General features: G+C 69.2%; 36 protein-coding genes (1 of these 36 cut by a window edge). 15 read left to right on the top strand and 21 right to left on the bottom strand.

What is annotated here, in order from left to right:
* On the top strand, positions 1–10,563 hold the end of the coding sequence (locus tag ACIA8G_RS02770) for a glycosyltransferase (protein ID WP_396416520.1). It extends 11,361 nt beyond the left edge of the window; 10,563 of the gene's 21,924 nt are visible here — the last part of the coding sequence; its start codon lies off the left edge, out of view; the stop codon is at positions 10,561–10,563.
* Positions 10,564–10,580: 17 nt separating this feature from the next.
* Positions 10,581–11,429, top strand: a complete 849-nt coding sequence (locus ACIA8G_RS02765) for an XRE family transcriptional regulator (protein ID WP_396416519.1) — start codon at positions 10,581–10,583, stop codon at positions 11,427–11,429.
* Here the strand turns inward: ACIA8G_RS02765 and ACIA8G_RS02760 are convergent.
* On the bottom strand, positions 11,426–12,643 hold the full coding sequence (locus tag ACIA8G_RS02760; RefSeq protein ID WP_396416518.1) for an MFS transporter: 1,218 nt from the start codon (positions 12,641–12,643) through the stop codon (positions 11,426–11,428). The two genes, ACIA8G_RS02765 and ACIA8G_RS02760, sit on opposite strands and share 4 nt — an antisense overlap.
* Before the next feature lie 83 nt (positions 12,644–12,726).
* Here ACIA8G_RS02760 and ACIA8G_RS02755 point away from each other — a divergent pair, with 83 nt between their 5' ends.
* The 5 genes from ACIA8G_RS02755 to ACIA8G_RS02735 are packed head-to-tail and all read left to right on the top strand — an operon-like array spanning position 12,727 to position 17,356.
* Entirely contained in the window at positions 12,727–13,698 is a 972-nt protein-coding gene (locus ACIA8G_RS02755) for an ABC transporter substrate-binding protein (RefSeq protein ID WP_396416517.1), read from the top strand.
* Positions 13,691–14,776: a FecCD family ABC transporter permease gene (locus tag ACIA8G_RS02750; protein WP_396416516.1), complete on the top strand. Its 1,086-nt coding sequence runs from the start codon at positions 13,691–13,693 to the stop codon at positions 14,774–14,776. Before ACIA8G_RS02755 ends, ACIA8G_RS02750 begins: the two co-directional genes overlap by 8 nt.
* Positions 14,773–15,552, top strand: a complete 780-nt coding sequence (locus ACIA8G_RS02745) for an ABC transporter ATP-binding protein (protein ID WP_396416515.1) — start codon at positions 14,773–14,775, stop codon at positions 15,550–15,552. Before ACIA8G_RS02750 ends, ACIA8G_RS02745 begins: the two co-directional genes overlap by 4 nt.
* Complete coding sequence (locus ACIA8G_RS02740; protein WP_396416514.1) at positions 15,549–16,367, top strand: Rossmann-like domain-containing protein; 819 nt, start codon at positions 15,549–15,551, stop codon at positions 16,365–16,367. Before ACIA8G_RS02745 ends, ACIA8G_RS02740 begins: the two co-directional genes overlap by 4 nt.
* Positions 16,340–17,356 carry a pyridoxal-phosphate dependent enzyme gene (locus ACIA8G_RS02735; protein WP_396416513.1) on the top strand — a complete coding sequence of 339 codons (1,017 nt, stop codon included), beginning with the start codon at positions 16,340–16,342 and terminating at the stop codon, positions 17,354–17,356. The genes ACIA8G_RS02740 and ACIA8G_RS02735 overlap by 28 nt, the downstream gene beginning before the upstream one ends.
* Positions 17,357–17,423: 67 nt before the next feature.
* Here the strand turns inward: ACIA8G_RS02735 and ACIA8G_RS02730 are convergent, their stop codons facing one another.
* From ACIA8G_RS02730 to ACIA8G_RS02670, 13 genes are all read right to left on the bottom strand, one after another.
* Entirely contained in the window at positions 17,424–18,038 is a 615-nt protein-coding gene (locus ACIA8G_RS02730; RefSeq protein ID WP_396417298.1) for a hypothetical protein, read from the bottom strand.
* 391 nt (positions 18,039–18,429) lie between these two features.
* Positions 18,430–19,080: a GntR family transcriptional regulator gene (locus ACIA8G_RS02725; protein WP_396416512.1), complete on the bottom strand. Its 651-nt coding sequence runs from the start codon at positions 19,078–19,080 to the stop codon at positions 18,430–18,432.
* Positions 19,081–19,093: 13 nt separating this feature from the next.
* On the bottom strand, positions 19,094–20,437 hold the full coding sequence (locus ACIA8G_RS02720; protein ID WP_396416511.1) for an ABC transporter substrate-binding protein: 1,344 nt from the start codon (positions 20,435–20,437) through the stop codon (positions 19,094–19,096).
* A complete protein-coding gene (locus tag ACIA8G_RS02715) occupies positions 20,434–21,342 on the bottom strand; it encodes an acetylxylan esterase (protein ID WP_396416510.1) in 909 nt (302 codons plus the stop codon). Before ACIA8G_RS02715 ends, ACIA8G_RS02720 begins: the two co-directional genes overlap by 4 nt.
* On the bottom strand, positions 21,336–23,510 hold the full coding sequence (locus ACIA8G_RS02710) for a glycosyl hydrolase family 95 catalytic domain-containing protein (protein WP_396416509.1): 2,175 nt from the start codon (positions 23,508–23,510) through the stop codon (positions 21,336–21,338). The genes ACIA8G_RS02715 and ACIA8G_RS02710 overlap by 7 nt, the downstream gene beginning before the upstream one ends.
* The gene (locus ACIA8G_RS02705) at positions 23,507–24,388 is read right to left on the bottom strand and encodes a carbohydrate ABC transporter permease (protein WP_396416508.1); all 882 of its coding nucleotides are present in this window, start codon (positions 24,386–24,388) and stop codon (positions 23,507–23,509) included. Before ACIA8G_RS02705 ends, ACIA8G_RS02710 begins: the two co-directional genes overlap by 4 nt.
* 10 nt (positions 24,389–24,398) lie before the next feature.
* Complete coding sequence (locus tag ACIA8G_RS02700) at positions 24,399–25,352, bottom strand: carbohydrate ABC transporter permease (RefSeq protein ID WP_396416507.1); 954 nt, start codon at positions 25,350–25,352, stop codon at positions 24,399–24,401.
* 34 nt (positions 25,353–25,386) lie between these two features.
* The gene (locus ACIA8G_RS02695) at positions 25,387–27,348 is read right to left on the bottom strand and encodes an alpha-galactosidase D (protein ID WP_396416506.1); all 1,962 of its coding nucleotides are present in this window, start codon (positions 27,346–27,348) and stop codon (positions 25,387–25,389) included.
* A gap of 34 nt (positions 27,349–27,382) precedes the next feature.
* A complete protein-coding gene (locus ACIA8G_RS02690) occupies positions 27,383–28,471 on the bottom strand; it encodes a mandelate racemase/muconate lactonizing enzyme family protein (protein WP_396416505.1) in 1,089 nt (362 codons plus the stop codon).
* A 262-nt stretch (positions 28,472–28,733) separates the two neighbouring features.
* Complete coding sequence (locus ACIA8G_RS02685) at positions 28,734–29,186, bottom strand: SRPBCC family protein (protein ID WP_396416504.1); 453 nt, start codon at positions 29,184–29,186, stop codon at positions 28,734–28,736.
* 13 nt (positions 29,187–29,199) lie between these two features.
* Positions 29,200–30,060, bottom strand: coding sequence for an NmrA/HSCARG family protein (locus ACIA8G_RS02680; RefSeq protein WP_396416503.1), 861 nt, complete (start codon positions 30,058–30,060; stop codon positions 29,200–29,202).
* Positions 30,061–30,128: 68 nt separating this feature from the next.
* Positions 30,129–40,520 carry a hypothetical protein gene (locus ACIA8G_RS02675; protein WP_396416502.1) on the bottom strand — a complete coding sequence of 3,464 codons (10,392 nt, stop codon included), beginning with the start codon at positions 40,518–40,520 and terminating at the stop codon, positions 30,129–30,131.
* Positions 40,521–40,696: 176 nt separating this feature from the next.
* Positions 40,697–41,638 (bottom strand): D-2-hydroxyacid dehydrogenase family protein, encoded by a 942-nt coding sequence (locus ACIA8G_RS02670; RefSeq protein WP_396416501.1) that lies wholly within the window; start codon positions 41,636–41,638, stop codon positions 40,697–40,699.
* A gap of 25 nt (positions 41,639–41,663) precedes the next feature.
* Between ACIA8G_RS02670 and ACIA8G_RS02665 the strand changes: the two genes are divergently transcribed.
* Complete coding sequence (locus ACIA8G_RS02665) at positions 41,664–42,125, top strand: DUF3291 domain-containing protein (RefSeq protein WP_396416500.1); 462 nt, start codon at positions 41,664–41,666, stop codon at positions 42,123–42,125.
* Here ACIA8G_RS02665 and ACIA8G_RS02660 read toward each other — a convergent pair.
* Entirely contained in the window at positions 42,079–42,642 is a 564-nt protein-coding gene (locus ACIA8G_RS02660) for a TetR/AcrR family transcriptional regulator (protein WP_396416499.1), read from the bottom strand. The genes ACIA8G_RS02665 and ACIA8G_RS02660 overlap by 47 nt on opposite strands.
* Before the next feature lie 53 nt (positions 42,643–42,695).
* On the opposite strand from ACIA8G_RS02660, the gene ACIA8G_RS02655 reads away from it, so the two are divergent.
* Positions 42,696–43,088 carry a hypothetical protein gene (locus tag ACIA8G_RS02655; protein ID WP_396416498.1) on the top strand — a complete coding sequence of 131 codons (393 nt, stop codon included), beginning with the start codon at positions 42,696–42,698 and terminating at the stop codon, positions 43,086–43,088.
* Here the strand turns inward: ACIA8G_RS02655 and ACIA8G_RS02650 are convergent.
* The 4 genes from ACIA8G_RS02650 to ACIA8G_RS02635 all read right to left on the bottom strand — a co-directional run bounded on the left by ACIA8G_RS02650 (position 43,078) and on the right by ACIA8G_RS02635 (position 47,376).
* Positions 43,078–44,208 (bottom strand): lipase family protein, encoded by a 1,131-nt coding sequence (locus ACIA8G_RS02650; RefSeq protein WP_396416497.1) that lies wholly within the window; start codon positions 44,206–44,208, stop codon positions 43,078–43,080. The genes ACIA8G_RS02655 and ACIA8G_RS02650 overlap by 11 nt on opposite strands.
* An 86-nt stretch (positions 44,209–44,294) precedes the next feature.
* Positions 44,295–45,698, bottom strand: coding sequence for an FAD-binding oxidoreductase (locus ACIA8G_RS02645; protein ID WP_396416496.1), 1,404 nt, complete (start codon positions 45,696–45,698; stop codon positions 44,295–44,297).
* Between the two features lie 66 nt (positions 45,699–45,764).
* Positions 45,765–46,862 carry a calcium:proton antiporter gene (locus ACIA8G_RS02640; protein WP_396416495.1) on the bottom strand — a complete coding sequence of 366 codons (1,098 nt, stop codon included), beginning with the start codon at positions 46,860–46,862 and terminating at the stop codon, positions 45,765–45,767.
* Positions 46,863–46,983: 121 nt separating this feature from the next.
* Complete coding sequence (locus ACIA8G_RS02635) at positions 46,984–47,376, bottom strand: SSI family serine proteinase inhibitor (protein ID WP_396416494.1); 393 nt, start codon at positions 47,374–47,376, stop codon at positions 46,984–46,986.
* Between the two features lie 151 nt (positions 47,377–47,527).
* On the opposite strand from ACIA8G_RS02635, the gene ACIA8G_RS02630 reads away from it, so the two are divergent.
* The 4 genes from ACIA8G_RS02630 (at position 47,528) to ACIA8G_RS02615 (ending at position 53,429) form a co-directional block, all read left to right on the top strand.
* On the top strand, positions 47,528–48,205 hold the full coding sequence (locus tag ACIA8G_RS02630; protein WP_396416493.1) for a D-alanyl-D-alanine carboxypeptidase family protein: 678 nt from the start codon (positions 47,528–47,530) through the stop codon (positions 48,203–48,205).
* Positions 48,206–48,295: 90 nt separating this feature from the next.
* The gene (locus ACIA8G_RS02625) at positions 48,296–48,913 is read left to right on the top strand and encodes a TetR/AcrR family transcriptional regulator (RefSeq protein ID WP_396416492.1); all 618 of its coding nucleotides are present in this window, start codon (positions 48,296–48,298) and stop codon (positions 48,911–48,913) included.
* Positions 48,914–48,922: 9 nt separating this feature from the next.
* On the top strand, positions 48,923–50,281 hold the full coding sequence (locus ACIA8G_RS02620) for a hypothetical protein (protein WP_396416491.1): 1,359 nt from the start codon (positions 48,923–48,925) through the stop codon (positions 50,279–50,281).
* A gap of 64 nt (positions 50,282–50,345) precedes the next feature.
* A complete protein-coding gene (locus ACIA8G_RS02615; protein ID WP_396416490.1) occupies positions 50,346–53,429 on the top strand; it encodes a S8 family serine peptidase in 3,084 nt (1,027 codons plus the stop codon).
* On the opposite strand, the gene ACIA8G_RS02610 is transcribed toward ACIA8G_RS02615, so the two are convergent.
* Both ACIA8G_RS02610 and ACIA8G_RS02605 read right to left on the bottom strand, forming a co-directional pair.
* Positions 53,414–55,015, bottom strand: coding sequence for an asparagine synthetase B family protein (locus tag ACIA8G_RS02610; RefSeq protein WP_396416489.1), 1,602 nt, complete (start codon positions 55,013–55,015; stop codon positions 53,414–53,416). The genes ACIA8G_RS02615 and ACIA8G_RS02610 overlap by 16 nt on opposite strands.
* 35 nt (positions 55,016–55,050) lie before the next feature.
* On the bottom strand, positions 55,051–55,707 hold the full coding sequence (locus tag ACIA8G_RS02605; protein ID WP_396416488.1) for a TetR/AcrR family transcriptional regulator: 657 nt from the start codon (positions 55,705–55,707) through the stop codon (positions 55,051–55,053).
* Positions 55,708–55,802: 95 nt separating this feature from the next.
* On the opposite strand from ACIA8G_RS02605, the gene ACIA8G_RS02600 reads away from it, so the two are divergent.
* The gene (locus ACIA8G_RS02600) at positions 55,803–57,005 is read left to right on the top strand and encodes a Kelch repeat-containing protein (protein WP_396416487.1); all 1,203 of its coding nucleotides are present in this window, start codon (positions 55,803–55,805) and stop codon (positions 57,003–57,005) included.
* A gap of 33 nt (positions 57,006–57,038) precedes the next feature.
* Complete coding sequence (locus ACIA8G_RS02595; protein ID WP_396416486.1) at positions 57,039–57,548, top strand: hypothetical protein; 510 nt, start codon at positions 57,039–57,041, stop codon at positions 57,546–57,548.
* The last annotated feature ends 123 nt before the right edge of the window (positions 57,549–57,671 follow it).

Genomic DNA, 57,671 nt, shown 5'->3' with positions numbered 1-57,671 from the left:
CCCAAGCCCGAGCTCAACGCGGACCTCAAGGCAGCCAAGGCGCAGCTCGAAGCCGACATCAGGGCGCAGGGCGGCGGGGCCGGCAAGGGCCAGACCAAGACCCTGAACTCGATCAACGCGGAGATCCGGGCGAACGAGAGGTTCGTCAAGGGCAACGCCGAGTTCGAGGCCGCGGTCGTCGCCGTCTCCGTGCAGTCCGGCATCGAGGTCGACCAGCAGACCAACCGCAACCCGTACCGCGGCCTGAACTTCTCCACCGACTTCGTGAACGGCGCGGTCGGCACCGACCTGTCCCGCATCGCGCTCGACTTCGCCAAGGCCGACGGCAAGTCGTGGGCGCAGTCGCACGTCGACCTGAAGACCGTGCCGAACCGGACCTTCGGTGGGGACCCGGGACAGGCGTCGAAGGCGGCCAAGGCCGAGATCTCGGCCTCGGACATCCGCAACGAGTTCCAGGACAAGAAGTCGAGCAAGTCGCACGACAAGCGCGAACCCCAGCAGAAGGTCGAGCACAAGTACCGCTACGACTCCGAGAGCGGCGTCCACACGCAGACGGACACGAAGGGCGGCTGGAACCCCTCCAAGGTCGACTCGCTCAAGCTCGGCTGGGAAGACAAGAACACCCTCAACCACGCGATCTCCGCGGACATCCCCGGCCACGGGACCATGGGCGTCGATCCGCAGGTCGACGGCACCACCAACTACCCGCCGCCGAGGGAGAAGCCCAAGGAAGGCAAGCTCAAGCCCAGGACGGAGGCCGAACTCGGCCACATCGTCCCGACGGCCAAGCAGCAGAAGATGGCCACGGTGCTGAACATGGCACTGTCGGACAACGACAGCAACGTCACCCGCACGTTCGGCATGCTCGAGCACGGCATCGTGCCGCTCGTGGGCGCCCCGCGGCAGAACGGCCTGTTCAACGCGGTGCACGACGCGCAGGTCGCCGAGTCGAGCAGCAAGAAGGGCAAGGGCAAGGCGGTTCCGCCGCCGGTGGATCTGCGCACGAGCACGATCCGCCAGGGCTCGACCGCGTCGCCCGGCATCACCTCGCAGATCGCGCAGTTCCGCCAGGAGCACGGCCTGGAGAACGGCCACCTCGTCAACGCGCTCATCGAGCCCAGGCCGACGCCCGAGGTCGGGGGCAACCACCCGGTCGACAACACGGGCACGCCCGGCACCGAGCTGACGGCGGACCAGCGCGCCGAGCAGGACCAGGCCGACGCTGCCGAGAAGGACGCCGAGAACCGCAAGGCGGCCAAGGCGGAGGAACTCGCCGTCAAGCTGCTCGCGACCCAGCTCAACCGGCCGATCACGGTCCACGGAACGAACGGGACCACGACCGTCACCCCGTTCTCCGAGCCCAGGCCGGAGGTCCTCGAGCACTCCACGGAGGCGGACAAGAAGAAGGCGGCGAAGTGGAAGGAGCCGAAGTTCGGGCCTGAGCTGCACATCGACCGGCAGCCGAACCCGAACGGCAAGTCGACCTTCACCCCGCACACCCCGGCCGACGGTGATCCCGGTCCGTCGCACCGCGGCGCGCCCGACCCGGAGGTCCAGGCGCGCCCGGCGCCCGGCACGCCGAACCCGGTCATCCCGATGGTCACGCTGACCCCGCCGCCGGTCGGCCAGGTCATGCCGGCGCAGCAGAACCTGCCGTCGTTCTTCCAGAACAACCAGGCGCTGGGCACGATCGCGCCGACCGAGGTGCGCGGCGCCGACCAGGTCACGAACGCGATCCCGAACCTCAGGCCCGCCGACGCCGCCCGCATCCAGCAGGCGATCAACGGCGACTTCGAGTCGTTCCTGGACACCGGCCGCAACTTCCAGGTCAAGCTCGGCAACACCTGGTTCGAGGCCAACGTCCGCGCCACCATGCAGGTGGACCCGACCCAGTCCCCTGTGGACGCTCCGGACGTCAAGGTCGACATGACCGCGCAGTCCGGCAACTCCGCCGCGACCACCCACACCGTGGCCACGGCCAACGACATCGGCGGTTCGGCCTCCGCGGGTGTCGCCGTGGGTCCGTACGGCTCGCTCGGCGGCAAGGCGCAGCTGGCCACGCCGGCCCAGTCGCAGTCGCAGTCGACGTCCACCACCGACCAGCGGATCATCAGGGCGGGCGAGGGCTCGACCCAGACGACCGTGCCGGTGACCTACGACATCACGCTCACCGGAGTCGACGGAGCCATCCACCCCGTCGACTCGGTCAGCACGGGCACGGACGTCACCCTCCAGATCCCGAACGACCTGGCCACGATCACCGGTTCCGCCAACAACTCCGGCCCGGCCTCGCCGCAGGACCGGCAGTGGGGCGTCAAGATCGAGCACCCCGTCGCCGAGGCGGTGACGGTCGGCAACCAGCAGAAGGCGTTCGCGGACGTCGCGGCGAAGCTGCACCCGTCGATCACGAAGGTCGGTTCGCCCGGCCGCGAGGCGCTGCAGAACTTCCTGAGCCCCACCGAGATCCGCAACAACCTGGGCGCGATGCTCGGTGGCGGTCACGTGACGTCGCCCGACCTGATCAGCCCGCACGCGAGCAAGGGCGCGGCGGTGCAGATGACGGCGACGCTGCAGACCGCCGAGCTGGTCGGCACGCACAGCAGCTCGCAACTGCGCCTGCACGAAACCTCGGCACACAGCAGTGGTGTGTCCTCGACGACCAAGTCCGGCGGCGGCATCACCGCCGGTGTCGGCGGCAACATCGGTGTGCCCGGCGCGATCGGCGGCCAGGTCGGCGCCACGCTCGGCTACTCCGCCAACGTCGCGGAGAACGTCAACGCGGGCACGAACACCAGCCACCGCAGCGGCATCCAGCTCAAGGGCGACACCGGCCTGTACAAGGTGACCGCCGAGGTCGAGGTGCGCACCCCGAGCGGTGACAACGTCAAGGTCCCGGTCACCACGTACATGCGCATCGGTCTGCCCGAGGCGGGCGCGCTGGGCCTGCCCACGCCGGACGGCACGCGCAACTCGACGGTCGACGAGACCAACAAGGGCCAGAAGTTCCCGCCGCCCTACATGGGCGGGGCGATCGCCGCGGGCAACGCCAAGGTCGGCGAGTTCGCGCCGGCCGCGCAGGTGCAGGGCCAGGTCGAGTCCGCGTTGCGGGACCTGCCCGGTTTCAGCAACTTCCTGCCGACGTGGAACGACCCGGACGTGAACCCGCGCAGCAGCAGGGGCAAGGGCTTCGCCGACGTCTCCGAGCAGCTCGCGAACCAGCGCAAGCTGACCACGCAGCTCTCGCCGACGGCGCTGAAGACCAACATGGACAGCCTCATGGGGCCCGGCGTCCAGGTGCAGCTGAAGAACAGCGGCAAGACCAGCAACACCTACGTCAACATCACCGTCAAGGCGCGGCTGACCAACCCGGAGCACCTCGGCCAGGCCGACTCGCGCAACATCCGCGAGTCGTCGTCCACCGGCCCGAAGCTGGACAGTTCCACGACCACCACCAAGGGCTGGAGCGGTGGCGTCGAGGGCAGGGTGACGATCCCCGCCAAGACCGGGGACGCCACCCTGACGCCGGCGCCGCAGGCCGGCGTGAAGTACAACCAGTCGTGGTCGGACAAGACCGTGGCGGGACCGACGGTCAACAGCACGTCGATGAACGCCGGCAGCCCGAACGCCCAGGTGTTCCGCCACGACGTGGAGTTCGACGTCGAGATCACCACGTTCACCCGGCCGCGCGCGTGGGTGCGGCGCATCGTGCCCGGCGCGCCCGGTTTCCAGTCGCCCGAGCAGAGCACGGTGGCCAAGACCGGCGACGGCAAGCTGGACAGGATCGACGGCAAGGTCAACCTGTGGGTGTCGGACAGCTCGACGCTCGACACCGACCCCGGCACCGGTTTCCAGCCGGGTGACCCGGAGCCGAAGACGCTCAAGGACGCGCCGACCGTCAAGGACCTGCTGAGCTCGGGGCCGAAGGAGAAGTCGCCGGACTTCCTGCACGTGGAAGCCGTGGCGAACACGACGGCGTTGCGCGACCAGGCCATCGACGCGCTCAACCGCGCGGCGGGTGGCGACTCCGCGCTGACCGTGCCCGGCACGGCCTCGCGGGCCCAGATCGACAAGATGTTCAGCCCGGAGAACATCAAGGCCAACCTGCGCAAGCTGACCGAGACCGGCATGCAGGAGCAGGGCCTGAAGTACGACCGCCGGGTCACCGACCGCACCGGCGCGATCGGCGTGACGTTCGGACTGAGCAACCCGAAGCTGGTGTCCATTTCGGACAACACCGGCACCGAGAACGCGAACACCGGTGGCTACAAGGCGGGCGAGTCCTCGTCCACCAGCCGGTCGGTCGACCTCACCGGTGGCATGAACGTCCCGGTGCGGCCGAACACCACACCCCCGCCCGCGGGGGAGGCCACGCCCACCAGCGGTTCCGGTGGTGTCGCGGTGGCCGCCAAGTACACGCCGTGGTCGGACTCGAAGTCCACGTCCACCGAGATCGGTGGCAGCGTCGACCGCAACTTCGTGACGCCGGGCAGCGGGCGCACCGTGCTGGTGCAGCTCGACGCGGACGTCACGGTGGTCGGCGAGAGCCGGGCCGCGAACTTCCTGCACGGCAGCACGCCGCGGGCCGAAGGCGCGACGGTGAACCTGCCCAAGTCGGTCTTCGTGCGCGTGACCGAGGACGTCGCGCGGGACATGGGTCTGCTGCCGGACGTGCAGCCGAACGTGCCCAAGCCCGACTTCCCGGAGATGGCGCCGCCGGCGACGGTGGCCAAGGACGCTCCCGGCTCGCTCGGACTGTCCGTTGTGGAGAGTGCGCCGGATCTGTCCGACGTGGTCAAGGACCTCACCCAGCAGGTGAACGACAAGACCGCGAAGAGGTTCGGCGGCGACCCGCTGCTGCCGGACTCGGTGCTCAAGGACTCGATGAGCAACCTGCAGCGCCTGGTCGACTTCAGCTCGCCCGCCAGCGTCAAGTCGATGATCGACAGTGCTCTGGACGGCGGTGTGCCGCTGCTGGTGCACCAGCCGGGCACGTTCGGCAAGGACTCGTTCCAGGTCACGTTGCGGGCCAAGGCGGAGACGCCGCAGTTCCAGGAGGTCGTCAACGACGGCGTCGAGATGGAGCAGACCGTCTCCGGCTCGCAGAAGGTCGGCGACAGCCAGGGCCGCGGCAAGGGCTGGAGTGCCGGCATCAAGGCGCCGGGACTGGCCTCGCCAGGCAGCGCGAACCCGAACGTCTCCGGCACCGCGGGTGTGATCGCGGCGGCGAACATCGGGCAGTCCAAGAGCAGTTCGGTCACGAACTCGACGACCGACCAGTTCGGCCACTTCCGCGCGGCGAGCGGACCGGCGGTGCGCTACACCGTGCCGGTCGAGTTCGAGCTCGTCGTGGAAAAGGGCAACGAGGTAGTCGCGGAGGCCACGACCGGCAAGCAGGAGATGACCGTCCGGCTGCACGCGGACAACCAGAAGGTCAAGACCGACAACGGGTTGCCCCCGCTGCCGTACGACTCCGACGCGCAGCCCCGTCCCAGCGACCAGGGCACCCCGCAGGCCGCCGCCGAGTGGCAGCAGGCCGGCAACCCCTCGACCGTGTCCGACTTCGCGTCGGTGGAGAACCTGCGTGGCGCGCAGGACCTGCGCAAGGCCGCGATCCAGGCGTTGACCGACGCGGGCGCGGGCAAGGGCCTCACCGGCAAGGGCACGGGCTCGCTCAACAGCCTGCTGTCGACGTTGAGCTCGGAGAACCTGCAACCGCATCTGCCCGGCATGCTGTCCGGCCCGCTGACCGTGCCGGGCCTGCACGAGGCGGCGCTGACGTTCGGCCAGGACGCGGACGTCAAGGTCTACGCCAAGCTGGTCGACCCGGCGCTCGACTCGCTGAGCGACGGCGTCGCAATGGAGAACCCGAAGACGCAAGTCACCTCGACCAGCGCTGACGCCAAGGTCACCGAGAGCGGTGACGTGTCCGTCGGCCTCGTGACCGGCGGCGCGGGGATCAAGCAGAACACGAACCCCGGCGACAACGTCAGCGTCGGCGTGAGCGGTGTCGAGCTGCGGCACGCGGGCGAGGACTCCTCCGCGGTGTCCGGCGGCGCGACCGACAACAAGGTCAACAACCTCAAGCCGAAGAGCAGGACCGGCCTGGTCCAGTTCGGCGTCGAGTACCGCGTGGTCGCCACGATCGGCGGCAGGACCTCCGTCGTGGACCTCTCGGTCCCGAACTCGGCCGCGGTCCGCATGCCGGTCGCCGAGGCGCAGACCGTGCTGGGCACCGACTTCAGCGCGGAGCTGACGGACGCGCAGACCGCGGTGAAGGACGCGGCGGCCGACTGGCGCGCCGCCGAGATCGCCGTCGACACCGCCCGGCACGACGCCCAGCAGGTGATCAACGACGGTGCCGCGAAGCTCGCCAAGAACGACTCGGCGTTCACCCAGGTGCAGATCGACTACAACGCCGCGATCCAGACCCACCTGGACGAGCAGGCCAAGGTCCCGGCCCTTTCGGAACGGGCCGAGGCGGCGCGCCAGGACGTCGCCGACACGCGCGACACCGTCCAGCTGCTCACGCCCTTCGTGAGCCAGCTCAGCCTCGACGTGCTGGGCGCGCAGTCCCTGGTGGCCAACGCCAAGCTCGACCCCGAGGCCAAGGCCGAGACGCTGCAGTCACTGGAGAACCAGCTGACCGTGACGCCGGACGCGGCGGGCCTGCGCCCGCAGGCCGACGCCGCCCGCCAGGCGCACACCGACGCCCAGACCGAGCTGCAGGCGGCCGAAGCCGATGCGGAGAACGCGCAGAACAGGCTCGACCAGGCCCAGGAGGCGCTCGACCACGCCCGCGGGGAACTAGATGACCAGCGGCAGGTGGCGGCCGACCGGCGGGCGGATCTGACCGCACAGGAGCAGGCCGTGGCCCAGGCGGACACGGCCCGCGCTGCCGCGCAAGCCAAGCACGACCAGGAAGTCGCGCGGCTCGCCGCGGACCGCGCGGCGCACGAAGCCCGTGTCAGGGATGCGGAGAGCCGGCTCAACGACGCCCGCAGTGCCGCCGACGGCAAGCAGAAGGCTTGGTGGGACGCGAAGGGCGTCGTTGACGAGAAGATCGCCGACTACAACCGGGCTCCGGTCACTACCACTGGTGGTGGGACGGATGGCGGGCCTGACCTGTCTAAGGATCTCCCGCCTACGCCGCCGGATCTGTCCAAGGCGCTGCCGCCTACGCCGCCTGTGGATAGCGAGGCCGGGTCGTCCAGCATGAGCGCGCCGTCCCGTCCCGCCGACAGCGAGGCTGGCTCGTCCAGCATGAGCGCGCCCACCCGCCCGGCACCGCCGCCTCCCGTCACGTCCACTGTGGACGCTTCGAGCAGCGCGGACGCATCGACCCGTCCTGCCGACAGCGAGGCCGGCTCGGCCAGTAGGAACGCGCCCACCCGCCCGGCACCGCCGCCGCCTCCCGCCACGTCCACCGTGGACGCCTCGACGAGCGCGAACGCGCAGACTCGCCCTGCCGACAGCGAGGCTGGCTCGTCCAGCAGGAACGCGCCCACCCGCCCGGCACCCCCGCCACCTCCCGTCACGTCGACCGTGGACGCCTCGACGAGCGCGGACACCAACACGCAGCCCGACACCGACGCGCAGCCCGACACCAACACGCAGCCCGACACCGACGCGCAGCCCGACACCGACGCGCAGCCCGAGCTGGACGGCCAGCCGTCCAGCCAGCCGCCTGCCGACCCGAGTCCGTTGCACAGCACGGAAAGCTCGGCGCCGTGGTTCGACCCGCGGACGCCGGTGTCGTCGCAGGCCATCGCGGACGCCCGCGCCACCACCCCGGCGAGCAGCTGGGTGCGTGGTGAGGACGCCGGTGTGCTCGACACGACGAGCGTTGGGCCGCACGGCATCTCGATGCAGGCCTGGCGCGGCCCGATCGCGTACGACAACCGCGTCCTGGACGTCGACGGCGTGCCGGTTCGCGACTTCACCGTCCGGCTGCACCTGGACAACGGCACCGCCGACGTGCAGGACCGCACCCGTGCGGGCGTCGAGGACATGTTCAACCAGGGTTACCGGCTGCCCAGCGGCGAGCAGTTCCACGTCACCGTGGAGTTCACCGACAACCCCGGCGACGCGCACGCCACGATCAACGTCACCGACGACCCCGACGGCCGGGCGAACCAGCTCACCTGGCCTGCGTACACCGACTCGCGGCGCCTGGCGCACGAGGTCGGGCACTTCCTGGGACTGCGTGACGAGTACCTGGAGACCGGCGACGTGAAGCCGATCTTCCAGCACCAGGACGGCCGGGGCCGCGTCGTCAACGACGACTCGCCCATGACCCAGGGCATCGACGCGGCGGACGCGCGCCTCAAGCCGCGGCACCTCCAGCTGGTCGAGGACCGGATGACGGCGCTGCAGTCGCACAACCCGCCTGCCGCGCAGGACTTCGACTCCGACCAGCTCGCGCCGAACATGCCCAAGCGCGGCCCGGAGGAGATGGACCTCGACGACAACGCGGACGCGGGCAAGCGCCGCCGTGACGACGACCACGTCTTCGACCCCGGCACCGAACCCGGCACCGACCAGTCCGCTGTGGACGTCGAGATGGCCGATCCGGGGATCGAGCTGGTCAACGAGAACGGCGTGCAGAACGCGGCGTTCGAGAACCTGGCGCAGGGCCGGACGCTGACGCCGATCGACGCGTCCAACTACCTCGACCGCACCCGGCAGAGCATCGCGAACAACGAACCGCCCGCGTTCGTGGTCAACATGATCGTCCGGGCGAGCGAGCTCGGCCAGCTCGACGCGGTGATCAACGGTGTCATGGCCAACACGAACAACATGGACGGCCGCGTGGCGTTCGTGCTGGGTGTGAACGCCTCGACGCAGCAGGAGATCGACGCCGCGATGAACGCCGCCGCACCGTCGGTGAACGCACACGCGACGCCGATCGCGCTGGTGAGCGTGCCGCACGGCGCCGGGGGCTTCAAGTTCGGCGAGACCCGCAACGAGACGATGGACAGCGACGCGCACAAGTTCGCGGTGCACGCGTTGGCCGCGAACGGGACGCACCCGTACGTGTCGATCATGGACTTCGACGCCGGCGACCGCAGGACCCGCGCCGGTGGGCACGTCTTCGACCACGTCGCGCAGCTCCTCGACGCCGAGCAGCCCGGCATCGGAAACGAGCCGGACACCCCGGCGCCGCTGCGGCCGCTGATGGTCGGCGGCGGCTACCGCGTCACGGCCACCGCAGACCAGCTCACGCAGGACATCCTCCACCGCATCGACAGCGACACGACGACGAACGACCACCAGAAGAACGTCCTGCGAGGCCGGCTCCACGCGGAGGGCTTCATCGAGGGCTTCCAGCACAAGGTCGACGCGGACATGCACGCCCGCCGCACCCAGCAGGGCATCCACCCGTTGCTGCCCTACACGCCGGAGCCGAACCTGTTCATCGACGGGCTGGTGCCGCTGGCCGCGCCCGAGGTCCGGTTCGGCAACGGCGGCGCGGAGTTCGCCGATCTGAGCGTGTCGCTGAACGGCTTCTACGCCAAGGAACTGGCCGCGCTGGTCACCCCGGCCGACCCGGCGGACATGGCCGGCGCCACCGAGCAGGCCAAGATCCACGTGCAGAACAACAGCCACCCGCTGCGGGGCCAGGCGTTCACCACGGACTTCCTGGCGGGCGACACGGGCACGGACCTGTCCCGGATCGCCTACGGCCTCCTCATGACCGGCAAGATGCCGCAGTCGCACACCGCGCTGCCGAACGTGAGCGAGCGGTTCCTCGACGGCAGGGGCGCGAAGGCGGGCACGAAGTTCGCGAAGGAACGCGAACGGATCGCCGAGGGTGAGCACCAGCTCGCCGAGCCGTTCCTGCCACCGGCCGAGGGGCAGACCACGCACACGTGGACGCCCACGCCCGCGATGGCGAGGCAGCTCGGCCAGGCGGAGAAGAACCGGATGAACCCGGCCGTGTCGACGCCGATGCCCTCCCCGTTCGAGCACCTGCCGGCCGACCGTCCGGTGCCGGAGGGGGCCAAGCCGCCCAAGCCGGTGCCGATGACGGCCGGCATCCAGAAGGATCAGAAGCTCGTCGCCGCCCACGGCGTCGTCGCTTCCGACCACGTCAGCGACACGGTGCGGCAGCTGCGGTACCTGTCGGAGGACGTGCTGCAACGGCCGACGCCGCCGCCGACCACGCCCGACGGCCTGTACGCGGTCATCGGCCAACTCACGAACAACAACCCGATGGCGTTGCGGCAGCAGGTGGTCGGCCTCGCGGCCGGCAACGCGGACGTGTCCAGGTGGGTCGCGGACTTCACCGTCAGCCGGCCGATGCACCACGGGCACCTGCACGGCGCGCTGGTGGAGAACCTGAACTGGAGCATGCGGCCGGAGGCGAACGAGAACATCGGCGCCGGCAACGCACGCGACCTGCTCGGCCGCCTGATCGCCACGCAGCTCGGCGTGAACGTGCGGATCCACCAGGGCGGTGGCACCCCGGTGGTGCTGCAGCCGATGGGCGGCCAGGGTCAGTTCACGGTCGACCTGGAAATGCAGGTCGTGAACGGTCACGTGACCTACCGGCCACGTCAGTGATGCTTTAGCTTGGCTGAGTGGACGAGTTCGCGCAGGCTCTCCGGACGGCGATCACGAATCGCGGTCTCGGTCTGGAGCGCCTGCGCGAACACCTCTCCCAGCACGGCGTGTCGGTCTCGCTGGCGACGCTGAGCTACTGGCAGACCGGCCGCAGCAAGCCAGAGCGCAAGGCGTCGCTGCAGGCGGTAGTCCACTTGGAACACATCCTGTGCCTCCCGCCGGGCCACCTCAGCGAACTGCTCGGCCCGCCCCGCCCGCGTGGCCGCTGGCTGCGCAAGGCGCCGGGGCCGATGTCCGAGTTCTGGCCGGAGCCCTCGCACGTCGAGCACGCGCTGCACGACCTGGAGACCCGCTGGGACGACCAGCTGGTGCGGGTCAGCCAGCACGACTTCGTGACCGTGGGCGCCGACCGCACCGAGCGGTCCTTCCGGTCACGGCAGGTGCTCTCGGCGTCGATGAACGGCCCTGACCGGTGGGTCGTGATCATGCACATCGACGACCACGACCGGCCGTTGCCGCAGGTCAGAGCGTTGAAGCACTGCAAGATCGGCCAGCTGGTGCAGAACGAGGCTGAGGGGTTCGTGGTCGCGGAGCTGCTCTTCGACCGGCCGCTGCGCAAGGGCGAGAGCATCGTGATCGAGCACGAGCTGGTCAACCAGGCTCCCTGTCCACTTGCGACGAACTACGAGCGCAAGTTCCGCCTGCCGACGCGGGAGTACGTGCTGGAGGTGACGTTCGAGGGCACCCCGCCGGTCTCCGTCACGCAGCTGGCCGACGACTCCTCCGTGGACCCCGGGAGCACGCTGCTCGACGTGGCGCTCGACGTGCAGCCCGGGGTGCGCGGATTCCGCTGGAACTGGGACTAAGCCCGCCGGAACTCCCGCGACGACGGAACCAGGGCCACCACCGCGGGAGCCGCGAAGCAGATCACCGCGCAGACCCCGAGCACGGCGCTCACGCCGAACTCCTGGATCGCCGGTGCGATGAGGGCCAGGCCGACCGGCGCCAGGCCGTACGACAGCAAGAAGTCCAATGAGGACACACGAGCGAGCTTGCCCGGCTCGACCTCGCGCTGGGTCGCGGTGAACCACGGCACGTTGAACAGCTCGATGCCGATCCCCGTGACGGCGTACGCGGCGATCAGCACGAACGGGTGCACCGGCAGGAGCAGGCCCAGCGGCACGAACCCGTAGCAGGCGAGTCCGGCCAGCGCGACCCATCCCGCCGCCGGTGGCCGCCAGCGCGCGATCAGCACCGCGCCCAGGAGTGCGCCGACGGTGTACGCGGTCGTGGCGGCCGCCAGCACCGCCTCGGTGTTGTAGCGGTCCCTGCTCACGAGCGGCAGCACGACAGCGGTCGCGGAGTAGCCGGTGGCGATCACCGCCGTCAGCGCGCCGAGCCCGGCCAGGAACCACGGGTGCCGGCGCGCCTCCCTGATGCCGTCGAGGAAGTCGGGGACGAAACCCGCGCGGGTGGTGGTGGCGGCGGGGACCGGCTCGCCCGTCCCCGCCGGTGGCACCAGCGCCGCGCACAGCCACAGCACGCCGGTCGCCACCAGCAGCGCGCGGGCGTCCACGAGCAGCGCCGCGAGCGCGGTGAGGCTCGGCGCGACCAGCGTCGTGACGCGGACCGCGAGCGTGATCGCCGCGTTGGCCTGCTGGCGCCCCGACTCCGGCACCACCTCGGCCACGAGCGCCTGGAACGCGGGCCGGCAGGCACCCTGACCCGCACCGACGACCGCCGCCGCCACGGCCATCAGCAGCAGCGACCGCCCCATACCCAGCGCGATCACCGGCGTGACGAGCCCGGCCGTCAGGCACGACCAGAAGACCACGCCGCGGCGGGCGTGCCGGTCGGCGAGCACGCCGGCGACGGGGACGGCGACGAGGAACCCGGCGGTCCTCGCGGCCAGCACCACGCCCAGCTCAACGGCGGTGATCGACCGCTCGAGCACGGCCAGGGCGAGGACGAACGGCAGAGCCCACATCGCGAGGCCCGACGCGGTCGTGCCCGCCCACAGACGCACGAACGACACGTTGCGGAAGACGGACGGCGCCGCCGGTACTGCGTTCTCGGTCACGTGGTTCACTCCGGCAACCTACTTGATTTGATAATCATTGTCAGTAAGGGTAGCTGATGTCCCACCACGAGCCTGGAGGATCCATGTCACTTCCTGTCCGGTTGACGGGCACGATCGCGGCCGTCACCTTGGCCGCGGGGTGCGCCGCCGGTGCGTCCGGTCCCGATGCTCCCGCATCCGGCGCCGTCGCGATCACGAGCTGCGGCAAGCAGCTCTCGTTCACGGGCGCTCCGCACCGGGTCGTGTCGCTGGACCAGGCTTCCACCGAGACGCTGCTGGCGCTGGGGGCCAAGGACAAGATGGTCGGCACGGCCAACCTCAAGACCAAGCCCGCACCTCGGTACGCCGACGACTACGCCAAGGTCCCGGTGCTGTCGCCGAAGATCCTGACCGCCGAACCGCTGCGTGCCGCGAACCCCGACTTCGTGGTCTCCGGCTACAAGGAGCTGTTCACGGCCGACCGCGCGGGCACCCGTGACGAACTCGCCGCGCTCGACGTCCCGACGTTCGTGAGCGCGGTCAACTGCCCCGACGGCACCGAGGCGTTCGAGCGGTTGTTCCGCGACTACGCGGATCTCGGCAAGGCGATGGGCGTCTCCGCGCGGGCCGACCAGCTGATCGCCGAGCAGCGTGCCGTCATCTCCGAGGTGCAGGCCAGGAAACCGGCGCCGGGACTCAAGGTCGCGTGGGTCTACTCGGTGTTCAAGGGCGTGCCGTACGTGGCGGGCAAGGCCGGCATGCCGGGTGCGATCAGCAAGATCGCCGGTGTCACCAACGTCTTCGACGACATGGACCAGGAGTGGCCGGAGGTCTCCTGGGAGACGGTCGCAGAGCGTGCGCCGGACGTGATCGTCATCGGCGACCTGTCCGAGCGCGGCAATCCCGGCGACAAGGCCGAGGAGAAGATCGCGATGATGCGCGAGCACCCGATGATGGCGCAGCTGCCCGCGGTGCGCGACAACAAGATCATCAAGATCCCGGGCATCGAGCTGGACGCGTCCGTCCGCACGGTCGACGCGCTGCGCGCGTTCTCGGCCGCCCTGCCCCGTGGCTGAGCGCACGGCGTTGCTGGACCCGGCGGTCACGCCCCTCGTCGCGGCACCCGTTGTCCCGCAACGAACCGGCCCCGGTGCTGCGCTGAAGATCGTGCTCGGAGTGGCCTTACTGGTGGTGTCGCTGGTGCTGGTGACGCGGATCGGGATCGGCGGCGGGGTCGGCTGGGCGGAGATCGGCCGGGCCGTCGGCACCCGGCTCGGGTTGCCGGTCGCGCCACTCCCCCGGCTCACGGACTCGCTGATCTGGGACCTGCGGGTGCCCAGGGTGCTGCTCGCGGCGCTGGTCGGTGCGGCGCTGGCGGTGTGCGGGGCGGCGCTGCAGAGCGTCACGCGCAACGCGCTGGCGGATCCGTACCTGCTCGGGGTGTCGTCCGGCGCGTCCACGGGCGCGGTCGTCGTGGTGGTGCTCGGGTTCGCCGGGGCACAGCTCGGCGTGACCGGCGGCGCGTTCGCCGGCGCGCTGGTGTCGTTCGGGATGTTGATGCTGCTGTTGCGGCGGCGCGGGGTCGGCTCGGTGCGGATCGTGCTCACCGGTGTCGTCGTGGCCGAACTGTTCGCGGCGCTGACCTCGTTGATCATCATGTCGTCCGGCGACGCGGACAGCACCAGGGCGCTGACGCACTGGCTGCTCGGGTCGCTCGCACCGGCGCGGTGGGACGCGGTCGTCATCTGCGCTCTGGTCTGTGCGATCGGGCTGCCGGTGATCTGGCTGTTCTCGTCGGCGCTCGACGGGTTCGCGTTCGGCACCGACACGGCCGCCTCCCTGGGCATCGACGTCCGGTTCGTGCGGACCGTCGTGCTGGTGACGGCCTCGCTGCTGACCGCGGTGGCCGTGGCGGCGGTGGGCGCGATCGGGTTCGTCGGGCTGATCGTGCCGCACGGTGTGCGGTTCCTGGTCGGGCCGCTGCACCGGGTGCTGCTGCCGGTCTCCGCGCTGGTCGGCGCGGCCTTCCTCGCGTGGACGGATGCCCTGTCGCGCCTGGTGTTCACGCCGCTCGAGGTGCCGGTCGGCGTCTTCACCGCGCTGCTGGGCGTGCCGTTGTTCCTGCTGGTCCTGCGCAAGCGAGGGGAACTGTGAGAATCGAGGCGCGCGACCTCTCGTGGGGTGTGCCGGGCAGGACGATCGTGCGCTCGGTGGACCTCGACGTCGAACCGGGCACGACCGTGGGGCTGATCGGGCCGAACGGGTCCGGCAAGTCGTCGTTGCTGCGCTGCCTGGCCGGGCTGCGCACGCCTTCCGCCGGTTCGGTGCACTACGACGGCGCCGACATCGCCGGCTGGCCGGCGCGGAGCAAAGCCCGGCACATCGCGTTCGCCGAGCAGAGCGTCGACACCGACAGCGACCTGTGCGTGGGCGACGTGGCGATGCTCGGCCGCGCTGCACACCGGGCGCGGTGGCAGGCGCCGGACGGTCTTGATCACGCGATCGTGGCGGCAGCGCTCGAGCGCCTCGATCTGGGTGGGCTGGCCTCACGGCCGTGGCAGCAGCTGTCCGGTGGTGAACGGCAGCGCGCCCATCTGGCGCGGGCGCTGGCGCAGCGGACGTGGGCGTTGCTGCTGGACGAGCCGACCAACCACCTCGACGTCCGCCATCAGCTCGATCTGATGGAACTCGTGGCGAGCACCGGGCAGACCGTCGTGATCGCCCTGCACGACCTGGCACTGGCCGCGCGGTACTGCGACCGGCTCGTGCTGATGCACCGCGGTGCGGTCGCGGCCGACGGGTCCGCTGCCGAGGTTCTGACGCGGCCGCTGCTGCGTGAGGTGTTCGGGGTCGACGCCGAGATCGGCCGCGACGGCCTGGGCCACCTGTCTGTCTCCTACCGCACGACCTCTGAAGGAGTGCTCAAGTGACGTCCACAGTGGACGAATTGGTCTCGTCGGTCGTCGAATCCCCCGAGGCGCAGGCCGCGGTGGCGACCAGTGTGTTCTGGGTGCATCACGGCACGCGGCTCGCCGGCGGCGATGTGACCTACCGCAACCAGTACGTGCTGGCACGCGTGGGCACGGCGATCGGCGGGTGTGCTTTCGCCGAGGGCGAGGTCGATCCGTCGGTGTGCGCGAAGGCGTCCGGGGCGTCTGTCGCCGAGCTGCTGTTGAGCGCGCCCGCCGCGTTGCGGATCGCGGTGCTCGACGCCTATCTCGCTCACGTCCGTCCACACCGGACACCGGACGCGGAACCGGTGGTGCTGCCGGCCGGCACACCCGAGGAACGGGCGCGGGCACGTGACGCCGCCGTCGCGGGGCTGCTCGACGTCGCGCCCGGCAGCAAGGTCGCGTTGATCGGCGTGGTGAACCCGCTGGTCGCGGCCATCCGGGAGCGGGGAGCCGAGTGCCTGCCGTGCGATCTCGTGCTGGAGAAGACGCAGTGGGGTGATCCGGTCTCCCGCGACATGCGCGAGGTGCTCGGCGCCGCGGACGCCGTGGTGGCGACCGGCATGACCATCGGCAACGGCACGTTCGACGAGATCCTGCGCACCTGCCGGGAGCGCGAGGTGCCGTTGGTGGTCTACGCGCAGACCGGCAGTGCCGTCGCCCGGCACTTCCTCGGCGCCGGCGTGACCGCGCTGTCGGCGGAGCCGTTCCCGTTCTCGCAGTTCAGCGCGGATTCGAGTGTTCTGTACCGCTACCGGGGGAAGTCGTGGACCACCACATCGCAGACAGCCTGAGCAGGCCCGCACTCGTCCAGTTGGACGACCACACGGCGTGCCTGCGCTTCGAGACCATGAAGGTGGCGTCCGCGTTGGCGGCGGTGCGGCACCTGCTGGAGAACGGCACGATCCAGGAGGGCGACACGCTCGTCGACAGCTCCAGCGGCATCTACGCGCACGCACTGGCTCTGGCGTGCCATCGGCACGGCCTGCACTGCCACATCGTCGCGTCCACGACCGTCGACACGACGTTGCGCGTGCTGCTGGAGGTCCTCGGCGCGACGGTGGAGCCGATGCCGCCGACGCCGAGCCTGAAGCTCGACCAGAACCGCCGGGTCGCGCGGGTGCGGGAGATCCTGCAGGACAACCCGCGGCACCACTGGATGCGTCAGTACCACGACGACGTGCACTACCTCGGCTACCGGCCGATCGCCGACCTGATCGCCCGCGAGTTCGGCACCGACGGGCTCGCGATCGTGGGCGGTGTCGGCACGGGCGCGTCGACCGGGGCACTGGCCCGGTACCTCCGCGCGCTCGATCCGTCCGTCGGGCTCGTGGGTGTGCAGCCCTTTGACAGCGTCACGTTCGGCAGCGAGCACGTGCACGATCCGGAGATCATCATCGCCGGGATCGGCAGCTCCATCCCGTTCGGCAACGTCGAGCACGGGCTCTACGACGTGGTGCACTGGCTGGGGTTCGACGCGGCTCTGTCCGGCGGTGTCGAGCTCTTGCGCTCGCACGCGATCTTCGCCGGACTGTCCGCCGGGGCTGCTTTCCTGGCTGCCTGGTGGGAACGGTCGATCGATCCCTCGCGGCGGACGGTGTTCCTCGCGCCGGACACCGGGCACCGGTACGTCTCCGCGGCATACTCCCGGCACGGTGAGGCGGTGCCGTTGTCGCGCTTGAGTCCGTTGCAGATCAACGACCTGGAGCACATGAAGGCGCCGTGGTCGCGGATGAACTGGAACCGCGCGCCGGCCGTCATGCGGGTGGCCGCCGCGTCATAGCCATAGCGACAACGAACGGGCGTTCCCCGGTTGCACCCCAGGGGAACGCCCGTCCGTTGTGGACAGATCAGCCGATCTTCTCGATCTTCGCGTTGCGGATCAGGAACTTGCCCGGCTCACGCACCTGCTCGAACGCCGCGTTGTTCAGCAGCGCACAGCTACCGGACACCGACGCGACCTTGACCGTCGTGGACTTGTTGTTGTCCAGGTTGGTCACCTTCAGCGTGGTGCCCACCGGGAACGTGCCGCTCGACGCGGCGGGCGCGCCGCCCTCGCCGGACAGCGTGACGGTGGAACCGTTGCAGACCTGCTGGCCGGCCGCGCCGCCGTTGCCGGGCTGCTGGGCAGCGGGCTTCTCGGGAGCAGGCTGCTGGGCAGCAGGCTTCTGGGGAGCGGGCTGGGCCGTTGCCTGGCCCTGGCCGGCGTTGGCCGCGCCGCCGTCACCCTCGCAGCCCGCCGCCTTGCGTCGCTGCTGGATGAGATCGACGACAGCCTCGCGGTTCGCGATCCGCGCCTCGGACTGCGCGTCCGGGGCCGACTTCTGGCCCGCGATGAAGTTCAGGTTGTTCTGCAACGCCTTGTCCAGCCCGCCACAGTCCTCACCGGACGTGGCGGCCTGCCCGGACTCGGGCTTGGCCTGGACGTTGTTGCCGCACCCGGCGGCCGCACGCCGCTGGTTGATCAGGTTGACGACCGCCTGCCGGTTGGCGATGCGGGCGTCCGACTGCGCGTCCGGGGCAGCTTGCTGCCCGGCGATGAAGTTCAGGTTGTTCTGCAGCGCCTGGTCAAGTCCGCCGCAGTCCTCAGCCGCGTTCGAGTTGGTGCCGCTGAAGGCGAAAAAACCACCGGCGACAGCAGCGATCGCGAGCATGGCGCCCGCGCCGATCATGGCGGGCTTGCGGTGTCGAGCGCCCATTCTGTGTCTCCTCGGGGGTGGATCGGTGTTGTACCGATGACTACGGGGAGGTCACGGACGGGGTTCAAATCGGACTAGACCAAAGGGCTTTTAAATGCATTTAAGGTTGGCAGGATTGGGATTTGTGCTGATCAAGCACTGTTCGCGCGCAGGTGGACTACATGCGGTCCAACAGGCGGTTCCGCGCGATCTCCAGGTGCGCCGTCATCGCCCGGCTCGCCGCCTCCTCGTCGCGGGCGACGAGCGCCCCCACGATCGCCCGGTGCTCGGTGATGGTCTGCACCCCGAACGGCTGCTGGAAGTTCAGCCGGAACAGGTGCAGGTGGCAGTGCGTCTTGGCGAACGACTGCAGCACCGCCTCGTTCCCCGCGATCCGCAGGATGAGCTCGTGCAGCCGTTGGTCGTGGGCGGTGAGGTTCTTGTAGTCGTCGTAGGCGTTGTCGGCCGGTGCCGCGGGGCAGGTGGCGAGCTCCTCCTCGATCAGGAGCTCGCTCTCCGGGGTCATGCGGCCTGCCGCCAGCGCCGCGGACGGCGGTTCCAGCAGCAGGCGCAACGCGTAGAGGTCGTCCACCTGCTTGCGGTTCAGCAGCTCCGTCACGCGGTAGCCGCGCAACGGGAGCCTGCTGACCAGTTCTTCCGATTCCAGCCGGGCAAGGGATTCGCGGACCGGCGTTGGGGACACGTCGAGCTGACGAGCGATCTCGTCGATGTTGACTCGGGCACCCGGCTCGATCCCGTTGCCCATGATCAGCGCACGGATCTGCTCGTAGACATCGTCCGCGAGCACGCGCCTCGTCGGTATCCGCAACACCACTCCTCCGTCAGTTCTTGGCCAGTATCTCCTGGCTGACCCGTTCCATCTCGGCGAACACGTCATCCTGTCGCTGGCCCGCGAAGTAGGCCTCGAAGAGCGGCTGCTCGCCGGACTGGACCGCGGAGCCGTTGACGTAGGCGGTGGACGGGTAGAGGACGCCGTCCTTCACGTACTGGTTGAAGACCGAGAGGTCGACGCCCTGCGCCTTCATCGACGTGACGGTGCTGTCCATCGCGGCCGGGATCGACGGGAAGAACGTGCCGGTCGCGCCCGCCTTGGTCTGGCACTCCTCGCTCCCCATGTAGCTGACCCACTTCCAGGTCAGGTCGGGGTTCTTGGTGCCGGCCCAGATGTTGTTGCCGTTCGAGTTGGAAAGCACGGAACGCTTGCCGTCAGGTCCGGTGGGCGTGGGTGCGATGCCCACGGGCACTCCGGGGATCTTGCCGAACGACGGGGCGGACCAGGAGCCGCCGACGGTCATGGCGACCTTGCCGGAGCCGACCTGGTCGATGTCGGAGATCGTCGACTGGTTGCCGGTGGTGAAGGTGCCGAACTTCGGCGAGAAGCCGCGGTCGACCAGGGAGGTCACCCACTTCATCGTCTTGACGAAGCGCTCGTCGGTGTAGTTGAACTTGGACGGCCACTGGGGCTTGTCGCCCAGGCGCCAGCCCAGCGTCGAGACGAACGGGGCCCAGGTGGTCTCGCCGATGAAGCTGCGACCGGCCATCGCGCCGATGCCGTAGGTGGCGATGGCGTTCTTGTCGAAGCCGGCCTCGTCGCCGCGCTTGCCGTTCTTGTCGACGGTGAGGCGAGCCGCGATCTTCTCGAACGTGCCGCCGTCGTCGGGGTTCCAGGTCATCTTGGCGACGTCGGCCTCGGCGACGCCGGCCTTGGTGAGCGCGTCGACGCTGTAGTAGACGCCGGCGGCCGCCCAGTCGAGCGGGAGCGCGTACTGCTTGCCGTCGGTGAACTTCCAGGTGTCGACGCCGACCGAGTACTTCTTCATGTCCACATTGGACTTCGTGATGAGGTCGTCCAGCGGCATCAGCTGGTGCTGCGAGGCGTAGGCCTGGAGGAACTGCACGCTGTTCTGGAACGCGTCGGGCGCGGTGCCCGCGACGAAACCGGCGGTGAGCTTGGTGAAGTAGTCGTCGACGTTGTACCGGGTGATCTTCACGTCGCTGCCGGGGTTGGCGGCCTCGAACGCCTTCTCGCACTCGCCGTAGGCGACTGCCTGCTTGTCGTCCCAGGTCCACCAGTTCACGGTGTTGCCGGAGCCCGTGTCGGAACTCCCGCAGCCCGCGACCACCAGGGCTGTGACTGCTGCCAGTGAGGCGGCGGCGATTTTCATGGCTTCTCCTGAAGAAGACGGGATCGGAAGGCGTCGAGTGCGATGTCGAGGTCGTCGGAGCCGCCCGCCTCGTGGGCGCTGTGCTCCCAGACCTGGATCTGACGGGGTCCCGCGTAGGCGTGGTAGGCGCCGAACACGGTGGACGGCGGCACGATGTCGTCCATCAGGCCGATCGAGAACCAGGCAGGGGCGACGGCTCGAGCGGCGAACCCCACACCGTCGAAATAGGACAGTGTCGGGAAGATGTCGGAGCGGCGGTTCTCCGCGATGTAGGTCGTGAGCTCGGTGTAGGGCAGGCGCCCGCAGACGTTGAGCGCCCTGCGGAAGTCGCACAGGAACGGCGCCTGCGCGTGCACCGCGGCCAGGTCGGGCACCAGACCGGCGACGGCGAGTGCGATGCCGCCGCCCTGGCTGTTGCCGATCACGGCGACCTGTGAGGAACCCAGCGCGCGCACGGCTTCTACCGCGCGCACAGCATCGGTGAACACCCGCCGGTAAAAGTACGTGTCGCGATCGGCGATCCCGCGGGTCATGAACCCGGCGCCGCCGCGCTGGTCGCGCACCTCGACCTGCAGGTGCGCGAACCCGGCGCTGGCCCAGGTAAGGTTCTCGACCGCGCTGCCCCGGTTGCTGCCGTACCCGTGGTACTGCACGACGGCGGGCAGTCCGGTCTCCCCGCGCGGAGTCCGCAGCCAGGCCCTGATCGGGTCGCCGCCGAAGCCGGTGAACGTCACGTCGTAGACGTCCACCGTGCGCAGCGGCGTGTCGACCGGTATCGCCTCGACCTTCAACTCCGCCGAGCGGGCCTCGGCCAGGGTCGAGTCCCAGAACGCGTCGAAGTCGTCAGGCCTGATGTACGAGCTGCGGTAGTCCCACAGCGAGTCCAGATCCAGGTCGGTCAGCACGAAACCCTCCCGCGCAGCTCCACGACATCACTCACCACGACCTCGGAGACCTCTCCGCCGATGCTCACCGGCACGGTTTCCGAGGCGTCACCGGACAACCGCCGCAGCCGGACGGAGACCTCCCCGTCGTGCCACGACACGTCCACCGCGAGCCCGCCCCGGCACCGCAGGCCGCGAGCCGTGCCGCGGGTCCAGCCGGATGGCAGCGCGGGCAGGACGTCGATCACGCCGGTGTGGCTCTGCACTACGACTTCCGCGAGCGCTGCGGTGAAGCCGTAGTTGCCGTCGATCTGGAACGGCGGGTGCGTGCTGAAGAGGTTCGGCAGCAGGCCGCCCCACTCCGAGCCGTCGAACGGCGCGTCGCGGTGCCGGTCCCCGGTGAAGGCCTGCGATGCCTCGCTCAGCAACGACCGCACCGTCTCGCCGTCGCCCAGCCGGGCCCGCAGCGCCATCTTCCAGGCCCACGACCAGCCCATCGCGCCGTTGCCGCGCCGATCCATGGTCGCCACCGCCGCGTCACCGAGCGGGGTGCCGGCGACGATCTGGCCGAGCGGGTAGACCGACACCATGTGCGACATGTGCCGGTGCGTCGGGTCGTCCTCTGGCAGGTCGGAGACCCACTCCCCCAGCCGCCCGTCGTCCAGCACGGGCAGCGGCCGCAACCGGGGCAGCGCGGCCGAGATCTCCGCGAGCAGCGGATCGGTGCGGCCCGATGCCAGCGCCAACTCCAGCGTCCGTTCGAACAGGGCGCGGATCAGCACCACGTCCATCGTCACGGACCAGGTCAGCGCCTGCGGCTTGCCGTCGGCGTCGAGGAACCAGTTCTCCGGCGAGGTCGACGGGCAGGTGTCGAGGTAGCCGTCCGGGCCCTCGACCAGCCAGTCGAGGCAGAACTCCGCACAGCCGCGCAGCAACGGCCACGCTCGCTCCAAAGTGGACCACGTGCGGGCGAAGTCGTAGTGGTCCCAGGCGTGCTGAACCAGCCACGCGCCACCCATCTGCCACAGCGCCCACGACACCGCGCCGTGGCCCATGCCGACCGGCAGCGCCCAGCCCCACGCGTCGGTGTTGTGGTGCGCCACCCAGCCGCGCGCGCCGTACAGCTCACGTGCCACGTCCGCGCCGGTCACCGCGAGCTTGTCCAGCAGTTCCAGCAACGGTTCATGGCACTCGGCGAGCCCGGTGACCTCGGCGGCCCAGTAGTTCATCTGGGTGTTGATGTTGATCGTGTAGTTGGACGACCAGGCAGGCCTCAGCTCGCCGTTCCAGATGCCCTGCAGGTTCGCGGGCGGTGCTCCGGGCCGCGACGACGACGCCAGCAGGTAGCGGCCGAACGCGAACAGCACGGATGCCGTGAGCTGGTCGTCCTTGCCCTGCAACAGTTCGGGCACGTCGACGACGTCCGGCACGGTGCCGAACTGGACGTCGCAGGCGCCGATCAACGACGGCAGATCACTCCTGCGTTCACCGCGCCAGTGCGCCTCGGTGGTGGTCAGGCTGGTGAGCGTCAGGAACCACCGGTCGTCGCCGGTGGTGATCCGCACCGTCACCGCGCCGCGTTCACCCTGGCCGTAGACGGGGGCGTCGACCTGCGGTTCGTGCCGGGGCGCCGAGTCCACCGGGATCTCGATCACGAGGTCGAGCCCGTCCCGCGACACCTCGCGCAACGGCGTCGTCACCTCGACCTCGACGGGTACCGCACCGGTGATCTCCACGCACAGCGCGGTTTCCGACGTCCACACCCGCCGCTCGACCTCGGCGTCGCCGATCGTCAGGCGCTCGGTGACCACGCCGGTGCGCAGGTCCAGAGTGCGGCCGTGCGACTCGCCCTCGGGCAGCGTGATCCACAGGTCCACGTACGGCAGGTACGTCTGGCTGTACGGGCCTTCGAACGACATCAGCAGATCGGTCGCCCGCTGCAGGTCGCCACCGAAGATCGCCTGGCGCACCTCGGCAAGCCGGTCGGGACCGGCGCCGGACGCCAGTACATCAGCGAGCGCTTTTGCGGGCCCGTCCGCGGTACCGGACCAGACGGTCGCGTCGTTGACCTGCACGCGGGACCGGCCGGCCCCACCGAACACCATCGCGCCAAGGCGTCCGTTGCCGACGGGCAACGCCTCGGTCCACTCTGTGACTTTTTCTGGCGCTTCCGGCCAATGCAGTTTCACTTGATCCCCGTGAAGCCGATGGAGTTGACCAGCCGCCGCCCGAAGACCATGAACAGCAGCAGCATCGGCAGCGCCGCGACCAGCGTCGCCGCCATCAGCCCAGCCCAGTCCAGCGATGCCTGCGGTGAGGACTGCTTGAACACCGCGAGTGCGAGGGTGAGCGGGCGGACCGACTCGTCGTTGGTGACGAGCAACGGCCAGAAGTAGTCGTTCCAGGTGGTGATGAACGTCAGCAGCGTCAGCGTCATCATGGGCGCGACGCTCATCGGCAGGACTATTCGGAAGCACACGCGCAACGGCCCGGCGCCGTCGATGATCGCGGCCTCCTCGACCTCGTTCGAGAGCCCCAGCATGAACTGCCGCAGGAAGAAGATGTTGAAGGCGGAGAAGAACGCACCGGGCAGGATCATGCCGCCGAACGTGTTCAGCAGCCCCAGGTCCTTCATCAGCACGAAGTTCGGCAGCAGCGTGAACACCGACGGCACCATCAGCGCGGTCAGCAGGATCGCGAAGACGACGTCGCGGCCCTTCCAGCGCAGCCGGGCGAACGCGTAGGCCGCCAGCGCGGAGAACACGACCGTGAAGAGCGTCAGAACTCCCGCGTACACAATGGAGTTCCACAGCGCGAGTGCCAGGTCGATCGAGGCGCCCGAACCGTTCTCCGCGGCGGCCTCGGCCGGCGTGGCGAGTCCGAGGGCGCGCTTGAACGGGCCCCACGTGAAGTCCACCGGCAGCAACGACGACGGGTCCGTCGACATCGCGAAGTTGTTGGACAGCGCCGTGCGCACGATCCAGTAGAACGGGAAGATCGTGACCAGCAGGACCACCACGAGGTAGCCCCAGGCGACGCCCCTGCCGAGTTTCATCGAAAGGTTCACCGGTGCCTCCTCAGTTGGTGTCGGACTCGCCGGCGCGCGCCATCCGCATCTGCGTGAAGGTCGCCGTGACGAGCAGCAGGAACAGGGCGAGCGACATGGTGGCCGCGTAGCCGAAGTCGAACTGGCCGAAAGCCTTGTCGTAGATGTACATCTGCAGCACCAGCGACGCGTCCGCCGGTCCGCCCTTGGTGCTGACCTGGACGATGTCGAAGACCTGGGTCGCGCCGATCACGTTGAGGATCACGACCATCACCAGGATCGGGCGCAGCAACGGCAACGTGAGCGAGCGGAACATCTGCCACTCCGACGCGCCGTCGATCCGGCCGGCCTCGTAGATCGACGCGGGGATCGTCTGCAGGCCCGCGAAGATGAGGACCGCGTTGTAGCCCATGGACTTCCACACGTTGAGCGCGGCCAGCGTCGGCACCGCCCAGCCACCGGAGCCGAAGAACATCACCGGTTCGCCGCTGATCCAGGTGATCAGCTGGTTCACGATGCCGAGCTGCGGGTCGAGCATCCACGTCCACACCAGCGCCGTCACGACGCCGGAGATGAGGAACGGCAGGATCATCAGCCCGCGGACCGTCGTGTTGACCCCCAGCCGGTGCAACACGACGGCGGTGATCAGCGAGACGCCGACGCCCAGGATCACCGACAGCACCACGAAGTACGCGGTGACGCCGAGCGAGTGCCAGAACCTGGCGTCGTTGACCAGTTCCTGGATGTTCGCGAGCCCGGTCCACACCGGCGGGGTGAGGATGTGGAACTCGGTGAAGCTCAGGTAGACGCCGCGCAGCATCGGGTAGGCGAAGAACACGCCGAACCCGAGGATGGCGGGCGCCACCAGCAGCCAGGCGACCCACGTGTCGTGGCGGCGAGAGGCCGGGCCGGTGCGCCTGCGGCGTGTAGGCGGAGGCGCCGTGGTGACAGGTCCACGCACGACGCGGGCGCTTGAGTCATGCACGGTTGTCACCACGACGCCTCCTGTTCGGGGAGTGTTAGATGCGGATGCTGTCGACGTCGAACACGGAGTCGTCGGGGTTGCCGAAACGAATCGTGTTGTTGCCGGCCAGCAGGTACATCGGCACGGTCACCTTCTGCGGCGCGTTCCAGTTGTCGTCGTTCGAGCCGGCGACGGGCAGCTTGAAGCTGGTGCCGTTCACCGAGACGACGCCGGTCCGGCTGGAGCTCGCGTCGATGTAGGCCAGCTCCACCAGGTAGGTGCCCTCGCGAGGCACGTTCACCGTCGGCATCGTGAGAACACCGCTACCGCCGATGAACCCGACCTTGTTGCCGTTCGAGCACGCGCATCCGTAGATGGTCGCGCCGCCGCCGGGGCTGCCCTTCTCCGCTTCGTACGTCACGGATTCCTTCGGCGTGACGAAGGAGACCGGCTTGGAGCGGTTGCCGTTCTGCACGACCGTGAAGTCGTAGGCGGTCGACGGGGTGAGGCCGGTGACGGTCGCGTTGGTGTTCGTGGTGGTCGCGACCTTCTTGTTGCCCGCGTAGACGTCGTAGCGGACGCCGTTCTTGCCCTGCCACTTCAGCGAGATGCTGGTGGGCGTGGCCGCGGTGCCCTCGACCACGGCGGGTGCGACGGCCGAACGCGGGGTGATCTTCAGCAGCTTCGTGCCGTGCACCGGCAGGTCGGCGCTGAACGTGCCGTTCGACTGGCCGATGTCCTTGCGCTCCCACACGTCGCGGACCTTGGCGTTGCCGGAGATGCCGAGCTTCGCGAAGTCCGCCGTGACGGTCGCGGGCTTCGAACCGAGGTTGAACAGCGCGACGGTGTAGCTGCCGTCGGCGTTGCGGGCGTACCAGACCTGCTGGTCGGAGAACTGGTCGACGGGGCGGGCCGGAATGCCGGCCTGGTTGATCCCGATGACCTCGTCGTTGGTCAGCAGTTTGTAGCCGTAGTCGTCGATCTTGGTGAGGTCGTCGCCGATGTACAGGGGCGAGCTCGAGATCGCCCACAGCGTCATGTAGCTGCGCCGCTCGGCCTCGGTGATGCCGTCCATCTCACCGTTGCCGACGGCGAGGCTGTCGAGGTTGTTCCAGCGGCCGGGGCCCGCGTCGTCGATCCACTGCACGACGTCGTTCCACCGGATCTTCACCGAGTTGTTCCAGGTGACCAGCGTCGGGCAGTAGCACTCGACGTCGGTGTCGACGCGCCAGCCGTTGGTGTTGGCCTTCCACACGTCGGCCTGGCGGTGGCTCAGCCCCCACGAGATCATGAACTCGATCGGCCGGCCGGTGCGCTTGAGCGCGGTGTTCCACGCCTTGACGTCACTGGTGTTGTCGTAGTTCGCGCCGCCCTTGAAGCTGCCGGGGCCGACGCCGTCGAGCTTGAGGAAGTCGACGTCCCAGCTCGCCAGGAGCTTCGCGAGCGAGTCGGTGTAGGCCTGGGCGCAGGGGTTGTCGAAGTTGATTTTGTAGGAGCTGTCCCAGCCGTTGGTCTTGCGCAGGTCCGGGTAGACGACGTCCTTGGTGGTGCAGTTCGGCGCGTTGTGGATCGGCGTCTTGCCGTCGTTGTACGCCCTGATGTCCAGGCCGACCGCGAGGTACGAACCGAGCTTGAGTCCCTTGCCGTGCACGTAGTCCGCGAGCCACTTCATGCCGTGCGGGAACTTCTTCGTGTCCACGACCGGGCGCGCGTACTCGTCGTACGAGCTCGACCAGCCCGCGTCGACGTTGACGTTGACGTACCCGTGCTTCTTGAACCTCGCCGCGAGCACGTCCGCCTGTGCCAGGACGTTCTTCTCGTTCAGCCAGCTCGCCGGGCCGTCCGGGTTCACGCCGGGGTAGTTGGTCGCCTGCAGGCTCCAGCTGCTCCAGCCCATGTAGGGCTTCTCGGCGATCTTCGGGGCCTGCTGTTCCTGGACTTCCGGTGCCTGGGCTGCTGTTGCGGGGACCGCGATCAGCGATGCGAGCAGGCCGGCAACGACACCTAACGCTCTCAAGACCACTCCTTTGTGATTTTCAGGCGGCTGATATTCAGGCGACCCGGAGGTCTTCCATCGCATCGCGGTCCCAGTCGATACCGAGACCTGGCGTTTCGGGGGCGAGTGCGTGTCCGTTGTGGATGGTCATCTCGCTCCTGGTGATCCCGCGCAGCTGCGGGATGTGCTCGACGAATTTCCCGTTGGGCAGCGCGGCAGCGAGGCTGACGTGCAGCTCCATCAGGAAGTGCGGGCAGACGTCGGCGTTGAACGCCTCCGCGACGTGCGCGACCTTGAGGAACGGCGTGATGCCGCCGATCCGTGCCGCGTCGACCTGGATGATCGAGGCGGCACCGCGTTCGAGGTACTCGCGGAACTGCGCCACCGAGTACAGCGACTCCCCCACCGCGATGGGGATGCTCGTGGCCTTCGCGAGCCTTTCGTGCCCGCTGAGGTCGTCGGCGGGGAGCGGCTCCTCGAGCCAGGTGAGGTTGACGTTCTTGAACGCGTCGGCGCGGCGGATGGCCTCGGCGGCCGTCATCGACTGGTTCGCGTCGACCATGATCGCGAACCGTTCGCCGACGGCCTCCCGGACGGCTTCGAGGCGTTCGACGTCCTCGGTCAGGTCGGGCTTGCCGACCTTCATCTTGATGCCCTGCCAGCCCTGCTGCGCCGTCTCCTTGGCGCCCGCGACGAGCTCCTCGGTCGACAGGTGCAGCCAGCCGCCCTCGGTGTCGTACAGCGGCACCTCCTGGCGGAAGCCGCCTGCCATGCGCCACAACGGTTCCCCGGCGCGCAGGCAGCGCAGGTCCCACAGCGCGGTGTCCACGGCGGCCAGCGCGAGCGAGGTGATCGCGCCGACGGTGGTGGACCGGGTGTAGGCGAACAGGTCCCGCCAGATCGCTTCGATCCGGCGCGAGTCGGTGTCGACGAGGCGGGGCAGCAGGTGGTCCTTCAGGAGCGCGAGGACCGAGCTGCCGCCCGTGCCGATCGTGTAGGCGTAGCCGAGTCCGACGAGCCCGTCATCGGTCTCGATCTCGACGAAAACGGTCTCCTGCTTGATGAACTGCTGGACCGCGTCGGTGCGCAACGTCTCCACCGGTACGTCGACCTGGAACGCCTCGGCACGTCGGACCTTTGCCACGCCAACTCCTCGGATCTCTGATCCTATAGGATATTTGACGGGCATTGAACGCTGGCGTTACGTGGGTGTCAACCGTCGTTTGGACACGCTCTCACGTGTTTGAGAGCGTTTACAACGGGACAGGGCGACCGGTTCTCGTTCCGGTCCTCCGATGTTTGCAGCTCATGCCCACAGCGCGCTGATCAGCGCGTGTTCGACTGCGTGTGAAAATGTGAGGGTTTCTGTCCGGTTGTCAGCGCCGGACAGCGCACCGGACGCTCGGTCAGCCTTCCGCCGCCTGCTTCAGGCGCGCCAGCGTCGACTCGATGTTCGCCTGGTTGGCGACCGCCCGGTCCCTGACCCCGGTCGCCACCACGGTGATCGGCTTGTACCACGCGGGCCGGCGGTCCCACGTGGACTCCGTGACCCGGCATCCGCCGGCGGTCGGCTCGATGTCGTACTGCCACCGCGACACCGCGAGCCCGAGCGACTTGACCTCGAACGCGAACCGCGAAGCCGAGCAGTCGGTCACGGTGGAGGTCGTCGGCCACCTCCGCCAGCCGCGCTTGTTGAGGCCGCGGAACCTCGCCCCTACGGACGGACCGGAGGCTCCCAGCCACTTGCCGCCGGAGTACTCCTCGGCGCACTCGCTGAGCCCACGCAGACTGCTGACCAGCTCGAACACCCGCTGCGGAGAGGCAGCGATGTCGATGTGCGCAGAGGCGTCCGGCATCATGCACCCGAACTTACTACGAGTAGGTTCGCTGCACCAGCCACTCGCGGACGGTCCGCGCGGACGGCACGATCGCCCTGGTCGCCGCGAGGTCGAACGCCACGGGATGCGTCCGCAGCCAGCGCCACATCCTGGTCAGGTCGTCGCCTGTGAACCGGTGGAACAGCCAGAGCGGCATCGGGAAACCGCGTGGTGGGCGGCCGTGCGCCTCCCGCCAGAGCTCACGGCACTCACCGATGGTCCGGACGTCCGCGGCGAGCGGGAGCTCCACGCCGGCGAACCGGTCCGGGTCGGCGAACACCTTCGCCGCGACGGCACCGACGTCATCAGCGCACAACCACGGCAGCGGGCGGTTGTCGCCGATCAGCTTCGGCATCAGGTGCCACATCGACACCGGCGGGTAGAAGTCCTTGTCCGTCATCAGCTCCATGAACGCCATCGGGCGCAGGACGGTCAACGGCAGTCCGAGCGACTCCAGGTGTGCCCGCACCGCCAGCTTGTTGTCCCACTGCCGCACACCGGTTTCCGGTATCCCAGGACCTGCCGAGGCGTACACGACGTGCCGCACGCCCGCCGAAGCCGCGGCGTCACCGACCGCGCGTCCCTGCTGAACCTCCTGGTCCAGGCCGCTGATCATCGGGTTCTGGACGCTGAACACCCCATACGCGCCCGCGAAGGCAGGACGCAACGAGTCCGGGGAGGCCATGTCCGCGCGCACCACCTCGGCACCCGCCGAGGCGAGCCGGCCTGCCGCCGGTGACGAAGGATTCCGGGTCAGTGCTCGCACCCGCCCGCCGGCGGCGAGCAGGTGCCGTACGACCGCGCCGCCCTGACGCCCGGTCGCACCGGTGACCACGACCAGCCTGGTGTCGTCCATCGTGGACCTCCTGGCTGTATTTCGCTGAAACGCCCGGAGTCGCTACAGCGACTCCGGGCGGTCTCCTTTCAGTCCGTGCAGGACACCGGTGAGTCGAAGTGGCCCGGTGTCGTGGGATAGGCCGGTCCGGACCCGTGCTGGTTGTTGTCCGACGGGTACACCAGCGCCAGTTCGCGGAACGCGGACGTGCCGCTGGTCAGAGCGTCGTTCACGGTCTGGCCGGCTCCGGTGCCCCAAGCCAGCTTCTGCAAGAAGGTCTGCATGCCGGGGCTGTGCTGGCGGATGTCGTTGTAGCCGCCGTAGGACGCGGGACAGTGCGTGTACAGGTTGTACGCACCGTTCCAGTCGATCAGGCGGTCACCGGGGTTGGGGCCGTTCTGCGCGCGGTCGGCCTGGAGCACGTCGCGGTCCCAGCCGCCGTAGATCCAGTCCGTGCCGTCGTGGTGCTGGTTGTCGGCCAGCGTCGCGGGAACGGCCGGGTTGTCGTTGGTCTTCTCGGTCATCTCGAACCACAGGCACGGATCGATCGCGCCGTCGCCGAGCGTCTGCGGCCACAGGCCCGGCGCGCAGTTGCCGGGGTAGGAGCCGCGCGGGTTGAAGTCGAGCACGTCGGAACCGAGCACGCCCTGTTGTGATGCCGGTGAGGTACCACCGACACCGCCGAAGGTGTGGTCGATGAACCTGTCGTTCGTGCCGCGCGAGGACGCGTCGAACGTGCCGTTGGTCTGGCAGTCCGGCGTTGCGGCGTTGACCACCGGGTCGCAGCCCTTGCCGCCCCACAGCACGTCCGCGCCGTCGCCGCCGAACGTCTGGTCGCCGCCGCTGTCCGCGTTGACCAGGTCGTCGCCGAACCCGGCGTGGATGTTGTCGTTGCCCTGGCCGCCGCGCATGCGGTCGTTGCCACCCTCTGCGATGCCGTTGTGCGGCATGGCCGGTGCGGTCGGACCACCGACGAACTGGTCGCCGTTGACGTCGTGCAGCAGGTCGACACGGCGGTCGTAGGAGTCGGCACGGAAGCCCGTGTAGTTCTCCTGCGGCACCGAGTTCAGCTGCACGGTGAAGCCGCGCGCGGCCACGTCGTTGGCGTTCATGTACTCGTTGACCACGCCACCGCGGTCGCCGAGCATCGCGTCCTCGCCGTCGCCGCCGAACATCACGTCGTCGCCGAGCTCGCCGTACATGTCGTCATCGCCGTTCTGGCCGTGCATGGTGTCGTTGCCGTCCTGACCCCACATGCCGTCGTTGCCGTCGTCGCCGTACATCGTGTCGTTGCCGAACGCTCCGTTCGGTTCGCACGTGGCCTGCGCGGTTGTGCAGAACCTGGTCGACGGACCGATGTCCGCGGTGCGCGAGACCGTGGCGTTGTCCGGCACGGCACCGGACTTGTAGCGCTCGGCGTAGACCTGCTCCTTCATGGAACCGGGCTGGCCCTGGAGCGTGCGCTTCAGGGAACCGTTGTCGCCGAGCTGGACGTCATCCGCGCCGTTGCCCTCGAACGCGTCGCCACCGTCGCGGAAGCCCTGAATGGTGCTGCCGCCGATCATGTCGTCCTGACCGTCGGGAGCATCGCCCACGAGCTGGTCGGGCCCGCTCGAGCTGCCCGGCCACTCCGCGTTGGTCAACGGCACCACGGTGGTCTCGGACGACGGGGAGCCGAGCCCGCGGTCACCGCGCAGCACGTCGCCGCCGCCGTTGCCCTCGAGGTAGTCGGCGTTGCCGTCGCCGGTGAGGAAGTCCCCACCGTCCTGGCCCCACACCACGTCCACGCCGGAGCCACCGGACATCCGGTCGGCGCCGAAGCGGTCGGCCGGTCCGGACTGCAGGTCGTAGCGCTGCACGATCCGTTGCGCCATGGGGTTTCCACCCGCGGAGGAGAGGCGGATCGTCGCCCGCGTCGGGGTCTCCCCCTGTGCCGGGCGGAGCACGACGCCGTTGTCGCCGATGGCCACGTCGTTGCCGGGGCCGCCGAACACGGCGTCGTCGGCGTCGAGCTGGCCGACGGTCGCGTCACCGGCGCCGGACAACGAGGTGCTGTTGCCGCCGACGAGGTCGTCGTCGCCGTCGTTGCCCTCGACCCAGTCGATGCCCTGCGAGCCCTCGACGTAGTCGTCGGCGCCATTGCCCTTCAGCCGGTCGGAACCGGCCTGGCCGAAGATCACGTCGTTGGCGTCGTCGCCGTCGACCTCGTCCGGACCGGACGAGTCCGCGTGCGGAGTGAGGCTGAGGTCGTACAGGGAGATCGCCCGTGCGGTCATGCCACGTTCCTGCACGACCCGGTGCGGTGTTCCACCGCGCACCAGCACGCCGTTGTCACCGAGCACGACGTCCTGGTTGTTGTTGCCGTGGATGACATCGCCGGCGTCAGGCTGACCGACACCAGGGCTGTCCTCGGTCGAGCTGCCGCCCACGAGGTCGTCCTGGCCGTCGTTGCCGTCGATCTTGTCCCGGGCCGGGCCGCCCTCGGCGTAGTCGTCCGAGCCGTCACCGGTGATGGTGTCCTCGTCGCTCTGGCCGTAGATCACGTCCGCGTCGTCACCACCGCTGATCTCGTCCTTGCCGGATGTGCCGGCCTTCGGCGCGTAGCCGAGGTCGAGCAGCTCGACCTTGTGCGCCTTGGCAAAGCCACGTCCGAGCGTGACCGGCGTGGCCTGCGCTCCGTCCACAAGGGACAGGATCGCGTTGTCACCGGCGATCAGGTCGGGACCCGAGTCGCCGAACAGGTCGTCACCGGTGTCCGGACGACCCGCGCCGGACGCCACCTCGGCGCTGCCACCGACGATCCGGTCCTCGCCCGAGTCACCGTGCACCAGGTCGTCGGCGTTGTTGCCCTCCAGGTAGTCGTCCTTCGGGCCACCGGACACCTCGTCGTGCGCGAGACCGCCGAAGGCACGGTCGTCGCCGTCACCGCCGAAGACGAAGTCCGCGCCACCAGCGGCGGCGTTGGCGCCGTCGAGGTCGAACGGTCCGTCCACGCCGTTGTCACCGATCACGATGTCGTTGCCCGCGTCGCCGTAGAGGAAGTCGCCGACATCGGGCTCACCGGCCTTGCGCGTGCCACCGATGACGCGGTCGTTGTCCGCGCCACCGAACGCGCGGTCGACGCCGTTGTTGCCCTCGATGACGTCGTCCTGCGCGCCGCCGTAGAGAGTGTCGTCGTCGTTGTTGCCGAAGACGTTGTCGACACCCGCGTCGCCGTACGCGACGTCCTTGCCGCCACCTCCGTAGATGGTGTCGTCGTCGTTGCCTCCGGCCAGCACGTCGTCACCGAGCTGACCGCACACGCGGTCGTTGCCGGACTTGGCGTCCACGTTGTCCGCGGCACCGCCGGCGGCGACGATCTCCACCCCGGTACCGCCGGTGATCAGATCCCGGCCGTCCTGGTTGTCCAGGGGCTCGGCGGGCGGCATCGACACCGGGTCGTCGCTCGGCGGCGTGCACGGGTTGGCGTGCTTGTCACCGAAGATGTCCGCGCCGCCGTCGCCGCCGATCACGTGGTCGTTGCCGTAGCCGCCGACCAGCAGCTTCGACGACGGCGTGACGCCGGCAGGCAGGACGCGGTGCTTGACGTCGCGGATCGGGCCGAACACACCGGTACCGGCCTGGGCCTCCACGTCGGACGGTTCCGCGATGACGTAGTCGTCCTGCGGGCCGCCGTACACCTTGTCCTTGCCGTAGCCACCGGTCAGCACGTCGTTGTTGCCGCCACCGCGGATGTCGTCGACCTGCTCCTTCAACGAGTGGCCGGTCACGAAGTCCACGCCCTGGCTGCCGTACACGGTGTCCGAACCTGTGCCGGTGTCCACGACGTTGGTCGCGTCCTTGGCGTTGTCGCCGTTGAAGCCCTTGTCCACCGGGCCTGCGTCGTCCACGCCGGTCGCCACCTCGGTGCCGGTGTAGATCGTGTCGTTGCCGGAACCACCGGAGATCCGGTCGCTGCCGGTCCCGCCGATGATCACGTTGGCCTGCGCGACGTACTCCGGCTTGCCGGGGTTGCTCGCGGACAGGGGGCTGTCGGAGGCGATGCCGATGTTGTCGTCGTCGGCGCCGCCGTCGATCCGGTTCTTGCCGAGCCCGGCCGCGATCCGGTCCTTGCCGGAACCGCCGGACACGACGTCGTCAGCACCGCCGACGGTGATCGTGTCGTCGTCCGCACCGCCGTCGACCACGGCGTTGCCCTTGCCGCCGAACGCGGCGGCGAGGTCGCCGGTCGTGATCTGGTCCTTGCCGGGACCGCCGTTCACCACCGACTTGCCGATGCCGGTCTTGATCGAGTCGTCACCGGAACCACCGGTGATCTCGACGTCCTTGTCGAACGGCTTGGCCTCGGCCTTGGCGTCGTTCACGGCACCGCTCTTGTCGCCGTCACCCTGGAAGACGAAGATCCGCTTCCCGGTGTCGCCGGTGGCGTTGCCGGACACCTTCGTCAGGTTCGCGTCGCGGAACTCCTGGCGGAAGCCGAGGGCGTTCACGGCGAACCCGTCGAACCCGCCGCCGTCCTTGACCAGCTGCGTGATGGTCCACTTCTCCTCGTTGTTCTGGACCTCCCACGCGGAGTCGCCGCGGCTGAACGTCTGCTGACCCACGTGCAGGATCAGCGTCGTACCGTCCACGTGGCCGAGTGTCGGCGGTTCCGGTTTGCAGTTCGGTTTCACGGAGAAGTCGAGCAACGTGATGTCGGCCAGCGTGAAGTCGAACGAAACGCTGAAGATCGAGAACCCGAGTGTGATGTACACCTTGAGGAACAGACTCAGTCGTCCGTCCATGTTGAACAGGCACATCGGGTTGTTCAGCGCCACCTTGGAGAACTCGAAGAACCGGAACTTGCCGTCGTTGTTCGGGTCCGCCCAGGTGAGGTTGATCGTCAGCGCGACGCCGCCCTTGATGCCGACCTCGATCACCACCAGGCTCACCGCGGCGCCCGCGGCCAGCTCGCCGCGGAACGTCACGACGGGCAGCGGCTTGCCGGACTCGTCCTGCGTCACCAGGTAGATCGAGTCCAGAATGGACGCAGCCTTGCCCGACTCGATGGCCTTGCGCAGGCCGAACGTGTCGAAGCCCGCGCGGAACCTGGCCTCGACCGAGGCGCTGCCGGAGATGCTCACCAGCACCGGCGGCGGCGCGTACACCGGGCCGAACGACTGGCTGTAGGAGAAGCCGAGGCGCAACGGGCCAGAGTCGAACCGGATCAGGTCCACGTCCTGGCCCATGATCAGGCCGAACAGTTGAGCCGGGTCCTTGAGGATCGGGAACGTGAAGCCTGCCTTGTTGCCCTCCTCGCCCTCGGACACGATCTTCGTGCCGCCGGCGGACGCGTCGATCTTCGCCGCGAGGTCACCGGGCGCCAGCGTCACCTTGTCGATGAACGACTGCGCGTTGTCCGGCGAGTTGGTGGTCTCCTTCGCCATCGCGCCCTTGATCGTGAAGGTGCCGATGTCGATCGCCCCGCCGTTCTGGGTGATCTTGCCGATCAGCTGGATCGCCCGCAGGACCTTGTCCACGAACTCCAGGTCCGGTCCACCGGCGATGGTCGAGAACTCCTTGGCGATCGTGACCAGGTTGACGTCACCGCCGCCGACCGCGCGCGACAGGTCCGAGAGCACCGGGATCGGCGCGTAGAGCTGGTCGAGGATCGGCTGGATCGGCTTGGTGAACAGCGCGATCTTCTCGACGATCGGTTTGAGCACCTCTCCGAGGAACTTGCCGGCGTTGAGCTGGACGTTGTTGAACGCGATCTCCGGCGTGCCGTCACCGGGCTTGCCGCCGAACGCGTTCCACTCCCACTTCAGGTGGAACCAGCCGTTGATGCCGGGCAGCGGACCGGCGCTGACGTCGAAGTCCCAGTCGATGCCGACCTTCGCCTTCAACGACACGCTCGTGACCTGGCCGATGTCGGCGAGGTCCGCCAGCGTGATCCGGTCGTCGTTGGCCGCGCCGCAGTTCTCGAAGCAGGCAGCCTGCCCCTTCTTGTGCAGGTCGACGACGAACGTGCCGGCGAACAGGTCGGTCGCGCCGCCCGCGTGCTGCTTCAGGTCCACGTCGAGGAACGCCAGGCGTGCCTTCATCGCGTCGGGCAGCGTGAAGCTCAGTTTGACGCCGAGCTCGGGGTTCGCGCCGTCGTGAGTGGCCACGTAGAAGCCGCTCGCCTTGTCGACGCCCACCTTGACGTGCAGGTGGTAGCCCAGTGCGGCCTTCATCTTCGGCGCGCCCTCGGCCGCCTTCAGCGACAAGCCCGGGATGCCGATGTCGAGCGGGCTCTCCAGCGCGAGGGTTTCCTTGGTGCAGTCGTCACCGAAGACGTCGCCGTCGCAGACGTCGAACGTGAAGGTGGCACCGGTGATGTCGGCCAGCGACGCCGCTGCCGGGCAGTCCGTCAGCTTCGGGTTCGACGCGGCCGGCACGTACGCCGCGCCGTTGGGCGTGTTCTTGTCGTCGAACTGAACCTGGTCACCGGCGACGTCACCCTTGATCACGACCCAGTTGTTCGCGTTCGGGTCGGTCTTGCGGATGATCTTGTAGCCAGTGGCGTACTGCGACTTCGTCCACGTGATCCGGTTGAAGTTGGTGCCGGTCAACGGATCCGCACCGGTGGTCACCTCGGCGACCGCGGGTGGCGCGTCCTTGTTCTGGGCTGTTGCGACCACGCCGTAGACGTACTTCTTCGTCCCTGCCGTGCCCTGGGTGGTGACCTTGGCGTTCGTCGCGGGCAGAAGCGTTGCGTCACAGGTGAAGCCGACCGTGACGGCACTGCCGACCGCGGTCTTGAGGTGGTCGTTGACCCACGTCTGGAGCTCGCCGGTGTTGTTGACCCGGCCGCCGCCCGGCAGGTGGGTCATCGCCTCCTGGATCTTGGTGCGCAGCTGGCCGAACTTGTCGGCTCCCTGCTGGATGTCGTCGCCGACCAGCGGCAGCTTGCCGTCGAAGGCGGCCGTGCGCAGCGCCCGTTCGATCATCGCCAGGTACTTCTCGATGCCGTCGCCGAACTGCGAGAAGTCCAGCAGCGCGTCGAGGATCTTCTGTCCGATTTCGGTCGGCATCTCGAACCGCTTGACGCCGCCCGGCAGGTCCGGGCTGAACGAGAACGCCTCGTCGAGGTTGCTCACCTGACGCGGCAACCGGACGATGAACGACTCACCGGGGCTGGACAGCTTGGTCCAGTTGGTGTTGTCGGAGCTGACGAACACGGGCATGACCGCACACAGCGCGAGGTCGGTGCCCTGCGCCGGGTCGCCCTGGCACGTCACGGGCTGGTTGTCGCCGTTCAAGGTCAGCGACACGCCCTTGACGAAGTCGCTCAGCGAGACCGGGTTCTGGCCGCTGTAGCCGAGGTGCGCGTTGTAGTGCGCGTTCGCGACGGCCTTCTCGGTGCCCTTCGGGTTGCCCAAAGCGATCGAGAGCGGCCCGACCGAGGACTTCACGACGCCGGTGATGCCGCCGTGCGCGGTGATGTCCACAGTGGAGTCCGGCAGCACCTTCAACGCGCCGGCGTTGGCGGGTCCGTCGCCCGCCTCGAGCGGCAGCACGAATCCGATCTTGGTGGAACCGGTCAGGGCGAGATCCGCGGTGGCTTCACCCTCGGCGCCCACCAACGACCGTGCGGTGCCCTTGTCGTCGGTGAACGAGAACCGGACCGGCTGTGTGGTGGCGACCTTCCGCTTCACGTCGACCTTGAGCACGATCGACGGCTTCGAGTCGACGACCTGGTAGGCGAACGAGATGCCGCTGCCGGTGGGCAGTGCGGCGTTGAGCTGCGTGACGAGGTCCTGCAGGTAGTCCGGTGGCGCGGCGGTCAGCCTGTCGACCGCGTCCTCCAGCGGGCTGCGGAACGCGTACCCGGTGCCGTCCGCGGGCACCTGGCCCCACGGTTCGGCCAGCAACACGCGGTTGTTCGCCGGGTCGGCCGCCACGACGACCGCGACCTGGGTGCCGACCAGCACGGCCCGGCCGCGCAGGTCGGGGCCGAAAGCCTTGTCCCCGGTCCTGGTGTCGTCGCGCAGGAAGCCGACGCTCTTGCCGTCGAGCGTGGTGTTGCCGTACTTGCCGGTGCCCGCGTCAGCACTGCCGAGCAGGTCGGTCAGCGACTTGCCGACGACCGGCAGCGGTGTGGTCAGCGCGGTCTTCACCTTGCCGTCGCCGTCGACGGTCTGCAGCGAGCCGTTCAACACCTGCAGCGCCTTGATGATCTGACCGAACATGGCGCGCGGGTTGTTCGGATCGAAGTCGAACGCCTTGGCCTTGTCCAGCGCGTCGAGGCCGGTGAACTGGACGTTCGCCGGGTCGCTGATGTCCGGCATGGTGACGCCGACCTGCACGGGCCCGCCGAAGAAGTCGTTGATGCCGGGGACGTCGAGCTTCACTGTGGCGGTGGCCTTGGCGCCGACCGCGACGGTGAGCAGGTTCTCCGGTTCGAGCGCGGGGGTGTCCGGGTTGTCGACGATCTTCGCGAAGATCTGCGACAGCGGCAGGTCGCCGTCCGCGTCACCGAGCTTCTTCAGGCTGATCGACAGCATGTCGGACGAGCCGTCCTTCGTGGACATGTGCAGGTCGCCGGACATGTGCACCTTGAGGTATCCGACGCTGCCGTTGACGTCGACGTTCGTGTCGACCGCGGCGCTGGCCCTGAGCAGCTGACTGCCGGTGCGCAGCAGGAACCGGTCGGGTGTGCGGGGCAGGCTGGACACCAGGGTCGTGGTGCCGTCGGGGTTCTTGTCCGCGAACGGGCAGCCGGTCGCCGCGGCGTCGGGGTCGAGCGGCTTGCACGCGTCACCCTTGATCGGGTCGCGCAGGTCGAGCACGAGCGTGGCTTTGGCCTCGTAGGACGGTTTGACGGTCGCGGTGGCGTTCAGCGCGTTGGCGCCCTTGAGCCCCTTGCCCGAGAAGATGTCGCCGAACGTGACCTGTCCGGTCATCGGGTCCGGCGCGTTCACCTTGTACGGCGCATGGTCGGCCGGTTTCCCGCCCTGCCAGCCTTCTTCGAGCGTGATCTCGTCGGCGGTGTTGCTCTGCACGACACCCTGCGAGGTACCCGCGGACACAATGCGCCCCTTGAACGCGTCGACCGACCACGGCTTGCTCTTGTTGACGTGCTTGAGTTTCGTGTCGGTGTAGGTGACGTCGTTGCCCTGACCCGAGGTCAGCTCGGCCACGACGTCCAGGGGTGCGCCGTTCTGCGGAGCGTCCTGCTTCATCGTTAGCGTGAACTCGAGCTTCTTCACGTCGTCGCGGTAGTTCACGCCCGTCACGGCGATCGGGCCGGCGTTGAGCTTGGTGAAGAGGTCCTGGATCGAGCTGAACTTCGGCAGCCCCGCCTTGGCCGGATCTTCTTCGGGCTTGAACACGTTGTCGTCGACGAACTTCGCGAGCGCGCTGCCCGCCTTGACCGCGTCGGCGACCGTGCCGCGCATGAACGGCAGGTTGACGTTGCCGACCGGGTCGGCCGTCGAGCCCCACTGGGCGCGCTGCACCGCGTCGATCGAGCTGACCAGGTGGCTCAGGCCCTCGAGCAGGTCGCGCGGGCTGAGCGTGGTGAAGCGGGTGAGCTGGGCCAGGTCGGGTCCGCTGACGGTGATCGACGGCGTGCCGCTCGCGAGGTCGGGCCACTGCACGCCGATCGTGCCGGTGAGGCCGCCGACGTTCGCTCCGGCGAGCTGCTGCGACGTGAACTTGAGGCCGGCGTCGACCTTGCCTGCCGGGTTGCCGAGCCCGATGTGGAAGAGCCCGGCCGCGGCACCGGCCTCGGAGATCTCGGTGAGCTTGCCGTCGCCGTTGGGGTCGTCGGCGGTGGCGGTGATGTTCGCTTCGACCGTGACGTGGCTGGCGCCCTTGTCGAGGTCGACGCCGAGGATGCCGAAGCCCGCGGTCGGGACCGCCTGCGGGTCGAGCTCGCCCTTGGCGCCGACGGTGAACTTCGGCGAGTCGCCGTCCTTGACGAGCCAGAACGAGTCCGTGGACTCCTGGTAGGCGAAGTGGAACTTGGCGTCGAGCGTGAAGGTCACGTCCACGGCACCGGACGTCGTGAAGCTCACCGACGGGTCGGCGACGCTGATCGGCTGCTTGTCCGCGACCGTCGTGACGTGCAGCGTGGCGTCGACGCGCTTGATGCCGTTGGTGTCACTCGTTTGCACGGTGAGCGTGCCCGGCCGGTTGTCGCCGAGCGGGTAGGTGCCCGCGAGGTCGGGGAAGTTCTCCTTGTCCTTCAGCGGGTCGTGCACGGTCTTGGCCACGAGATCGCCGAAGCCGAGGGCCGCGCCGGGACTCACGCCCAGCAGTGGCAGCGCCTCCCCCAGCTTGCCGACACTGGCGAGTTGCTTGGAGAAGTCACCGAACGCGCTGATCCCCGCCAGGATCTTCTGCACGTCGGGCGCCTGCGCGATGGCCGGTGGGCTCACGACCACCAGGCCGAGCAGTGCCAATGCACCGCTGGTGAACGCTGCTACCGCACGCCTGGTCCGCGAATACCGCATGGCCGACCCGCCCTCTCGACGGCGTGGCCCCCGATGCCTCGCTGCCAGGTCAGTTGTCCGATGTGGAGTGACTCAGGGCACACCTGTGCCGCCACCGAGTAGTCGACGGGCCGGACGGAGGTGTTAGCCGTAGTTCGGCCGGTTGCGGCGAATCACCCGTTCGGCTGACCAGACACCTACTGGGAGTGGGTCAGCTCCCGGATCGGCGTGCCCTGGTTGAACGCATGGATGTCCTCAACGGCCTCACGGAAGTACGTCCGGTAATTGGCCTGGGTGACATAGCCGAGGTGCGGGGTGGCGAGGACGTTCGGCAACGCCCTCAGCTCGTCGGCGAGCGGCAGCGGTTCGGTTTCGAACACGTCGAGGCCCGCGCCGGCGATCCTGTTGTCCCGCAACACGTCCACCAGTGCGCCCTGGTCGACGATGGCGGCGCGCGAGGTGTTGACCAGGAAAGCGGTCGGCTTCATCGTGCCGAGGGCGGCCGCGTCGATCAGTCCTCGGGTGCGGTCGCTCAGCACGAGGTGGACGGACGCGAAGTCGGACTGTTCGAGCAGTTCGTGCAGTGAGGACGCCAGGCGCACGCCCTCGGGCTCCGTGCGGTCGGCGGTCAGGTTCTGGCTCCAGGCGACGACGTCCATGCCGAACGCCTTGCCGACGCGGCCGACCGCCCTGCCGAGGTTGCCGAAACCTGCCAGGCCGAGGGTGGCGCCGGCGAGGTCGACGCCGACCGTGCTCTGCCACGGGCCGCCGCTGTGGAAGGCCGCGTTCTCGACCGCGATGTGCCTCGCCAGACCCAGGATCAACGCCCAGGTCAGTTCGGTCGGCGGGGTCTTCGCGCTGCCGGTGCCGCAGACCGTGACGCCGTGGTCCCGCGCGGCCGCGAGGTCGATCGAGGCGTTGCGCATGCCGCTGGTGATCAGGAGCCGCAGTCTGGGCAGCCGGGCGAACAGGGAGGCGGTGAACGGGGTGCGCTCCCGCATGATCACGACGCACTCGGCGTCGGCCAGCTCGGCGGCCGGGTCGTCGAGGTGTTCGCGGAGCACCGTCACGTCGAGACCCGACCAGTCCGCGTTGGCGAGCGCCACACCCTGGTAGTCGTCCAGCACCACGCACTTCATGAGCCGATCATGTCAGAGTAGGCACATGGGGGCCTTCCACCTGGCACAGGCGAACAACTCGACCGGGCTGTGGGCGTTCGACCAATGGAGGATGCGCGGGTTCGTGAGCCGGGTCGACCCGATCAACGAGCAGGCGCCGCGTGCCCCCGGCTTCGTGTGGCGGCCTACGTCGGAGCGGATGATCGCCGATCTGGAACGGCTGGGGCGCGACCCGATGCTCGAGGCGTTCAACCTCAGCGTGTGGGAGTCGATCGAGTCGTTGTGGGAGTTCACGTTCCGCGGTGTGCACCTCGAGGCGGTGCGGAGCAGCGCCAAGTGGTTCGACCCGGAGTCAGCAATGGACGTCATGTGGTGGGTGCCCGCCGGACACAGACCAACGACCGAGGAAGGCCTCGCGAAGCTCGACCTGGTCAGGCAGAACGGCCCGACGGCGGACGGGTTCACCTTCCGGCGGAGGTTTCCGGCGCCAGAGCCCCACGCACGATGATCTCCAGCAACGGCCGGGGATCTATCGCCTCGTCGCGGGCGAACTGCTGCAGGAACATGCCCTGCACACACATTCCGAGCGTGTCCGCGACGGCCACCGGGTCGCGCATCCCGAGACTCGCGAGAGCCGGGATCAGCATCGAGGTCATCGTGGCCCGGCCGCGCGACAACGCCTCGCGCACCTGGAGGTTGGTCGCGGCCTCCACCCACAGCACCATGCGCGCCTTGACCGTGACGACGTTCGGCCCCGTCATGAACTCGTAGAGCCGGCACAGCTCGTCGATCAGGTCTTCCGGTGACGCGGGCTTGAGCGTCGCCTCGACCGTCGGGGTCTCCTGGCGCAGCATCCAGTCCATGACTCCGTCCAGCAGGGCGGCGCGGCTGCGGAAGTAGTTCGACGCCGATCCCTTGGGCAGGTCCGCGCGTTCGTCCACCCGCGCGTGGGTGAGGCCGCGCAGCCCCTCGGTGCCGAGCAGCTCGACGGCGGCGGCGAGGGCGCGTTCCCGGTTCGAGGTCACCTCGCTACTATAAACGTAGTGACTAGGCACTACGAACGTAGTACCGTCGACCCATGACAGCGACGATCGCCCTGGTCGGGTGGGTGCTCAACATCGGAGTCGGACTGGTCCTGCTCCTGCGCCTGCTCCGAGCGCGAAGACACGTGCCACCGCTCGCCTACTTCCACCTCGTCACCGCGTTCGTCGGGCTCGGCTTCTGGATCGCCTTCATGGCCGCCGGGGCATCCGCGCTGGCGTGGATCGGGTTCGCCGTGCTCACGCTGCACAACACCTTCGGCGACATGCTGATGGTGAGGGGCTGGCGCAAACGCAATCCCGACGCGACGGGGATCGCCTACTTCCAGGCCGTGAAGTGGATGCTGAAGAGGCCGTTGCCACTGGCGCACGCGTGGATTGCGCCAGTGGCCTGGTTCCCGGCTCTCTTCGCCGCGGTGATCAGCAGTTAGGACGCGTGGCCTTGCCGGCGAAACGGTCGCCGAGCCAGGTCAGGGCGTTCGAGCCCCACGCACTGATCGCGCCGATGTGCCCGAGCAGCGGCAACGGCGTCCACTGCACGTCCGCACCGAGTCCGCACCACTGCGAGCGCAGCTTCGTGCCGACGGTGAACGGGATCAGTTCGTCGATCGTCCCGTGGTAGAGGTACACGGGCGCGGCGGGCTTCACCGAGCCGAGCGTGTTCTCCTTCAACCGCTTCTGCCACAACGGGTCCTGGATGACGTCCGGCTGCGTGGTCAGCGAGTTGAGCCGTGTGAACGGTGCCACCAAAGCGATCTCGGCGACGCACGAGTTGCGGATCTGGTCGATGACCTGCGTGCCGCGGGCGTTGAGGACCGACGACAACGGCAGTTCGGGATAGGCCGCGGCGTACCCCGCCGCCGCCGCGAAGACCAGTCCCGAACCGGCGTTGCCGTCGTTGAACTTCGCGACCGCGTTCAGGTCGGCCGGGACTCCCCCGGCGGCGACACCGACGACGTTCAACGAAGGCGCGTAGGACTTCCACTGCTCGGCGGCGGCCGACGCGGCCTGACCACCCTGTGAGTAACCGAAAACACCGACCGGAGCGCTGGCCGACAGGCCCGGCAGCGTCTGAGCGGCACGAGCGACGTCCAGCAGGGCGCGGCCCTCGGACTTCGCCACCGCGTAGGTGTGATCCCCTGGCGTACCAAGGCCTTCGTAGTCGGTGACCGCGACCGCCCAGCCGTTGAACATGGCCTGCGCGAGGAACGCGATCTCGACCTCGGTACCGCCCTGGAGCTGCTGCGACGGCGCGCAGCGGTCGGCCATGCCCTGGGTGCCCATCGCGTAGGCGACGATCGGCCGCGGGCCGTTCGTCCACGGCAGCGGCGACACGAGGACCATGCCGGACACGACGTTGCCCGCGCCCGTCGCGGATGTCGAGCGATAACGGATGTCATAGGCCTTCACCGGGGCGGGCAGCACCCGCAGGGGTTCCGGATGCCACGCCACCTCCCGGCTGCTGACCAGATCGCCCGGTGCGGCCGCCGAAGCGGGCGTGACCAGGGCGGTTAAGAGCAGAACGGCGGTGAGCACGGACCGGAGCTGCATCGTTGGACCCCTTTGTGGTAACCGGCGTTACCGCAATGTAGGGCCGAACGTCGTAACGAGGCAATACCCGGAATGGCTTTATGGATTCACACCAGGCCCTGAGGGAAGGCGAACACCCGATCGGCGTCGTACTTCCGTGCAACTTCCCTGAGCCGGGTGAGGGACGAGCCGTAGTAGGTGCCGGCCCAGTCCGGCATCTGCGGGTCCAGGTAGTTGATGTACCCGGTGGCGCCGAACATCTTGGCCAGCTCGTCGCGCGCGACACCCATCGCCCGCCGCGCGTTGGCCTCCCCCGCCTGCAGGGTCAGCTCGACCTGGATGCTCGCGAGCGCGGTCCGGTGCGGGAACGCGCCCTGGCCACGAGCCACCGCGCCGCCGAGCGCGTCGATCATGTTGTACGAGTTGGGGGTGCTCTTGAAGATCTCCGCGAGCTTCTGCGGATCGGTGATCGGCTTGGTCAGCATCCGCGACGTCGCGACGTAGCTGCCCCGCGACTGCGAGCCGCCGCCTCCGTTCCAGCTGGGCCGGCACGAGCCGTCCGACACCCGGCACCACGCGAACCGTTCCATGGCGGCGAGGAAGCTCTGCTCCGTCTCGCGGCGTGAGGTCGGCTGCGAACCGACGCGGCGGACCAGGTCGTCCAGCAACGGTTTCGAGCCCGCCGGAGCGCCGACGTAACAGCCGGAGACCTCGACGTACGGGTTCGAGCCGTTGCCGACGCCGACCGTCGAGGTCATCGCCTCGGGCGCTTTGCCCTGCCAGTCCGGCCACGCGCTCAGCAGCGCGGGCAACGACGCGGACGGGAACGTGAGGGTGAAGGTCGTGAGGTTGCGGGCGGGCTCGGTGCGGAACACGAAGGACGTGACGATGCCGAAGTTGCCGCCGCCTCCGCCGCGCAACGCCCAGAACAGGTCGCTGTGCTCCGCCGCCGACACGGTGCGGTGCACGCCGTCCGGCGTCACGATCCGCGCGCTGACCAGCCGATCGGAGGTGAGACCGAACTGCCGCGCGGTCACGCCGATGCCGCCGCCGAGGGTGAGGCCGGAAATGCCGACCGTCGCACAGGTTCCCGCGGGCATCATTCGGCCGGCATTAGCCAGTGCGATGTAGAGGTCCATCAGCAGCACGCCGGCGCCGACCTCGACGGTGCCGTCCTGGCGGACGTCGATCCGGTTGAGCCCGCGCACGTCGACGACGAGCGCGCCGTCCGCCGTGGAGTAGCCGGGATAGCTGTGGCCGCCGCACCTCGCCGTGATCCGCTGCTTGCCCTGACGGGCCATCTCGATGCAGCGCTGGACGTCCGCCGGCGTGGTCACGCGAGCGATGGCGCTCGGCCGTTGGCCGTCGTACTGCGTGAAGTAGCCGAGTTTGGCGTCCCGGTAGGCCGCGTCGCCGGGCTTGATCAACTGGACGTCCATTGTGGACCGTCCGAGCAGACTCGTCATGGTTCCCAGCGCAACGGTCTGCAGAAGTGCCCTGCGACGCAACATCTCACGAACGTAGGAGTCGGACAAACCGGGAGACAACGGATCTGCGGACCGGTCCTGATCCCGGCGCTACGGGTTGACGGCGAGGAACAGGAAGGCGGCCAGCAGCACGAGGTGCACGCCGCCCTGCAGCCTCGTCGCGCGGCCGGGCACCACTGTCAGAACACTGACAAGAACGGTGAGCAGCAGCAGGACCATCTGCATCGGACCGAGGCCCAGCAGCAGCGGGCCGTCGAGCCAGATGGTGGCGAGCGCGATGGTCGGGATCGTCAGGCCGATGCTCGCGATCGCGGAGCCGTAGCCCAGGTTGAGGCTGGTCTGGATCCGGTCGCGCCAGGCCGCCCGCCCGGCGGCGATCGTCTCCGGCAGCAGCACGAGCAACGCGATCACGACGCCGACGAACGACGGCGGGAAACCGGCCGCCTTCACACCCGCCTCGATCGCCGGCGACTCGATCTTGGCGAGGCCGACGACCGCGACCAGCGCGACGACCAGCAGGCCCAGCGAGGCGAGCGCCGCCTTCGAGGACGGTGCCTCGGCGTGCTCGTCGGCCTCGATCACGCCGTCCTCGTCGACGGGCAGGAAGAAGTCGCGGTGCCGGACGGTCTGGGTGAAGACGAACAACCCGTACAGGGCGAGGGAGGCGAACGCCGCGAACGCGAGCTGCGGGCCGGAGAACTCCGGGCCGGGCGTGCTCGTGGTGAACGTCGGCAGCACCAGCGTGAGCGCGGCGAGCGTGATCACCGTGGCGAGCGCGCCGCCGCTGCCTTCGGCGTTGAAGAGGATGGTGCCGTGCCTGAGGGCGCCGATCAGCAACGCGATGCCGACGATGCCGTTCGTGGTGATCATGACCGCGGCGAACACCGTGTCCCTGGCGAGCGACGACGCCTCGGGTCCACCGGACGCCATCAGCGTGACGATCAGGGCCACCTCGATGATCGTCACCGCCACCGCGAGGACCAGTGATCCGTACGGCTCCCCCACCCGCAACGCCACGACCTCGGCGTGGTGCACGGCGGCCAGCACGGTCGCGGCGAGCACGACGGCGACCAGTGCGACGAGCACGCCTCCGAGGTCACGTCCCCAGGTCAGCGCGAGCAGCAGCACGCCGAGAGCGGGGGCGATGGTCGTCCAGGACAGCAGCGGGAAGCGCGAGGTGGCGGCCATGATCACACCCTCGCACGCCGGACAGCGGCCCCGCCATTCGGCCTAGACCATTTCGGGGATGCCGAAAAAGTGGAACGGGACGCCCCTGCCGCGTCCCGTTCCACATTTAGTTCCGGTGCGTTCAGAAATCGAACAGTGCACCGGTGTGCGCCAGCATGACGCACGAGTTCGGGTAGGTGTGAACCTGCGAGACGGGCTCGCCGCGCCAGAATCCGAACATCGAGACCTCGACGGGCGCGTAGATGAACGTGCAGGCCCGGTCGTCGGACGCCATGGCCTGAAGGTCGGCGTCAGCGGCGGCCAGCGCGGCGCAAGCCTGCGCCCTGCGTGGGTGCCGATCGCCTCGTTCGCAGGTCAGGACGGTCGCCTTGTAAGCGTTGTCCTCGACATCTGAGTACTGGACCGACAGCACCAGCGCGGTCCCCCCGTGTGCGGCGGGGGCGGCTTGGGCAGTGCCGGAGAAGGCAAAAAGTGACACGAACAGCGCAACGAACGCGACAATGCGCGGGGACATAAAAGCGGTCCTCCTGAGACCTCACTAAACCGGGCCGGTTCTCGGCCACCACAGATGTTGCCACCACGTTTCGTCCATGCGAAAGGGGCCAGGAACTGTTCACCGATCACATTTGCACGTTCCGCCGAAAGCGTGATTGGGCCGAACGGATGTGTTCCGCGCCACGTTCGCCGAGACCGAGCTGCCGATGGACTGTTACCTGTTGCGCACAGACGCGGTTGCGCACGTACGTATTATTCCAATCATGTCCAAGACCTCCAGACGCGTCGTGTTCGGCGTGCTGCTGATCGTCACACTCGTGGTTTCCACCGGCGGCGCGCTGGGCTACCTGGGCAGATTGACGCTCGTGTTCGACCGGCATCCGGGAAAGCCGCTCGCGATTCTCGCCGAAGTGGCGGGACCGCCGGACGGACCGAACTGCCCGATCGACGCCCGCTACTTCGACGAGGAGCCGGACGGCCTGGGTCCCGAGGTGCTGCAGGCGTGGAAATCCCTGCGCGCCAAGGCCTCTGAGCAGGGCGTTCAGCTCTGCCTGAACGACGGCAAGCGCAGCCGCGGGCAACAGCAGAAGGAGTTCGACGAGGCCGTGCAGAAGTTCGGCTCCGAAGCACTCGCGAAGCAGTACGTGCTGCCGCCGGACAAGTCGATGCACGTTCTCGGACTGGCGGTCGACATTCAGCCGATCGAATCCGCGAAATGGGTCGAGAAAAACGGCAGCACCCTCGGCTGGTGCCGCCGTTACGAAAACGAGCAGTGGCATTTCGAGTACGACGCCGGCTACTCCACGGGCGGCTGCCCCCCGATGCTTCCGAAGGCGGTCGGCAGCTGACGCCACGCGCAAAGGTCTAGACGCCTGGGGTGCGCGCGAGGTTGCCCCGACGTAATCTGACAACGCCTGTTACCAGATTGGAGCACCCCGGTGGCACGTGCCTACGGCGGCATCTCACCCGAGCAGCGCAAGGCTGAGCGCCGGGCGAAGCTGCTGCAGGCCGGCCTGGCGCTGTTCACCAGCACGGGCTTCGCGGCCACCAAGATCTCCGAGCTGTGCACCGAGGCCGGCGTCTCGACCCGCAACTTCTACGAGGAGTTCGGCAGCAAGGAAGACCTGCTCCGCGACCTGCACGACCTGATCAACGCCACGGCGTTCACCGAGGTCCGCACCTCACTCGCACAGCTGGAGACCGCCGACCTCACCACGCGCATCACGACCCTGCTGGACGTGTTCGTGCGCAGCGTGACCGCAGACCCACGTGCGCCACGGCTCAACTACGTGGAGGCCGTGGGGGTCAACGCGGAGATCGAGCAGCAGCACGTGCGCTGGGTGAACACGTGGGCGGAGTTCATCGAGTCCGAGGCGCTGCGCGCGGCGGCGGCCGGGGTGGCGCCGCAGCGCTCGTACCGGCTGACGGCGATCGCGCTGGTCGGGGCGATCACCGGGCTGCTGCGGGAGTGGCAGGCGCACGAACCGCCGCTGGGGGTGGAGGAGATCGCGGCCGAGATCCGCGAACTCATGTTGAGCGCGATCACGCGGCCCTAGCATCGGGCCGTGCGAACGGTGACCCGGCTCGTCATGGCGGCTGCGACCGTGGTCGGCTATGTGGCGTTGATGCTGGCGATCTCAGCGGGCATCGACCAGCGCGAGCGCACCGCCTTCGACGACGCCTCCGCCCAGCAAGCGGCGTTCCTCGCCGCCCTCGACCGCGGTTCCGCACCAGACGCCCGCGCGGTCAGCGACTGGTTCCGCGACCACGCACCCTCCCGCAGCAGGTCCCGTGCCTCGATCTCCCTCGGCACCGACGCGGCCGAGGCCGGCGACTTCGACCTCGCCCGCCGGTTCGCCGGAGACGTGCCCGCGAAGATCGAGGAGGACCGGACCACCCTCACCCAAGACGCCGCCAACGCCTGGACGCGTGCCACCCCGTGGCTGGTGACCGGCGCGGTACTCGGAGCCGCCGCACTAACCCTCCGCCACCGCCGCAAGGCGGCCAACGCCGAGGTAGTCGAACTGGTCGACCAGTTCGTGCCACCACGCCCGAGATGGCGGCGGCCGGTCTTCATGATGGTCACCGCGATCGGCTACACGCTCCTCATAGCGGGCTTCATGGCGGTCGTAGCGGTGACTCGCACCATGGAGATCCCCTGGGATGTCAAAGGATTCATGCTGATCGGCGGCGTGATCGCGATCGCCTCGGCGTACTACGTCCTGCGGTACTCACGCCCGCGGTCGGCCAAAGCCGCCGCGCAGGTGTTGCAGGCCGAGTGGCGCAAACCCGTGCTGTACCTCAGGGCTTTCGACGACGACCAGCACGCGGCGGTGGTCGACGGCATTCTCGGCTCGCTGGCGTCCGGGCTGCTGACGATCCACTCGCGGGAGGAGCAGCTGGTCGGCGCGCTCGGGGCGTTCGGACCGGTGATCGCGGTCGGGCGGCCGGGCGAGCCGTTGCCCCAGCTCGGCGCGGCACGGTTCTACCTGCCGTTCGACGACTGGCAGCCCGGCGTGCTGCGGCTGATGGAGCTGTCGCAGCTGATCGTGCTGCGGCTCGGCGAGGGCGAGGGGTTGCGGTGGGAGATCGAGCAGGCGCGCGCCACCCAGCCACCCGGCAAGCTGATGCTGCTCGTGCCGAGTAAACACATGTGGACGTCCGAGGTCGTTGTCTTCGATCGCGACTGGCAAGAGAGGGTCCAGCGAGTCGGTCCGTTCGCCGGCGAGAAGAAACGGTACGGCGCGCCGGTGTTCTACGTCGCCCGCGCGATGCAGGCAGCGCTGGAGTCCGTGGGAACGCGCCGCAGAGCGATGGGTATGAGGATCAACTCCAAGATGCTCGCGGTGTTCGGCAAGGTTCTGCTGCTGTTCCCGGCGCTGGTTCTGATCATCTTCTTGTTACGACTGATTTTCATGTGGTGACAACGCTTTCAGAGATCGATAGCGTCTGCTCGTCCGCCGCCTCCCTGCCAGCGAACGGACAGCCATGCGCAGATTCGTCGCCGCACTCTCGGCGCTCGCCCTCCTCTCCCCGACAGTCCCGGCCCACGCCCAGGAACCTCCTGCGGCGGCACCACCCCAGCCCGAGGTCATCACGCTGATCACCGGTGACCGGGTGTTCGTGCGCGGCAACGACGTCGAGGTCAAGGCCGCGGACGGGCGCGAGAAGGTGGAGTTCGTCCGGCACGATGACAACGATGACGCGTTCGTCTTCCCGGCCGACGCGGTCGACGACGTCGCGTCCGGACGGGTCGACAAGCGCCTCTTCAACGTCACCGCGCTCGTGCGCGAGGGGTTCGCGGGCAAGCCGTTGCCGTTGATCGTCAGCCACGACGGGCCGGCGATCCTGGGCGGCCGGTACCTCAGCAGCATCAACGCCACCGCGGTCACGGCCGACCAGGCGATCATGGCCACGAGCTCGGTCAGGAAGATCTGGCTCGACGCCAACGCCCGGCTGATCGACGACGAGTCGAACGCCCAGATCGGCGCACCCGCCGCGTGGCAGGCCGGCTGGACCGGCAAGGGCGTCACGGTCGCCGACCTCGACTCCGGCTACGACCCCGCGCACCCCGACTTCCAGGGCGTCGTCGTGGGACAGAAGGACTTCCTGACGGCCGGTGGCGCGAGCATCGACCAGCACGGCCACGGCTCGCACACCGCGGGCATCATCGCCGGGTCCGGCGCGGCCGCCGGCGGCAAGTACAAGGGCGTTGCCCCTGACGCGAAACTGCTGGTCGGCAAGGTGTGCGACCAGAACGGCAGCTGCCCCAACTCGGCGATCATCGAGGGCATGGAGTGGGCCGCGAGCAGCGGCGCGAAGGTCGTGAACCTCAGCCTCGGCGGTAGTGCGACCGACGGCACGGACCCGATGTCCCAGGCCGTCAACAACCTCACCGCCCAGACCGGCACGCTGTTCGTGATCGCCGCCGGCAACGCGGGCGCGGCCGGCTCGGTCGCGAGCCCCGGTGCCGCCGACGCCGCGCTGACGGTCGGCAGCGTCACCAAGGCCGACGCGCTCAGCCCGTTCTCCAGCCGCGGCCCGCGCGTCGGTGACGGCGCGATCAAGCCCGACATCGCCGCGCCCGGCAGCTCGATCATCGCGGCCCGCGCGGCCGGCACGTCGATGGGCACGCCCGTGGACGCCAACTACACCACCGCGTCCGGCACCTCGATGGCCACGCCGCACGTGAGCGGCGCGGCGGCGATCCTGGCCCAGCAGCACCCGGACTGGAAGGCCGAGCAGCTCAAGGCCGCGCTGATGGCCGCGAGCAAGCCCCTGGAACTGTCCGTCTACGCGCAGGGTGCCGGGCGGCTCGACATCGCGAAGACCGCGACCCTCACGACGTCACCAGCGAGCCTCTCGTTCGGGCTGATGAAGTGGCCGCACACCGGTCCCGTCACCAAGACCCTGACCTACCGCAACGACAGCGACGCGCCGATCGTGCTCGACGTCAAGGCACCCGCACCGTACACAGTGGACACGACCGCGCTCACGGTTCCGGCTCGAGGCACGGCGTCGGTGAACGTCACGGTCCCGACCGGGACCGAGGGCGACTTCACCGGCCGGATCGTCGCCTCGAACCCGACGCTCAGCCTCAGCACCGCGGTCGGCGGGTTCGTGGAGGGTGAGCGCTTCGGCCTGACCGTGAAGACGATCGGCCGCAACGGCGCCGTGCCGCAGATGTCGATCGGCAACATCGTCAACACGGCCACGGGCCTCGGCGTCGCGTCGATCTACGGCTTCAACCAGGGCGAGTACACCTATCGCCTGCCCAGGGGCACCTACGACGTCCAGGCGGCGCTCGCCGACCCGTACGTCGGCAACGTGGCCGGCGCCAGGTCGATCGTCGCGAAGACCGCGCTGAAGATCGACAAGGACACCGCGATCACGCTCGACTCCCGCACCGCCACTCCGCTCACCTCGGCGGTGCAGGGCGTGCAGACCACCTCCGAGTCCAACGACTTCGGCGTGAGCGTCGGCCGTTCGGGCGTCACCTACGTGACCGACGGGACCGCCCCGCTCTTCGCCACGCCGACCGGCAAGATCACCGACCGGGTCTTCACGTTCCACTTCTCCCCCGCGCTCGTCGCCGGGGCGGACCTGTGGCGCCCGATCTGGTGGGACAAGAACGGGATCCCGGACAACCTCGCGTACGTGGCGCAGCGCAAGGACTTCGCGCACGTGCGGGCGTCCTACGCGGCCGACAGGCCGGACACGATCGGCCTGCGGGGCGTGTTCGCTTCGTTCCCCGGCTCGTCCGGCGGCCTGATCCCGTTGCGCAACACGACGTTGCCGCTGGAACGCACCGAGCACTACTGGGCCTCCAAGGAGCTGACCTGGAGCAACACCCTGTACCACATGGAGATCCAGCCGGTGTACCGGTACGAGTCGGAGACGATGCTGCGCCGCACGTTCGAGAGCAAGAAGTACGAGGTGCGGTGGGGTCATGCCCCGGTCGGCCCGGCCACCGGCCCGATCGACCTCGGCTGGGGCGCGCGACGCGCGGCGGGCAAGCTGAACGTCTTCATCCCGCTGTTCTCCTCCGCCGGCACCGAGACCTTCCGGCAGTCGCAGAACGCCGCACTGACGGCGAGCACGACGCTCTCCAAGGACGGCAAGGTGATCGGCTCGTCCACGCTCCCGGGCTGGGGCTCGTTCACCGCGCCCGAGGCGGGTGTCTACGAGCTCAGGTCGCAGGCCGTGCGCACGCTGCCGTGGGCCACCACCGGCACGTCCGCCGAGGCCACCTGGAAGATCGCGGACAAGCTCGTCGACGGCCCGTTGCCGCTGCTCGTCGTGCGGACGTCCGCTGCCCAGGAGGCCCGTGCGGGCCGGTTGCACTGCCTGAAGGTGGACGTGCAGAAGCCGGCGGGGTCGCGGATCACCAAGCTGGCGCTGGAGGTCTCGTTCGACGACGGCAAGAGCTGGCGGCGCGTGCCGATCATCTCCGGCCACGCGTTGATCGCGCACCCCCGCACGGCCGGTTTCGTGTCGGTGCGGGCGACCGCGCAGGACCAGGCGGGCAACTCGGTCACCCAGACCGTGCTGCGTTCCTACAGCTTCAAGTGAGGCCGGTGGACGTCGAGCCACTCTGCGAGATCCAGCACCTGCTCCAGCGCACCACGGGTCTCGCGGTCCGGTTCGGCGTCCACCCGCCAGGCCCGGTCGACCAGTTCGAACACCGGGTGGTCGCTTGCCAGTTCCCGGTACTGGTCCCGCAGCACGGCGACGTACCGGCTGTCCTCAACGGACGGGTAGTTCTCCTTGCCGTCGAACGTCTTCAGCGACGACGGTGCGTTGTAGACGTACTCGACGAGCCGGTGGTCGGTGAACGGTGCCCGCGCTTCCAGTCCCGCCGCCGCGCTCATCCGGTCCAGCCGGTCGAGCAGCACCCGCAGGTACCGGGTGAGATGCAGGTAGGTCATCTTCCGCAGCCGCCAGTCCTGGTCCGCCTCGCCCGGCAGCCGGCCGATCTCCCTGATCGCGGTCGCGTAGCCGTCCGCGACGTACGTGTCGAGGTCGAGGATCTCGAGGACGTCCGGGCGCAGGAACGGTGCCCGCGAGCCGACCAGCCACGGGAACGTGTGCGCCTGCTGGACCATCGGTTCGTGGTACCAGGGGTGGCCGCCGAACAGTTCGTCCGCGCCCTCACCGGACACCACGACGCTGACCCGGTCCCGCAGCACCCGGCACAACGCCAGCAGCGAGAAGTCCAGATCTCCCGCGCCCTGCGGCAGATCCCGTGCCCGCACGGCATCGATCCGCAACTGCGCGAGCTCGACCGGATCCAGCACGATCTCCTCGTGCCCGGCGATCGGCGCGTCACCCCCGAAGCTCAGGGAGAACGCCGGGACCGCGGCCAGCGCGGCGATCGAACGGGAGTGCAGCACGCCGACCGGCACGTCCGAGACGAGCTGGCGCGCCACGGTGTCCTGCAACAGCCGGCGGATCTCCTCGGCCGTCTCCGCGTCGTCGTCCAGGTGCGGCGCGGTCTCCAGCCGCCAGTAGACGTGTTCGCGCAGGCCGGAGCGGTCGGCGGTGAGGATCGTGCCGGGCTTCACCTCGTGCAGGCCCTTGTACCCGCTGCGGCCGGGCGTGTGGGAGTGGGTGAAGAGCTCGCGCAGCCCGTCCGCGTCGACCTCCTTGCGGGACGCGGGATGCGCGAAGATCGCCTTGGGCTCGGAGCCGAACAGCAGGCCGTTGCCGACCGGGTAGTAGTGCAGCGGCTTCACGCCGAGCCGGTCGCGCACCAGGACCAGTCGCTGGCCGCGGGCGTCCCACAGCGCGAACGCGAACATGCCGTTGAGCCGCTCCACGACACCGAGACCCCACTCGAGATAGCCGCGCAGCACGACCTCGGTGTCCGTGCCGGTGGTGAACCGGTGGCCGCGGCCGCGCAGATCGGCGCGCAGCTCCTGGAAGTTGAAGACCTCGCCGTTGTAGGTGATCGTGACGTGCTCCACCGACATCGGCTGCGCGCCGCCGGCCGGGTCGAGCACCGCGAGCCTGCGGTTGCCCAGCGCCGCGTGTTTGGACGTCCACATGCCGCCCGCGTCGGGGCCGCGCGGGGCCAGCGTCGCGGTCATCGCGGCGAGCACGTCGTGCCGGATGGTGAGGTCCTGGCCGAAGCTGACCCATCCGGTGATGCCTGACATGGTGAAAGTGAACCGGCTCCGGCGCGGGTGAACGCCTAGATTGCCAGCCGGACCAGCAATTCCCGCAGGATTGCCAGTTCGCCGGGGGTCAGCGGAGCGTCGGTGCCGGCCAGCAGCACGAGCAGGGTGTCCGCCGCGGTGGCCAGGTCCGACTCGGCGCGCGTGGCCACGAGGACCGACCCGAGCACGGCCTCGCGGGTCCGTTCGGACAGACCGGGCAGGCCGGGCGAGGTGATCAGCAGGATCGTCGTGCCGACCGTGGCCGCGTGGATGGTCTGCACGGCGTCGTCCACCGGCATCCTCAGCAGGCCGGCCTCGCCGATCCGCGTGACGATGCGCCGCAGGATCCGTTCGCCTTCTGCGGCGGCGGGATGCGGCGCTGTGCGCGCGCCGCCGTACATCAGGCCGTAGAGGGCGGGGTTGCGCAGGCCGAACTCGACGTGCCCGTTCCACCCCCGGCGCAGGTCCTCGACCGGGTCAGCGGACTCGGCGCGTTCGCGCTTCTCGGCGAGGTAGCGCTCGAACCCCTCCGCGACGACGGCGTCGAGCAGGCCCTTCTTGTCGCCGAAGTAGTGGTAGACGGTCGGCGGCGTCACCCCCGCCGCCGCGCACACGTCGCGGATCGACGCGTCCACGCCCAGCTCGGTGGCCGCGTCGAGGATGCGCCGGCGCACCTGCGACTGCTCGCTCATATAACCACACTATAGCGGATGTTGCCACCGTTATACGAGGCCTGTTAGCGTCGATACTGACATCACGGTATCAGCGATAACCACCGGAGAGCCTCATGTCGCGCATCGCCCTCGCCACGCTGGTCACAGCGTTGGCGTTCCCCGCCACCGCCTACGCCCACCCCGACCATCCGACGGCTCCGGCCACGCCCGCGGCTCCGGCCATGCCCGCGGCTCCAGCCATGCCCGCGGTTCCGGCCTTGCCCGCGGTTCCGGCCACGCCTGCGGCTCCAGTCGCGCCCGCGGCTCCAGCCGCACCCACGGCTCCAGCCACGCCCACGGCTCCAGCCACGCCCACGGCTCCAGCCACGCCGACAGCTCCAGCCGTGTACGGCAGCGGCTGGCAGCAGCGCGCCCCGATCGCCGGCGGCCCGCGCCAGGAGCACAGCGTGGCTGCCCTCGGCCGGCACGTGTACGTGGTCGGCGGCATCCGCCCGGACGGCAACGGTGGCGTCGTCACCGTGCCGGACGTCGAGGTCTACGACACCCGCGCCAACACGTGGCGACGGGCCGCCCCGCTCCCGGTCCCGATGAACCACCCGAACGTCGTGGCGGTCGCGGGCAGGCTTTACGTCCTGGGCGGACTGTCCGGCGGCGCGTCGTGGCAGGCGCTGGGCGACAGCTTCGTCTACCACCCGGCGACCGACCGCTGGACCGCCCTGCCGCCCATGCCGAAGGGCATCGAGCGGGGCAGCGCCGCCGTGGGCGTGCACGGCACCCGCGTGTACCTGGCAGGCGGCATGCGCACCCTCACGCCCGGCCCCGGCGGCCTCCAGGACACCGTCGCCGACGTGCACTCCTACGACGTGATCACCCGCCGGTGGACCACGCTGCCGTCCCTGCCCGAGGCCCGTGACCACGTCGGCGGCGCGGTCGTCGGCGGCACCTTCTACGTCGTCGGCGGCCGCGACCGGGGTCAGGTCAACGTCCGCGACACCGTCTACGCCTTCCAGGGCGGCAGGTGGACCGAACGCGTGCCCATGCCCACCCCGCGCGGCGGGATCGCGTCGGCCGTGGTCGGCACGAAGATCTACACGTTCGGCGGCGAGGGCAAGGTCGTCAACGGCGTGAACACGGTCTTCGACGAGACCCAGGCCTACGACACCCGGCTCGACCGCTGGGAGAGGCTCGCCCCCATGCCGGTCCCCCGCCACGGCACCGCGGCCATCGGCGTCGGCGACACCGTCCACATCCCCGGCGGCGGCAACCGCGGCGGCGGCGCGCCGATGGACGTCAACGACGCCTACCGCCCGCGCTGAACCGACCCCCACCTCCCGTGCGTAGACCCTGACGTGAGTCGAATCGCCGTCTTCGCTCTGATGCTCGCCTGCCTCGGCGCCTGTTCCGCCCAGGAGCCCGAGGAGACCGCCTCGCTGGAGGAACTGGAGGCCGCGGCCGGACCCGTTGCGGGCCCGACCAAGGTTCTGCCGGGCGACATCGCGAAACTGCAGGTGGAAGAGTCGCCCGCGGTCGGCTCCGTCGTCGCCGACCGCGAGCACTACACCCTGTACTTCAACGAGCAGGACGGCACGAGCCCGCCCAGTTCCACCTGCCTCGAACCGGAGTGCACGCTGGTCTGGCCGCCACTGCTGGCGAAGGGCGGCCAGTTCGACGCCCCCGCGCTCGACCCCAAGCTGCTCGGCACGATGAAGCGCCCGGACGGAACGCAGCAGGTCACCCTGGGCGGCCGGCCCGTGTACCGGTACGTCGACGACGAGCAGGCGGGCGACGCCACCGGCCACGGGACCGACAACCGCTGGTTCGCCATCTCACCGAGCGGCGCCAAGGCCTCGCGCCAGTAGCGCCTGTTCACTCACACAATCCCCACCAGCCCCACTTTCCGACACGCGGGGAGCTTTCGTGCCCCAGGAGTGGACGAAAGGGCCCCGCGTGACAGAGGGCAAGCGGGGGCTGGTCGTGGTCGC

Source organism: Lentzea sp. NPDC051213 (assembly GCF_044455585.1).
Lineage (GTDB): Bacteria > Actinomycetota > Actinomycetes > Mycobacteriales > Pseudonocardiaceae > Lentzea.
Note: the sequence above shows the minus strand (reverse complement) of the source record. Positions and strands in the feature narration are given on the sequence as shown.

Coding starts and splice junctions, on each gene's coding strand:
- ACIA8G_RS02755 (WP_396416517.1), top strand. CDS start 12,727: ATGTCACTTCCTGTCCGGTTGACGGGCACGATCGCGGCCGTCACCTTG.
- ACIA8G_RS02720 (WP_396416511.1), bottom strand. CDS start 20,437: ATGAAAATCGCCGCCGCCTCACTGGCAGCAGTCACAGCCCTGGTGGTC.
- ACIA8G_RS02685 (WP_396416504.1), bottom strand. CDS start 29,186: ATGATGCCGGACGCCTCTGCGCACATCGACATCGCTGCCTCTCCGCAG.
- ACIA8G_RS02680 (WP_396416503.1), bottom strand. CDS start 30,060: ATGGACGACACCAGGCTGGTCGTGGTCACCGGTGCGACCGGGCGTCAG.
- ACIA8G_RS02675 (WP_396416502.1), bottom strand. CDS start 40,520: ATGCGGTATTCGCGGACCAGGCGTGCGGTAGCAGCGTTCACCAGCGGT.
- ACIA8G_RS02670 (WP_396416501.1), bottom strand. CDS start 41,638: ATGAAGTGCGTGGTGCTGGACGACTACCAGGGTGTGGCGCTCGCCAAC.
- ACIA8G_RS02665 (WP_396416500.1), top strand. CDS start 41,664: ATGGGGGCCTTCCACCTGGCACAGGCGAACAACTCGACCGGGCTGTGG.
- ACIA8G_RS02655 (WP_396416498.1), top strand. CDS start 42,696: ATGACAGCGACGATCGCCCTGGTCGGGTGGGTGCTCAACATCGGAGTC.
- ACIA8G_RS02650 (WP_396416497.1), bottom strand. CDS start 44,208: ATGCAGCTCCGGTCCGTGCTCACCGCCGTTCTGCTCTTAACCGCCCTG.
- ACIA8G_RS02645 (WP_396416496.1), bottom strand. CDS start 45,698: ATGTTGCGTCGCAGGGCACTTCTGCAGACCGTTGCGCTGGGAACCATG.
- ACIA8G_RS02640 (WP_396416495.1), bottom strand. CDS start 46,862: ATGGCCGCCACCTCGCGCTTCCCGCTGCTGTCCTGGACGACCATCGCC.
- ACIA8G_RS02635 (WP_396416494.1), bottom strand. CDS start 47,376: ATGTCCCCGCGCATTGTCGCGTTCGTTGCGCTGTTCGTGTCACTTTTT.
- ACIA8G_RS02615 (WP_396416490.1), top strand. CDS start 50,346: ATGCGCAGATTCGTCGCCGCACTCTCGGCGCTCGCCCTCCTCTCCCCG.
- ACIA8G_RS02610 (WP_396416489.1), bottom strand. CDS start 55,015: ATGTCAGGCATCACCGGATGGGTCAGCTTCGGCCAGGACCTCACCATC.
- ACIA8G_RS02605 (WP_396416488.1), bottom strand. CDS start 55,707: ATGAGCGAGCAGTCGCAGGTGCGCCGGCGCATCCTCGACGCGGCCACC.
- ACIA8G_RS02600 (WP_396416487.1), top strand. CDS start 55,803: ATGTCGCGCATCGCCCTCGCCACGCTGGTCACAGCGTTGGCGTTCCCC.